The organism is Sulfitobacter sp. SH22 (assembly GCF_965641905.1).
In the GTDB taxonomy this organism is placed as follows: domain Bacteria; phylum Pseudomonadota; class Alphaproteobacteria; order Rhodobacterales; family Rhodobacteraceae; genus Sulfitobacter.
Window position 1 is genome coordinate 859,680 of the sequence record NZ_OZ282573.1, and the last position, 56,275, is coordinate 915,954.

59 protein-coding genes (2 of these 59 only partly in view) are annotated in these 56,275 nt (G+C 58.5%); 32 read left to right on the forward strand and 27 right to left on the reverse strand.

Annotation, left to right across the window (positions count from 1 at the left end; all coding sequences use genetic code 11):
* Together ACSQ13_RS06190 and ACSQ13_RS06195 are read left to right on the forward strand one after the other, a co-directional pair.
* Positions 1-14 carry the 3' portion of a lytic transglycosylase domain-containing protein gene (locus ACSQ13_RS06190; RefSeq protein WP_176250217.1) on the forward strand. It extends 553 nt beyond the left edge of the window, so 14 of the gene's 567 nt are visible here — the last part of the coding sequence; its start codon lies off the left edge, out of view; its stop codon occupies positions 12-14.
* Between the two features lie 158 nt (positions 15-172).
* Entirely contained in the window at positions 173-682 is a 510-nt protein-coding gene (locus ACSQ13_RS06195; RefSeq protein WP_176249924.1) for a hypothetical protein, read from the forward strand.
* 98 nt (positions 683-780) lie between these two features.
* On the opposite strand, the gene ACSQ13_RS06200 is transcribed toward ACSQ13_RS06195, so the two are convergent.
* The 5 genes from ACSQ13_RS06200 to miaA all read right to left on the reverse strand — a co-directional run bounded on the left by ACSQ13_RS06200 (position 781) and on the right by miaA (position 7,593).
* Entirely contained in the window at positions 781-2,871 is a 2,091-nt protein-coding gene (locus ACSQ13_RS06200) for a dipeptide ABC transporter ATP-binding protein (protein ID WP_295508550.1), read from the reverse strand.
* Positions 2,872-2,968: 97 nt separating this feature from the next.
* On the reverse strand, positions 2,969-4,435 hold the full coding sequence (locus tag ACSQ13_RS06205) for an ABC transporter permease (protein WP_295508548.1): 1,467 nt from the start codon (positions 4,433-4,435) through the stop codon (positions 2,969-2,971).
* A 15-nt stretch (positions 4,436-4,450) separates the two neighbouring features.
* Complete coding sequence (locus tag ACSQ13_RS06210) at positions 4,451-5,536, reverse strand: ABC transporter permease (protein WP_176249921.1); 1,086 nt, start codon at positions 5,534-5,536, stop codon at positions 4,451-4,453.
* 282 nt (positions 5,537-5,818) lie between these two features.
* Positions 5,819-6,610: a helix-turn-helix domain-containing protein gene (locus ACSQ13_RS06215; protein WP_176249920.1), complete on the reverse strand. Its 792-nt coding sequence runs from the start codon at positions 6,608-6,610 to the stop codon at positions 5,819-5,821.
* 92 nt (positions 6,611-6,702) lie between these two features.
* Positions 6,703-7,593 (reverse strand): tRNA (adenosine(37)-N6)-dimethylallyltransferase MiaA, encoded by an 891-nt coding sequence (gene miaA / locus ACSQ13_RS06220; protein ID WP_176249919.1) that lies wholly within the window; start codon positions 7,591-7,593, stop codon positions 6,703-6,705.
* 100 nt (positions 7,594-7,693) lie between these two features.
* On the opposite strand from miaA, the gene pyrH reads away from it, so the two are divergent.
* The 13 genes from pyrH to lpxB all read left to right on the forward strand — a co-directional run bounded on the left by pyrH (position 7,694) and on the right by lpxB (position 19,746).
* Entirely contained in the window at positions 7,694-8,422 is a 729-nt protein-coding gene (gene pyrH / locus ACSQ13_RS06225) for a UMP kinase (protein WP_176249918.1), read from the forward strand.
* Positions 8,423-8,521: 99 nt separating this feature from the next.
* Positions 8,522-9,085: a ribosome recycling factor gene (gene frr, locus ACSQ13_RS06230; protein WP_295508543.1), complete on the forward strand. Its 564-nt coding sequence runs from the start codon at positions 8,522-8,524 to the stop codon at positions 9,083-9,085.
* Positions 9,085-9,825, forward strand: coding sequence for a polyprenyl diphosphate synthase (gene uppS, locus ACSQ13_RS06235; protein ID WP_176249916.1), 741 nt, complete (start codon positions 9,085-9,087; stop codon positions 9,823-9,825). The genes frr and uppS overlap by 1 nt, the downstream gene beginning before the upstream one ends.
* Before the next feature lie 22 nt (positions 9,826-9,847).
* On the forward strand, positions 9,848-10,642 hold the full coding sequence (locus ACSQ13_RS06240; protein ID WP_295508538.1) for a phosphatidate cytidylyltransferase: 795 nt from the start codon (positions 9,848-9,850) through the stop codon (positions 10,640-10,642).
* Between the two features lie 6 nt (positions 10,643-10,648).
* The gene (gene dxr / locus ACSQ13_RS06245; RefSeq protein WP_295508535.1) at positions 10,649-11,824 is read left to right on the forward strand and encodes a 1-deoxy-D-xylulose-5-phosphate reductoisomerase; all 1,176 of its coding nucleotides are present in this window, start codon (positions 10,649-10,651) and stop codon (positions 11,822-11,824) included.
* A 4-nt stretch (positions 11,825-11,828) separates the two neighbouring features.
* Positions 11,829-13,181, forward strand: a complete 1,353-nt coding sequence (rseP, locus tag ACSQ13_RS06250; protein ID WP_176249913.1) for an RIP metalloprotease RseP — start codon at positions 11,829-11,831, stop codon at positions 13,179-13,181.
* Positions 13,182-13,280: 99 nt separating this feature from the next.
* Positions 13,281-13,406, forward strand: a complete 126-nt coding sequence (locus ACSQ13_RS06255) for a hypothetical protein (RefSeq protein ID WP_255200168.1) — start codon at positions 13,281-13,283, stop codon at positions 13,404-13,406.
* 250 nt (positions 13,407-13,656) lie between these two features.
* Complete coding sequence (bamA, locus tag ACSQ13_RS06260) at positions 13,657-15,906, forward strand: outer membrane protein assembly factor BamA (protein ID WP_255200167.1); 2,250 nt, start codon at positions 13,657-13,659, stop codon at positions 15,904-15,906.
* Between the two features lie 94 nt (positions 15,907-16,000).
* Positions 16,001-16,477, forward strand: a complete 477-nt coding sequence (locus ACSQ13_RS06265; RefSeq protein ID WP_295508529.1) for an OmpH family outer membrane protein — start codon at positions 16,001-16,003, stop codon at positions 16,475-16,477.
* Positions 16,478-16,545: 68 nt separating this feature from the next.
* A complete protein-coding gene (fabZ, locus tag ACSQ13_RS06270; protein WP_176249910.1) occupies positions 16,546-17,004 on the forward strand; it encodes a 3-hydroxyacyl-ACP dehydratase FabZ in 459 nt (152 codons plus the stop codon).
* Positions 17,004-17,786, forward strand: a complete 783-nt coding sequence (gene lpxA / locus ACSQ13_RS06275; protein ID WP_176249909.1) for an acyl-ACP--UDP-N-acetylglucosamine O-acyltransferase — start codon at positions 17,004-17,006, stop codon at positions 17,784-17,786. The genes fabZ and lpxA overlap by 1 nt, the downstream gene beginning before the upstream one ends.
* Positions 17,786-18,577, forward strand: a complete 792-nt coding sequence (locus ACSQ13_RS06280; RefSeq protein WP_295508525.1) for an LpxI family protein — start codon at positions 17,786-17,788, stop codon at positions 18,575-18,577. The genes lpxA and ACSQ13_RS06280 overlap by 1 nt, the downstream gene beginning before the upstream one ends.
* On the forward strand, positions 18,574-19,746 hold the full coding sequence (gene lpxB / locus ACSQ13_RS06285; RefSeq protein WP_176249907.1) for a lipid-A-disaccharide synthase: 1,173 nt from the start codon (positions 18,574-18,576) through the stop codon (positions 19,744-19,746). The genes ACSQ13_RS06280 and lpxB overlap by 4 nt, the downstream gene beginning before the upstream one ends.
* 61 nt (positions 19,747-19,807) lie before the next feature.
* Here the strand turns inward: lpxB and mnmA are convergent, their stop codons facing one another.
* Positions 19,808-20,950 carry a tRNA 2-thiouridine(34) synthase MnmA gene (gene mnmA, locus ACSQ13_RS06290; protein WP_176249906.1) on the reverse strand — a complete coding sequence of 381 codons (1,143 nt, stop codon included), beginning with the start codon at positions 20,948-20,950 and terminating at the stop codon, positions 19,808-19,810.
* 131 nt (positions 20,951-21,081) lie between these two features.
* Between mnmA and sciP the strand changes: the two genes are divergently transcribed.
* From sciP to ACSQ13_RS06315, 5 genes are all read left to right on the forward strand, one after another.
* The gene (gene sciP, locus ACSQ13_RS06295; RefSeq protein ID WP_176249905.1) at positions 21,082-21,360 is read left to right on the forward strand and encodes a CtrA inhibitor SciP; all 279 of its coding nucleotides are present in this window, start codon (positions 21,082-21,084) and stop codon (positions 21,358-21,360) included.
* 97 nt (positions 21,361-21,457) lie between these two features.
* Complete coding sequence (gene ctrA / locus ACSQ13_RS06300; protein WP_295508519.1) at positions 21,458-22,177, forward strand: response regulator transcription factor CtrA; 720 nt, start codon at positions 21,458-21,460, stop codon at positions 22,175-22,177.
* Between the two features lie 83 nt (positions 22,178-22,260).
* The gene (ligA, locus tag ACSQ13_RS06305; protein WP_295508517.1) at positions 22,261-24,381 is read left to right on the forward strand and encodes an NAD-dependent DNA ligase LigA; all 2,121 of its coding nucleotides are present in this window, start codon (positions 22,261-22,263) and stop codon (positions 24,379-24,381) included.
* A complete protein-coding gene (recG, locus tag ACSQ13_RS06310; RefSeq protein ID WP_295508514.1) occupies positions 24,378-26,468 on the forward strand; it encodes an ATP-dependent DNA helicase RecG in 2,091 nt (696 codons plus the stop codon). Before ligA ends, recG begins: the two co-directional genes overlap by 4 nt.
* Positions 26,469-26,567: 99 nt before the next feature.
* Positions 26,568-26,696, forward strand: coding sequence for a hypothetical protein (locus ACSQ13_RS06315; protein WP_255200166.1), 129 nt, complete (start codon positions 26,568-26,570; stop codon positions 26,694-26,696).
* 209 nt (positions 26,697-26,905) lie between these two features.
* On the opposite strand, the gene ACSQ13_RS06320 is transcribed toward ACSQ13_RS06315, so the two are convergent.
* Entirely contained in the window at positions 26,906-27,367 is a 462-nt protein-coding gene (locus tag ACSQ13_RS06320) for an iron-sulfur cluster assembly scaffold protein (protein WP_176249901.1), read from the reverse strand.
* A gap of 76 nt (positions 27,368-27,443) precedes the next feature.
* Here ACSQ13_RS06320 and hisI point away from each other — a divergent pair, with 76 nt between their 5' ends.
* On the forward strand, positions 27,444-27,803 hold the full coding sequence (hisI, locus tag ACSQ13_RS06325; protein ID WP_176249900.1) for a phosphoribosyl-AMP cyclohydrolase: 360 nt from the start codon (positions 27,444-27,446) through the stop codon (positions 27,801-27,803).
* Positions 27,804-27,812: 9 nt separating this feature from the next.
* Here hisI and gluQRS read toward each other — a convergent pair whose 3' ends face one another.
* The 3 genes from gluQRS to ACSQ13_RS06340 all read right to left on the reverse strand — a co-directional run bounded on the left by gluQRS (position 27,813) and on the right by ACSQ13_RS06340 (position 31,064).
* On the reverse strand, positions 27,813-28,652 hold the full coding sequence (gluQRS, locus tag ACSQ13_RS06330; RefSeq protein WP_176249899.1) for a tRNA glutamyl-Q(34) synthetase GluQRS: 840 nt from the start codon (positions 28,650-28,652) through the stop codon (positions 27,813-27,815).
* The gene (trmFO, locus tag ACSQ13_RS06335) at positions 28,649-30,001 is read right to left on the reverse strand and encodes a methylenetetrahydrofolate--tRNA-(uracil(54)-C(5))-methyltransferase (FADH(2)-oxidizing) TrmFO (protein ID WP_176249898.1); all 1,353 of its coding nucleotides are present in this window, start codon (positions 29,999-30,001) and stop codon (positions 28,649-28,651) included. Before trmFO ends, gluQRS begins: the two co-directional genes overlap by 4 nt.
* Before the next feature lie 277 nt (positions 30,002-30,278).
* On the reverse strand, positions 30,279-31,064 hold the full coding sequence (locus tag ACSQ13_RS06340) for an enoyl-CoA hydratase (RefSeq protein ID WP_176249897.1): 786 nt from the start codon (positions 31,062-31,064) through the stop codon (positions 30,279-30,281).
* 57 nt (positions 31,065-31,121) lie between these two features.
* Between ACSQ13_RS06340 and ACSQ13_RS06345 the strand changes: the two genes are divergently transcribed.
* Positions 31,122-31,541 carry a PaaI family thioesterase gene (locus tag ACSQ13_RS06345; RefSeq protein ID WP_176249896.1) on the forward strand — a complete coding sequence of 140 codons (420 nt, stop codon included), beginning with the start codon at positions 31,122-31,124 and terminating at the stop codon, positions 31,539-31,541.
* A gap of 87 nt (positions 31,542-31,628) precedes the next feature.
* Here ACSQ13_RS06345 and ACSQ13_RS06350 read toward each other — a convergent pair whose 3' ends face one another.
* Positions 31,629-31,859, reverse strand: coding sequence for a DUF1127 domain-containing protein (locus tag ACSQ13_RS06350; protein ID WP_176249895.1), 231 nt, complete (start codon positions 31,857-31,859; stop codon positions 31,629-31,631).
* Positions 31,860-31,958: 99 nt separating this feature from the next.
* Here ACSQ13_RS06350 and ACSQ13_RS06355 point away from each other — a divergent pair, with 99 nt between their 5' ends.
* From ACSQ13_RS06355 to ACSQ13_RS06370, 4 genes are all read left to right on the forward strand, one after another.
* The gene (locus ACSQ13_RS06355; protein WP_176249894.1) at positions 31,959-33,374 is read left to right on the forward strand and encodes a PLP-dependent aminotransferase family protein; all 1,416 of its coding nucleotides are present in this window, start codon (positions 31,959-31,961) and stop codon (positions 33,372-33,374) included.
* A 163-nt stretch (positions 33,375-33,537) separates the two neighbouring features.
* Positions 33,538-33,999, forward strand: a complete 462-nt coding sequence (gene rplM / locus ACSQ13_RS06360) for a 50S ribosomal protein L13 (protein ID WP_176249893.1) — start codon at positions 33,538-33,540, stop codon at positions 33,997-33,999.
* A 2-nt stretch (positions 34,000-34,001) separates the two neighbouring features.
* Complete coding sequence (rpsI, locus tag ACSQ13_RS06365; RefSeq protein WP_176249892.1) at positions 34,002-34,490, forward strand: 30S ribosomal protein S9; 489 nt, start codon at positions 34,002-34,004, stop codon at positions 34,488-34,490.
* Between the two features lie 210 nt (positions 34,491-34,700).
* Positions 34,701-35,702 (forward strand): LLM class flavin-dependent oxidoreductase, encoded by a 1,002-nt coding sequence (locus ACSQ13_RS06370; RefSeq protein ID WP_176249891.1) that lies wholly within the window; start codon positions 34,701-34,703, stop codon positions 35,700-35,702.
* Positions 35,703-35,711: 9 nt separating this feature from the next.
* Here ACSQ13_RS06370 and ACSQ13_RS06375 read toward each other — a convergent pair whose 3' ends face one another.
* From ACSQ13_RS06375 to guaA, 7 genes are all read right to left on the reverse strand, one after another.
* A complete protein-coding gene (locus ACSQ13_RS06375; RefSeq protein ID WP_176249890.1) occupies positions 35,712-36,329 on the reverse strand; it encodes a TetR/AcrR family transcriptional regulator in 618 nt (205 codons plus the stop codon).
* The gene (gene ppk2, locus ACSQ13_RS06380) at positions 36,322-37,191 is read right to left on the reverse strand and encodes a polyphosphate kinase 2 (protein WP_176249889.1); all 870 of its coding nucleotides are present in this window, start codon (positions 37,189-37,191) and stop codon (positions 36,322-36,324) included. Before ppk2 ends, ACSQ13_RS06375 begins: the two co-directional genes overlap by 8 nt.
* Before the next feature lie 51 nt (positions 37,192-37,242).
* Entirely contained in the window at positions 37,243-38,205 is a 963-nt protein-coding gene (locus tag ACSQ13_RS06385; protein WP_295508499.1) for an alpha/beta fold hydrolase, read from the reverse strand.
* 1 nt (position 38,206) lies between these two features.
* Entirely contained in the window at positions 38,207-39,124 is a 918-nt protein-coding gene (gene metA / locus ACSQ13_RS06390; RefSeq protein ID WP_176249887.1) for a homoserine O-acetyltransferase MetA, read from the reverse strand.
* 60 nt (positions 39,125-39,184) lie between these two features.
* Positions 39,185-40,039 carry an ATPase gene (locus ACSQ13_RS06395; protein WP_176249886.1) on the reverse strand — a complete coding sequence of 285 codons (855 nt, stop codon included), beginning with the start codon at positions 40,037-40,039 and terminating at the stop codon, positions 39,185-39,187.
* Positions 40,040-40,205: 166 nt separating this feature from the next.
* A complete protein-coding gene (locus tag ACSQ13_RS06400; RefSeq protein WP_176250216.1) occupies positions 40,206-41,039 on the reverse strand; it encodes a DMT family transporter in 834 nt (277 codons plus the stop codon).
* An 88-nt stretch (positions 41,040-41,127) separates the two neighbouring features.
* Positions 41,128-42,690 (reverse strand): glutamine-hydrolyzing GMP synthase, encoded by a 1,563-nt coding sequence (gene guaA / locus ACSQ13_RS06405; RefSeq protein ID WP_176249885.1) that lies wholly within the window; start codon positions 42,688-42,690, stop codon positions 41,128-41,130.
* A gap of 189 nt (positions 42,691-42,879) precedes the next feature.
* Here guaA and ACSQ13_RS06410 point away from each other — a divergent pair, with 189 nt between their 5' ends.
* On the forward strand, positions 42,880-44,418 hold the full coding sequence (locus ACSQ13_RS06410; protein WP_295508491.1) for a trimethylamine methyltransferase family protein: 1,539 nt from the start codon (positions 42,880-42,882) through the stop codon (positions 44,416-44,418).
* Here ACSQ13_RS06410 and ACSQ13_RS06415 read toward each other — a convergent pair.
* Entirely contained in the window at positions 44,411-44,707 is a 297-nt protein-coding gene (locus tag ACSQ13_RS06415; protein WP_176249883.1) for a DUF6477 family protein, read from the reverse strand. The two genes, ACSQ13_RS06410 and ACSQ13_RS06415, sit on opposite strands and share 8 nt — an antisense overlap.
* Before the next feature lie 247 nt (positions 44,708-44,954).
* On the opposite strand from ACSQ13_RS06415, the gene ACSQ13_RS06420 reads away from it, so the two are divergent.
* Entirely contained in the window at positions 44,955-46,064 is a 1,110-nt protein-coding gene (locus ACSQ13_RS06420) for a DUF6456 domain-containing protein (RefSeq protein ID WP_176249882.1), read from the forward strand.
* Between the two features lie 46 nt (positions 46,065-46,110).
* Here ACSQ13_RS06420 and ACSQ13_RS06425 read toward each other — a convergent pair whose 3' ends face one another.
* Entirely contained in the window at positions 46,111-47,751 is a 1,641-nt protein-coding gene (locus tag ACSQ13_RS06425; RefSeq protein WP_295508488.1) for an NAD(P)-binding domain-containing protein, read from the reverse strand.
* A gap of 233 nt (positions 47,752-47,984) precedes the next feature.
* Here ACSQ13_RS06425 and lipA point away from each other — a divergent pair, with 233 nt between their 5' ends.
* On the forward strand, positions 47,985-48,938 hold the full coding sequence (lipA, locus tag ACSQ13_RS06430; RefSeq protein WP_176249880.1) for a lipoyl synthase: 954 nt from the start codon (positions 47,985-47,987) through the stop codon (positions 48,936-48,938).
* Position 48,939: 1 nt separating this feature from the next.
* Here the strand turns inward: lipA and ACSQ13_RS06435 are convergent, their stop codons facing one another.
* Both ACSQ13_RS06435 and hpt read right to left on the reverse strand, forming a co-directional pair.
* Complete coding sequence (locus tag ACSQ13_RS06435; protein WP_176249879.1) at positions 48,940-49,113, reverse strand: hypothetical protein; 174 nt, start codon at positions 49,111-49,113, stop codon at positions 48,940-48,942.
* A complete protein-coding gene (hpt, locus tag ACSQ13_RS06440) occupies positions 49,110-49,649 on the reverse strand; it encodes a hypoxanthine phosphoribosyltransferase (protein WP_176249878.1) in 540 nt (179 codons plus the stop codon). The genes ACSQ13_RS06435 and hpt overlap by 4 nt, the downstream gene beginning before the upstream one ends.
* 67 nt (positions 49,650-49,716) lie before the next feature.
* On the opposite strand from hpt, the gene ACSQ13_RS06445 reads away from it, so the two are divergent.
* Positions 49,717-50,172: a type II toxin-antitoxin system RatA family toxin gene (locus ACSQ13_RS06445; RefSeq protein WP_176249877.1), complete on the forward strand. Its 456-nt coding sequence runs from the start codon at positions 49,717-49,719 to the stop codon at positions 50,170-50,172.
* A 12-nt stretch (positions 50,173-50,184) separates the two neighbouring features.
* Here the strand turns inward: ACSQ13_RS06445 and ACSQ13_RS06450 are convergent, their stop codons facing one another.
* The 5 genes from ACSQ13_RS06450 to ACSQ13_RS06470 all read right to left on the reverse strand — a co-directional run bounded on the left by ACSQ13_RS06450 (position 50,185) and on the right by ACSQ13_RS06470 (position 54,374).
* Positions 50,185-50,748 (reverse strand): hypothetical protein, encoded by a 564-nt coding sequence (locus ACSQ13_RS06450; RefSeq protein ID WP_295508483.1) that lies wholly within the window; start codon positions 50,746-50,748, stop codon positions 50,185-50,187.
* Positions 50,749-50,943: 195 nt separating this feature from the next.
* Entirely contained in the window at positions 50,944-52,125 is a 1,182-nt protein-coding gene (locus ACSQ13_RS06455; protein ID WP_295508481.1) for an ammonium transporter, read from the reverse strand.
* A gap of 155 nt (positions 52,126-52,280) precedes the next feature.
* Positions 52,281-52,757 carry a CinA family protein gene (locus ACSQ13_RS06460; RefSeq protein ID WP_176249874.1) on the reverse strand — a complete coding sequence of 159 codons (477 nt, stop codon included), beginning with the start codon at positions 52,755-52,757 and terminating at the stop codon, positions 52,281-52,283.
* Positions 52,744-53,235 carry a phosphatidylglycerophosphatase A family protein gene (locus ACSQ13_RS06465; protein ID WP_176249873.1) on the reverse strand — a complete coding sequence of 164 codons (492 nt, stop codon included), beginning with the start codon at positions 53,233-53,235 and terminating at the stop codon, positions 52,744-52,746. Before ACSQ13_RS06465 ends, ACSQ13_RS06460 begins: the two co-directional genes overlap by 14 nt.
* On the reverse strand, positions 53,232-54,374 hold the full coding sequence (locus ACSQ13_RS06470; protein WP_176249872.1) for a bifunctional 2-C-methyl-D-erythritol 4-phosphate cytidylyltransferase/2-C-methyl-D-erythritol 2,4-cyclodiphosphate synthase: 1,143 nt from the start codon (positions 54,372-54,374) through the stop codon (positions 53,232-53,234). The genes ACSQ13_RS06465 and ACSQ13_RS06470 overlap by 4 nt, the downstream gene beginning before the upstream one ends.
* Before the next feature lie 181 nt (positions 54,375-54,555).
* Here ACSQ13_RS06470 and dusB point away from each other — a divergent pair, with 181 nt between their 5' ends.
* Together dusB and ACSQ13_RS06480 are read left to right on the forward strand one after the other, a co-directional pair.
* A complete protein-coding gene (gene dusB, locus ACSQ13_RS06475; RefSeq protein WP_295508941.1) occupies positions 54,556-55,542 on the forward strand; it encodes a tRNA dihydrouridine synthase DusB in 987 nt (328 codons plus the stop codon).
* Positions 55,539-56,275, forward strand: partial view of a two-component system sensor histidine kinase NtrB gene (locus tag ACSQ13_RS06480; RefSeq protein ID WP_176249871.1) — the 5' portion only. The gene runs 358 nt beyond the window's last position; 737 of the gene's 1,095 nt are visible here — the first part of the coding sequence; it begins with the start codon at positions 55,539-55,541; its stop codon lies beyond the right edge, outside the window. The genes dusB and ACSQ13_RS06480 overlap by 4 nt, the downstream gene beginning before the upstream one ends.

Sequence of the window (56,275 nt, forward strand, 5' to 3'; positions counted from 1 at the left end):
TCGCCGGGCTGTAAGGCATTGATTTAAAGACAACTCTTGATGCGCCCCGCGCCCTTCGCAATAATAGGCTGCGCAAGGACGGAACCAAACACCCTTATCCAATGTTGATACTGCAGAACGCAATCCGGGCAGCAACGCCCCTGCGTGCAAGCAAGACGATAAGGACTATGAAATGTTTAACTCAGTAAAAAGTATTGTTCTGGCAACTTCGGTCAGCCTTGCAGCCATGTCGGCAGCCGCCTTCGCCAATGAAGAGATTATTTTCTCCGAAGTCACCGTCGAAGCGGGCCTTGAGGCCGCCGAAGACACAAACGCCCTTGAGGTTTTCCCCGAGATCGCAACCGATCTGCAGCAAGCCATCTCGACCCGTGTGAAATTTGGCTCCGATGCCAGCCTGCCAACGATCAAGGTAGATTTGCGGAGCGTTTCCTTGAACGGTAACCCGATGTTGACCTCAATCGAAGGTTTCAACGAAATCGCCGGCGTTGTGGTGATTTCGGACGATAACAACAGCATCGGTTCGCAAAGCTTTCCGGTGAATGTTGCGGCCTATCCGGCTGAACAGGTCATTCCCGAAGGCTTCATTGGTGTGCAACCTTCCGAGGAAGATTTCTATAACGCGATGATTCTTGGTTTTGCCGACGTGATCGTGCGCCAGCTGGATACAGTTTACAAAAAGTAACCAGCCCTTCAAAGGCAACCACATTAAAACAACAGGGGCGGTCGGTGCAGATGCATCGGCCGCCCCTGGCTTATTCTGCGGCCTTTAGTCTGGGGCCTTCACTCTGCGGCGACGTTAATCTCGATCACCGGCTCCATTTCCGCCAGTTGCGCGTCGGTAAGATGGCATTTCACCTGATGCCCCTCCGCAACGCTGCGCAATGTCGGCACCACCGTTTCACACAGATCGCCCGAAATCTGTGATTTCCACCGGCAGCGCGTCTGGAACGGACAGCCCGGCGGCGGGTTCATGGCAGAGGGCACATCCCCCTCAAGCACGATATGTTTCTTTTTCACCCGCGTGTCGGCAATCGGAACGGCAGACAAAAGCGCCTCCGTATAGGGGTGGTAGGGCGGCGAAAACACCTGATCCGTGGTGCCCAGTTCCACCACATGGCCCAGATACATCACCATCACCCGATCCGACAGATAGCGCACGATGCTCAGATCATGGCTGATGAACAGCAAGGTGGTTTTCTGTTCGCGCTGGATTTCCATCAGCAGATCGGTCACCGCCGCCTGCACCGATACATCAAGCGCCGACACAGGTTCATCGGCCACCACAATCCGCGCATCCCCGGCAAAGGCGCGGGCAATGCCCACACGCTGCTTTTGCCCACCCGACAGCTGGCGCGGCATACGGCCCGCAAACTCGCGCGGCAGTTTCACCAGATCAAGCAGCTCTAACATGCGCTGGCGACGTTCCTTTTCGTTCTTGCCGATCCGGAAAATCTCGAGCGCGCGGATGATCTGGCGCCCGACGGTCATCGACGGGTTCAACGTGTCGAACGGGTTTTGGAACACCATCTGGATGTCTGCCACGTTTTGCGTGGTCCGCTCCTCGATCGGGACGCCGCCAATGTCGATATCATCCAGCAACACCTGACCCGATGTTGCGGTTTCCAAGCCCATCAACACCTTGGCAAAGGTGGATTTGCCACATCCGGATTCACCCACAATCGCCAAAGTCTCGGATTCGCGCGCCTCAAAGCTTAACTCTTCATTGGCTTTCACGACCTTCCTGGCCGATCCGCCAAACATCGAATTTGCCGCCACCTCATAGTATTTCTTCAGCTTGTCCATCTTCAGGACAACCCTGCCAATCTCGCCCTTGGTCTTGACCTCGGCCAGCTCCAGCGGCGCTTTCCAGTCGATTTCCTGATATCTCAAACAGCGCGTGGCATGGCGCTCATTGCCGGGCACGTCCTCCATCAGGATCGGCCCCTGATCACAGCGCCCTGCCTCGAAATAATCGCAACGCGGGCCAAAGTTGCACCCCGTTGGCCGCTCGTGGGGCAGGGGGAAGTTGCCGGGGATGGCGATCAGCGGGCGCGCGTTCTTGTCGGCACCGGGCAGGGGGATCGACCGGAACAAGGCCTGCGTATAGGGGTGCTGCATCTCGTCGAACACATCCTCGATCGACCCGCGTTCAACCGCTTCGCCCGAATACATCACGCAAATCCGGTCACAGGTTTCCAACACCAGCCCAAGGTTATGCGAGATGAACAGCATCGAGGTGCCGTATTTCTTGCCCAGATCCTTGACCAGTTCGACCACCGCCGCCTCGACCGTGACATCCAGCGCCGTGGTGGGTTCATCCAGAATCAACAAGGCCGGCTCCGACATCAAGGCCATGGCGATCACGATGCGCTGCTGCTGCCCGCCGGACAATTGATGCGGATAGGCCTTCAATATCCGCTCGGGGTCGGGCAGCTTCACATCCGTCACCACCTGCAAGGCGCGGGCACGGGCGTCACTTTCGGACATGCCGGAATGGATCATCGGCACTTCCATCAACTGCCGCCCGATCCGCATCGCAGGGTTCAGCGACGCCATCGGCTCTTGATAGATCATCGCGATCTGGCTGCCGCGAATATCGCGCAGCTCCTCATCGCTCATCTCGGCCAGATCGCGCCCCTTGAACTTGATCGACCCGCCGACAACCCGGCCGTTCACGCCCAGATCCTGCATAATCCCAAGCGCCACCGTTGATTTGCCACACCCGGATTCGCCCACCAAACCCACCGCTTCGCCGGGTTTCACCGAGACCGAAAAATCCATCACCGCCGGAATTTCGCGCAGCCGCGTGAAAAACGAAATCGACAGTTTGTCGATCTCCAGAATAGGGCCGTCATACTCAAGCTTCGCCATGGTCCGTCTCCCTTGACCGGCTGGTCGCAAACCCTGCTTCCAAATGGTCCAAAATCCCGGGGGTCTCCGGGGGCTGGCCCCCGGTCCCGTCCTCATATCAATCGCGCAAACTTTCCTCGCGCAAACCATCCGCCAACAGGTTCAACCCCAAAACAAGGCTCAGCAGTGCCACCGCCGGCGCAATCGCGGCATGGGGATAAAGCGCCAGCAAACGCCGGCCCGCGTTGATCGTGGTGCCCCAATCCGGGCTTTCCGATTCCAACCCCAGCCCAAAGAACCCCAAGGTCCCCAAAAGGATCGTGGTATAGCCGATGCGCAAACAGAAATCGACGATCAGCGGCCCGCGTGCATTGGGCAGGATTTCCCAAAGCATGATGTACCACGGGCCTTCGCCACGGGTCTGGGCGGCGGCCACGTAGTCGCGGGTTTTGATGTCCAGCGCGAGGCCGCGCACAATTCTGAAGACTGTGGGCGCGTTCACGAAAACCACCGACACGAACACCACCAGCACACCGGGATCAATGTCGAACAGATCCATAAACGCGGGCAGGCCGGGCAGGCGGTAGGTGGGCGCATCCACAATCGCCCCGTCGGTCGACACCAGCGACAGATACAGCCATCCCGCAATGCCCAGCACCACAATCAGCAAGGGCGTGCGCAAGGACGGTTGCGTGTAAAAGCGCGAATTCAGCAGCACGGCCAGAAACACCAGCGGAAAGATGAACAAAACCAGCGCCATGTAATTCGGGATACCGGTCAGCACGATCTCGGGCGTGACCAGCAGATAGAACAGCAAGATCACCGGAAAGGCGAGGATCAGGTTCGCCAGAAAGCTCAGGAACACATCCAGTTTGCCGCCGTAATACCCCGCAGGCAGGCCCAGCGTGATCCCGACCATAAAGGCAAACAAAGTGGCCATCGGCGCGATCTGCACCACGACCCACGACCCTTTGATCAACCGGCTGAACACGTCACGGGCAAGGTTGTCACCGCCCAGCAGAAACCATTGATAATCCTCCGGTTCTGCCCGCGCCAAAGGCGTGCCGGGCAGTTTGTTCTTCATCCCCGACACCTGGCTCAGGCTGTCATGGGTGATCAGCATGTCAAAGACGCCCCCGAAAACTCCCGCAAATACCCAGAACATCACCAGACCGAAACCGATCATCCCCACGGTGCTGTCGAAAAGCTTGCCGTACAGCCCCAGCTTGCGCTTGAAGGTGATCGACAGGGCAAACAGCACCACAAGCGCGATCCAGACCGGCAATAATTGCTGCGCCAATCCGCCAAATATTCCCGCTGCGGGTCCGATTATGACCCCTGCCAACAGGTAGACCAGTAAAATGCCGATTGCGGCCAGAAACCCGTAGCCGCCAAGACGGCCCAACAGCCCCGATACCCCCTGGCTTGCGGCGGTAACCCCGCCGGACCCGACGGTGCGTATTTGGGCATCGGGAATGAGTGACATCAGGATTTGCAGCGCATAGGCGACCACCATAACCCCGACGGCCAATCCCAGCACCGGGTTCAGCCATCCCATCGAGCCTGTCCATGTCAAAGTTTCCATGTCCTTGCCCTTTCTTTATGTGATGCGAATGCGCGGGTTCAAAAACACATAGCCGATGTCGGAAATCAGCTGTGTGACCAGAACCACGATGACAGAGACGACAGAGACAGCCAGAAGCAGTTCAATATCGTTATTCGATGCGGCCTGAACCAGCAGCCAGCCGAAGCCTTTGTAATTGAACAGGGTTTCCACGATGACGACCCCGTTCAAGAGCCACGGAATTTGCAGCATGATCACCGTGAAGGGCGCGATCAGGGCGTTGCGCAGGGCGTGTTTCAAAACGATATCGCTGAACTTGACCCCCTTGAGCCGCGCTGTGCGGATATATTGTGCGGTCATCACCTCGGTCATCGAGGCCCGCGTCATCCGCGCGATATAGCCCATCCCGTAAAGCGAGATCGTCAGCACAGGCAGAAAGAAATTCCAGAATGTCGCGTCCTCCATCGCGGAGGTGGCAGAGCCCAGAAACAGGGTTTTCCCGTCGATCCAGCCCATGTCGGCCAGCCACGGCGATAGGCCAAACCGCGAGGACGCCAGAACCGCGATAAAGATAACGCCCGACACATATTCAGGGGTGGCGGTTGTGGCGATTGAAAAGGTCGACAGCGACCGGTCCAGCCGCGACCCTTCGCGCATCCCCGCCAGCACGCCCACAATCAACGCCGAAGGCACCATCAGCAGCAAAACGCACAGCATCAGCTTGCCCGTCAGCGCCAGACGGGTCAGCACCGTCGGGCCAACGTCTTCTTTGAAAACAGTCGAAAAACCCCAGTCCCCCTGCAAGATCCCGCAAAATCTGGGGCGGTCGTCGACCGGGGTGTCGCTGGTAAAGCAGCGTCCGGTTACCTTGCCGCTCTCGGCTTCGGTGATCCAGCCGGGCACAACGCCCAGCCATTGCCCGAATTTGGCCGGTGTGGGCTGCAAATAACCGCGGTTTTCAAGATAGCTGGTAACCGCCTCGTCCGACATGCGAAAGTTGCCTTGGGTCTTGGCCAGTTTTTCCAGATTGGGGTAAAGATTGGTTAACCAAAAAACGATGAATGTCAGACAAAGCGCTGTCAAAAGCATCACGCCCAGACGGCGCAGAATGAAAATCCCCATGGAACATCCCTATTGCGCGGCAGACGACCCGCGCCCAACCGAAATTTCGGGCGTGTCAGCCCAATGTGATTTTCTGCGCCGCACGTCGTCGGGCCTTTGGCCACTTAGACGCGCTGCAAGTCTCCCTTGGTGCTCATTATGCGAAGGATCGGGATTTCGCGGCGGCACCTTAATGCCCCCATGAGGCACGAGTTGGCGGGCAAGGTCAATGTCGGCTTTCGGCGTTTCACGATTAGTTTGCGACATCCGGCCATTCTATTTGCGACATGCACCCCGTTCAGGTCACGCCGTTTTGGCCGCCCGCAGCTTGCTGGGGGGCTTGCCCGTGTGGTGTTGAATGAACCGCGTGAAATAGGCAGCGGACCCAAAGCCCAGATGCCGCGCGATGCTTTGCGCCGAATGATCTGTCGTGCCAAGCAAAACCCGCGCTTCATAGACGACGCGTTCTGTCAGGATATCAGCCGCGGTTTTGCCGGTGGCCGCTTTGACAGCGCGGGTCAGATGGGTCGGGGTCACATCCAGCGCTTCGGCATAGGTGGCCATGGGGGCACCGGTTGCATATCTATCGGACACCATTTTGCAAAACCGCGCGCTGAGCCTGACACCTGCGCTGCGGCGGTCCGGAATATGTTCATCCTGCATGATCTGGCGCCGTAACCACACCGACATCAGCGCGGCGTGGCCCTCAAGCGCATCACCGGACAGGGGCCGCGAGGCTTGTTGTTCGCGTTGCGCGGCCTCGACCAATCCGGTCAATTCAGTCTGCGCCTGCACATCCCTGATCCGCAAATGCCGTGGCACCTGCGGCAAACGCAGGGGGGTGCCGTCCGGAATAACGACAGCCTGTCCGATGCCCTGACGGCCCAGTTCCATTGAAAACAACGACTGCGCGGGGATGAAAACCGCGTTATGCGCGCCCAGCCCCCGGCGCTGGCCATCCAGTTGCAACAATCCTTGACCGCGTGTGATCCATATCAGAAGATGCGACGGCATATCATGGCACAGCACCATCCGCCAATCCTGTCCCTGAGACAGTTGGGCAAGCGAGAGTATCCGGACGGAGCTAAGATTCATTATCCAACAAACATCGCATATATTAAAGCTGAGCCCAGCATTATACAGTTAGGCGGCAAATAAAAGTTATATTTGTGAAATCGGTGATATGCCTATGACGGACGGTATGACCGCCAGGCTTGGGTGTTATTGCGCAACCACGTGCGTTGACGTTTGGCATATCGGCGGGTTGCGATGATCGCGCTTTCGCGCGCCGTGTCCAAATCCGTGCGCCCTTCAAGATAGGCCATCAACTCCGGCACGCCAATGGCGCGGTGCGCGGGCAGGGCGGGGTCATAATCGGGGCGCACGGCGGCCACCTCGTCCAGCGCCCCTTGATCCAGCATCTGGTCGAACCGTTGGATGATGCGCTTGTTCAACCAATCCTTATCGGCATCCACGGCAATGGCGGTGCAGGCGCTTAATGGCAGCATCGGCGGCGGGGTGTTGGCCTGCCAGTCGGCCAGACCGCGGCCCGTTGCGCTCAGTACCTCCCAGGCGCGTTGCACCCGCATGGGGTTGTTCAGGTCCAACCGGGCCGCGGTCTGCTGATCAAGCTGGGCAAGCATCGCCTCGCGGGTCATTTGGTTTGCCTCGGCACGCACCGCATCAGGGGTGGCGGGGATATCGGCCAACCCTTGGGTCAAGGCCCCGAAATAGAGCCCCGTGCCCCCCACAATAATCGGCCTGATCCCTTGCTGCAAAATCTCGTTGAGTTCCCGCAACCAATGCCCGACGGAATAGGGTTGGTCCGCCGAAATATGACCGTATAACAGATGCTTGGCGCGCATTTCTTCCTCGATGGAAGGGCGCGCCGAAATCACCCGCCAGCATGAATAGACCTGACTGGCATCGGCATTGACGATCACACCGCCCTGGGTTTCGGCCAGCGCCAAGGCAAGGGCGGATTTGCCCGACGCCGTCGGCCCCGCGATCAACACCGGCAAGGCAGGATCAACGGTTGCAAGCACTGCATCGACAGACGTGAGGGGGCTTAGTTGCATTTCTTTGCACGGACCTTTGACGGAGCATTGAACATTTCTGCTATTTGCGACATTTTACACCGCAAAGAAAACCCTTCTCTCACCCTCGAAAGGTGCCCCCATGACAGATGACCTCCCTAAAGTGACATTCAAACGGGTGATGCTCAAGATTTCGGGGGAGGCTTTGATGGGGGATCAGGGGTTCGGCCTGCATCCGCCAACAGTCCAGCGGATCGCGCGCGAAGTCAAATCGGTGCATGATCTGGGTGTCGAGATTTGTATGGTCATCGGCGGCGGCAACATCTTTCGCGGCCTTCAGGGCAGCGCGCAGGGCATGGAACGCACCACGGCCGACTATATGGGGATGCTTGCCACCGTCATGAACGCGCTGGCCATGCAATCCGCGCTCGAGGAGCTGGACATCCACACCCGTGTGATTTCCGCGATCACCATGAACGAAGTCGCCGAACCCTATATCCGCCGCCGCGCCGTGCGCCACCTTGAGAAGAAACGCGTGTGCATTTTTGCCGCCGGCACCGGCAACCCTTATTTCACCACCGACACCGCCGCGACCCTGCGCGCCAATGAAATGGCCTGCGAGGCGATCTTTAAGGGCACCAAGGTTGACGGGGTATACGACAAAGACCCGGCAAAATTCGCCGATGCCAAACGCTATGACACGGTCAGCTATGACGACGTGCTGCAAAAGCGGCTTGGGGTCATGGATGCGTCGGCCATCGCACTGGCGCGCGACAACAACCTGCCGATCATCGTATTCTCGCTGGATGAACCGGGCGGTTTCCGGGGCATTCTGGCGGGTCAGGGCACCTATACGCGGGTCCAGGGATAACGCAGGATCAAGGGCGCGCGCAGCTCTCTCTATACAATGGGGGACTGTTGCCGCTATATCGATTGAACTTTTAACAGATACCAAACCACCGGGGACATCATGTCAGACGATTTTATGCTGGATACCGACGATCTGCAGCGGCGCATGGATGGCGCAATTGCTTCTTTGCGCACCGAATTCGCGTCATTGCGCACAGGCCGCGCGTCGGCGTCGATGCTGGAGCCGGTGATGGTGGATGCCTATGGCACCAAGACACCGATCAACCAGGTTGGCACCGTCAACGTCCCTGAACCACGGATGGTTACGATCAACGTCTGGGACAAAGGGCTGGTTGGCAAAGTCGAAAAAGCGATCCGCGAATCCGGTCTGGGCATCAACCCGCAGCTGAACGGCACGATCATCATGCTGCCGATCCCGGAATTGAACGAAGAACGCCGCACCCAACTGACCAAGGTTGCCGGCCAGTACAGCGAAAACGCCCGCGTTTCCATTCGCAACATCCGCCGCGACGGTATGGACCAGATCAAAAAGGCCAAAGCTGACGGCATGTCCGAAGATGACCAAAAGGTCTGGGAAGGCGAAGTTCAGGATTTGACGAACAAATACATCGCCATGATCGACGAACAGCTTGAAACGAAACAAGCCGAGATCATGCAAGTTTGATGCCTGCCGCGTCCAACCCAACGTCTGAACTGGTTCCAGGGGCACCGCGTCATGTGGCGATCATTATGGATGGGAACGGCCGTTGGGCAACGCAGCGCGGCAGGCCACGCCTGTTCGGCCATCACGCCGGTGCCAAGCGGGTGCGCGAAATCGTCGAAGCCTGTCCCGATTTCGGGGTGGAATACCTGACGATCTTTGCCTTTTCGACCGAGAACTGGAAACGCACGCAGGTCGAAGTGGCCGGCCTGATGAGCCTGTTCCGGCGCTACATCACCAAAGAAACAAGGGCGCTCAAGGCCGAAGGCGTGCGCGTGCGTTTTATCGGTGACCGGGTCAAGCTGGATGACAAACTGATCAAGCTGATGAACGATCTGGAACAAGAAACCGAGTGCAACACCCGCGTTCATCTGACAATCGCGTTGAATTACGGCGGCCGCGACGAGGTTGCCCGCGCGACCCAACGGCTGGCCCATGATGTGGCCGCCGGGCTATTGGCCCCCGAGGATGTGGACGAGGAAACCCTGCCGCGGTATCTGGACACCCATGTCTTGCCCGACCCCGATCTGGTGATCCGCACCAGCGGCGAGGCGCGGATTTCCAACTTTTTGCTGTGGCAGTCGGCCTATGCGGAATATGAATTTATCGACACGCTCTGGCCCGACTTCTCAAAGGCCGAATTTGGCGAACTCTGCGCTTCTTTCGGAGGCAGGGACCGGCGTTTTGGTGCCGTGAAACCATGACCGGCACAAAAGGATGCAGCTTATGACTGATAAATCGGACAAGTGGTCTGACCTTGCAGCACGTCTGGGGTCAGCGGCCGCAATGGTCGTCATCGGCCTTGCCGGTATTTTTATGGGCGGGCATATTTTTCATGTGCTGGTCGCGATCATCTGCGGTTTGATGGCCTGGGAACTGGTGGGCATGCTAAGCCCCGACCAACCGGGCACCAAGATCCAGATGGGCCTGCTGGTGGGCGGTGCCACCTTGGCGGCGATATATCTGCCAATCGGATTTGCGCTGCCGGTCTTGCTGGCCCCTGCGCTGGTCGGGTTCGGCCAGCTTGCCAAACACCGCACGATCTTTATGTGTTTTACCGTCCTGATCCTGCTTGCGGGCTTTGGTCTGGTGCAACTGCGCGATGGCTATGGCTTTGGCTGGATGATGTGGCTGGTGTTGGTGGTCGTTGTCACGGATGTTGTGGGATATTTCGCCGGTCGTGCGATTGGCGGGCCCAAGTTCTGGCCCCGTGTCAGCCCCAAGAAAACCTGGTCCGGCACCGCTGCCGGTTGGGTCGGTGCGGCAATAGTTGGCTATCTGTTTTCGATCAACACCGGCATCGGGATGCAGCTTGTCGGGGTGTCTATCGCGGTATCCATGGCGTCCCAGATGGGCGATATGGCCGAATCCGGTATGAAACGGCGGGTCGGGGCCAAGGACAGCTCTAACTTGATCCCCGGTCACGGCGGTTTGCTGGACCGGTTTGACGGCATGTTGGGCGCGGCCTTGTTCCTGCTCATCATCGGCCAGTTTCTGACCATCACGCCAACCCTGAACTGATCCGGCATGAAACGTCGGGTAAGTATCTTCGGGGCGACCGGTTCAATCGGGCAAAACACCATTGACCTGATCCGGCGTGCCCCAGACGACTATGATGTGGTGGCCCTGACCGGAGCGGGCAATATTGCGCAGCTTGCGGCGGATGCCATCGATCTGGGTGCCGATATTGCGATCACCGCCCATGACGCACGGTTGGATGATCTGCGCGCGGCCTTGCAGGGCAGCGGGGTGCGCGCCGCCGCCGGGACTAATGCCATCCGCGAAGCCGCGACCCGCCCCGCGGATTGGGTGATGTCGGCAATCGTCGGTGCCGCAGGTCTGGCCCCCGGGCTTGAGGCGTTGAAACAAGGCGCGACACTGGCGCTGGCCAACAAGGAATCGCTGGTCTGTGCCGGTCGGCTGATGCTGGAGACCGCCCAGACTCACGGTGCCGCGATCCTGCCCGTGGACAGCGAACATTCCGCGATCTTTCAGGCCCTGATCGGCGAGGATATGGCCGCCGTCGAGCGCATCATCATCACCGCCAGCGGGGGGGCGTTTCGCGATTGGCCGCTTGAGAAACTGGCCGATGCCACACTGGATCAGGCCTCTAGCCATCCGAATTGGGACATGGGGCAGCGGATCACGATCGACAGTGCCTCGATGTTTAACAAAGCGATGGAAGTTATTGAAACCCATGAGTTTTTCAATATCGACCCTGCGCGTATCGAGGTGTTGGTACATCCGCAATCCATGATCCATGCGCTGGTCGGCTTTAACGACGGGGCGTTGATGGCCCATGTCGGCCCCCCTGACATGCGCCACGCCATCGGCTTTGCGCTGCACCATCCGCACCGCAAGCATTTGCCGGTCGAACGGCTGGATCTGGCCAAGATCGGCAGCTTCGAATTTCGCACCCCGGATGAAATCCGCTGGCCCGCGCTGCGTCTGGCCCGCGAGGTGATGGAACGCGGTGGCATGGCGGGGGCTGTTTTCAACGCCGCCAAAGAAACCGCGCTGGATGGATTTATCGACGGTCGCTTGCGGTTTCCGCAAATGGCCGAGGTCGTCGAGGACGTTTTGACACAGCTAAATTCCGACACAGGTCTTATTGATGCCACCATGACCCTTGATAACGTGGCACAAGTGGACCATCTGGCAAGAGAAGCGGCGCAGGCCGTCATCACAAAAAGGGCAGGGTAACGTTTTGGACATTTTTGCACTGATTCCGCAGTTTGGCGGGCTGATCTGGACGTTGCTGGCCTTTGTCATCGCCTTGTCGGTGATTGTCGCGATCCATGAATACGGCCACTATATCGTTGGGCGGTGGTCTGGCATTCACGCCGATGTTTTCTCGCTCGGGTTCGGGCCGGTGTTGTACAGCCGTGTCGATAAACGCGGCACGGTTTGGCAGATCGCGGCATTGCCCTTTGGCGGCTATGTGAAATTCGCGGGCGATTCCAATGCCGCGTCGGGCAAGGACGAAGCCGCGATGGAGGCTGCTCAGGTTGATCCTGTCCGGTTGCGCAGCACCATGCACGGTGCCCCACTATGGGCGCGTGCGGCGACGGTTGCAGCCGGTCCTGTGTTCAACTTTGCCATGTCGATCCTGATCTTTTTCGTGATTGCCCTGCAGGTCGGTGTGCCAAAGGAGCCGCTGACCGTGGGCGAGATGCGCGCGCTGCCGTTTGAAGGGTCACAGTTGCAACCGGGCGATGAAATCCTGTCGGTTGCCGGAATTCCGATCCCCTCTGCGGATGATGAAACGGCCTATTCCGATGCGTTTGACGCGGTCCCGCTGGGGCAACCGCTGGATTACGACGTGATGCGCGATGGCCAGCAAATGACTGTGCCCGGCCCCTATCTGATGCCCACTTTGGTCAAACAGGTGATGCCGCAATCTGCCGCTTACGAAGCAGGATTGATGGCGGGTGACGTGATTACTGCCATTGATGGCGTGCCGATCTTTGCGTTCAGCCAGCTTAAGAAATTCGTAGAAGCCTCGGAGGGGCGGGCCGTGCTGCTGACCGTCTGGCGCGAGGGAGAGACCCTTGAATTTACCATGCGTCCCAAGGTGATCGACGAACCCCAGCCCGATGGCGGGTTCAAATCGCAGACCCGCATCGGCATTGCCGGCGGCACGGCCTTTGACGCGGCCACCACAACCCCCGGCGTGTTTGAGGCGCTTTGGGGTGGGGTGACCAACACAGGCCGCATCATCCAAGGGTCGATTTCCGGCCTCAAGCACATGATCGTCGGCAATATCAGCACCTGCAACCTGTCCGGTCCGGTGGGGATCGCGCAGACATCCGGTGCAATGGCATCGCAAGGGGCGCAATCGTTCATCTATTTCATCGCGGTGCTGTCCACGGCGGTGGGGCTGCTGAACCTCTTCCCGATTCCGGCGCTGGATGGCGGTCATCTGGTGTTTTATGCCTACGAAGCCGTAACCGGTAAGCCTCCCAGTGATGGGGCCTTGCGGATATTGATGACGATTGGCCTGACGCTGGTGCTGGGTTTGATGGTATTCGCCCTTGGGAACGATATTTTCTGCCCGTAAGATCGGAAAATATCGCTTCGCCTTATTTGCGCCACAATTCGCCAAAAATTTGCCGTATTGCGGATTTAGACCTTTGTGGAACACGCAAAGGAATATTTCATGCAGACGATCAAAACCAGCTGCCGGGGCCTCAGCCTTTTGCTTGATCTCAACTGGGATCGTGCCCTGTATTTTGGCACGCTGGCCTTTGCCTTGGCAGCCGGGGCGTTCCTCGGATCGCTTTAAACCTGCCGCTTTTCTACCTGATGATGAGACCACAAGCCGATAGATGCCTTTATATAGGGGCATCATCGGCTTCTTGGTTTTGACAACACGTGTTAATTTGTCTAGTCAGACTTAAAATAGATTTAAAAAACGGGTGTGAAATATGGGGCGTACCAACAGGCAGGACAATTTCGTCCGAAACTCAGCGACATCGACATTCGCGAAATCGCTACGTGGCGCTTCCTTTTGTGTTATGATGTCAGTGGCTTGGATGGTTCCAGGCTCACCAGCGGACGCGCAGGAATACACATTCAGCACCATCCAGATCGAAGGCAATAACCGGATCGGCGACAGCGCCGTGCTCAGCCGTGCAGGAATCGCACGCGGAAAAGCGGTGTCGGGCGGAGAGTTGAACGACGCATACCAGCGCTTGCAAGCCAGCGGGTTGTTTGAATCTGTGACGATTGAGCCACGCGGCGGCACTTTGGTGATCACCGTGGTGGAATACCCCACAATCAACCGCGTCAGCTTTGAAGGCAACGCCCGGATCAAGGACGAGGTGCTTGCCTCGGTGATCGATTCCGATGCGCGCCGTGTTTTCAACCCGACCCAGGCCGAAAAAGACGCGAATGCGATTGCACAGGCCTATAGCAACGACGGCCGTATCTCTGCACGGGTCCAGCCCAAGATCATCCGCCGCAGCCAGAACCGCGTCGATCTGGTGTTTGAAATCTTTGAAGGCGACAATGTCGAAATCGAACGCCTGAGCTTTGTCGGCAACCGCGTCTATTCCGACCGCCGCTTGCGCCGGGTATTGGGCACCAAACAGGCCGGGCTTTTCCGGATATTGGTAAAGCGTGACACCTTTGTTGCGGATCGCACCGAAGCCGACAAACAGATGCTGCGCGATTTCTATGTCTCTCGTGGCTATGTCGACATGCGCATTTCGGCGGTGAACGCCCAGTTGACCGAAGAACGTGACGGCTATTTCGTCCAGTACAACGTGCAAGAGGGCCAGCAGTTCAAATTCGGTGAAATGACTGTGTCGTCGACCATCGAAGGTGTGGATGCCGCCGCATATCAAAAGATCATCAAATCCAAACAGGGTGGCGTCTATTCCCCGACATTGGTTGAAACCGATATCGCGCGGATGGAACGTCAGGCGATCCGGGACGGCATTGATTTCATGCGCATCGAACCCGTGGTCACCCGCAACGACCGCGAACAGACATTGGATGTGGAATACCGCATTACCCGTGGTCCGCGCGTTTTTGTCGAACGGATCGACATCGAAGGCAACACCACCACGATGGATCGCGTTGTGCGCCGCCAGTTTGACAGCGTCGAAGGCGACCCGTTCAACCCGCGTGAAATTCGCGCCAGTGCCGAACGCATCCGGGCCCTTGGGTATTTCGAAACAGCAGACGTGAACGCGCGTGAGGGGTCCAGCCCCGAACAGGTGGTGATTGATGTAAACGTCGAGGAAAAACCAACCGGCTCGCTGAACTTTGGTGGGTCGTTCTCTTCGGCGGACGGGGTTGGTCTTGCGATCAGCTTTGCCGAGGAAAACTTCATGGGTCGTGGGCAAAAGCTGACGCTGGCGGTCAGTACTGCGACCGATGCCCAACGGTATGGTCTTAGCTTTGTTGAACCCAGCCTGCTGGGGCGTGACGTGGCATTTGGCCTGAACCTTGACTATGCCCAAACCAATTCGTCCTTCTCGAGCTTTGATTCCGAACGGTTCAACTTCAGCCCGAGCCTGTCTTTCCCCGTCAGCGAAAACGGGCGTTTGCAACTGCGTTATGGCTATGAAGATTTCGAGATGATAGCCCGTGACGTGCCTGTGCATGGTCCGGTGATTGGCAACGATATTGCCGTCGGCGCGCAGAGCGCATCGACGATCGGCTATACCTACAGCTATGACACCCGCCGTACCGGCATTGACCCGACATCCGGCGTGTTGCTGCAATTCGGTCAGGATTTCGCCGGCCTGGGTGGTGACTCGAAGTTTGTGAAAACCGCGGCAAAGGTCATCGGCGAAAAGAAGATCTTGAACGAGGAAGTCACCCTGCGTGCGTCTCTTGAGGGCGGCGCATTGGCATGGAGCAGCGGCACCAACCGTGTGGTTGACCGCTTTGTGCTTGGGCCGTCGATCATGCGCGGTTTTGAAGCCGGTGGCATTGGCCCGCGCGATCAAAGCGTAGGTTTCGACGATCCACTTGGCGGTAACCTTTATGTGGTGGCCCGGTTCGAAGCCGAATTCCCTGTTGGTCTGCCCGAGGAATACGGGATTTCCGGCGGTGTGTTCTATGACGTCGGCAACCTTTGGGATCTGTCGGATGTGAACACAACCGGCGGCACAATCGTTGGCGAGGACGGCTCATTCCGTCACGTGGTCGGTCTGTCCCTGTTCTGGGAAACCCCCGTGGGGCCGCTCCAGTTCAACGTGTCAAAGGCCTTGAAAAAGGAAACCTTTGATAAGGAACAAAAGTTCGAGATTACTCTTAGAACTGATTTCTGATCGCCAGATGCGTCTGACCAGATTCGTAATATGCCTGATCCCGGCTCTGTCATTTTTGACGGGGCCGGGATTTTCGCAACAAACGGCTGCGCCTGTGGCCCCGATCGGCGTGATCCAAAGCCCGATCCTGACAATCGATTCCGACCGCGTTTTTAACGAAAGCGCCTTTGGCCTGCGCGTTGCAGCCGAGATCGACGCGAAAAGCGCCGAACTGTCCGCAGAAAACCGCAAGATCGAAAGCGACCTTGAGGCCGAGGAAGAACAACTGACCATCCAACGCAAGGCCATGACCGCCGAAGCCTTTCGGGAACTGGCCGATGCTTTTGATGAAAAAGTACAATTGACCCGCCGGACCCAAGCCACCAAAGGCCGTGCGCTGAACGATCTTGTGGATCAGGAACGCGAGGTTTTCCTGAATGCCGCAGGCCCGGTTCTGGAAGAGCTGATGCGCGATACCGGCGCTGCCGTGATCCTTGAACGCCGGTCGGTTTTTGTCAGTGCAAACGCCATCGACATCACGAACGAAGCCATCGAGCGGCTGAACGCCTCGGTTGGCAGCGGCAAAAACTAGGCCGCCTGCTTGCTCAAGCGCGCCAATATTGCTAGCCAGATATAACAATTCAAAAGACAGGACCCGCAATGACTGACACCCTGCCAAGCGCTGATATCCAGATGATCCAGCGGATCATTCCCCATCGTTACCCTTTCTTGTTGGTCGATAAAGTGGTCGATATCCAAGGCACCGAAAGCGCGGTGGGGATCAAGAACGTCACCATGAACGAACCGCATTTTCAGGGGCATTTCCCCGGCATGCCAATCATGCCCGGCGTCACGATCGTCGAGGCGATGGCCCAGACGGCTGCCGTGATGGTGGGTGTCACCCTCGAGATGGCGGACAAGGAAATGAAGGTCTATTTCATGGCCATCGACAAATGCAAATTCCGCCGCAAGGTCATCCCCGGCGATGTGCTGCGGATGGAGCTGAAGACCCTGCGCGGCAAACCCGGCGGCAAGGTCTGGCGCTTTGGTGGCGTGGCATCGGTCGAAGGCGAGATGGCGGCCGAAGTCGAATTTACGGCAATGATGGACATGTCCTGATGGCAAACATCCACCCCAGTGCCGTGATCGAAGACGGCGCGCAGATTGATCCGTCAGCCGTTATCGGCCCGTTCTGCGTTGTTGGCCCTCAGGTCGTGATCCACGCCGATGTGGTGTTGAAATCCCATGCGATTGTCACGGGCCAGACCGAGGTCGGCGCAGGCACGGTGATCTTCTCATTTGCGGTGATCGGTGAAATCCCGCAGGATTTGAAATTCAAGGGCGAGGCAAGCCGTCTGGTGATTGGCAAGCGCAACCGCATCCGTGAACATGTCACCATGAACTGCGGCACCGAAGGCGGCGGCGGATTGACCAAGGTGGGCGATGACGGCCTGTTCATGGCCGGTTGTCACGTTGCCCATGACGCGATTCTGGGCGACCGCGTGATCATGGCCAACAGCGCCGCTGTCGCGGGCCATTGCATTATCGAAGACGATGTTATCATCGGCGGGCTTTCGGGCATTCATCAATTCGTGCGCATCGGGCATGGGGCCATTATCGGGGCCGTGACCATGGTGACCAATGATGTGATCCCCTATGGCCTGGTTCAGGCACCACGCGGGGCGCTGGATGGGTTGAACCTGGTCGGGCTGAAACGGCGCGGGGTTGCGCGCAGTGACATCACCGCTCTGCGCGCTGCGTTTCAAATGCTGGCACAGGGCGAGGGCACGTTCCACGACCGCGCCCAGCGGTTGGGCGACGAAACCGAAAGCGACTATGTGCGCGAGATTGTCGATTTTGTCATGTCCGACACGGGCCGCCATTTCCTGACGCCGGGCTGATGCTGGCGTTGATCGCAGGGGGCGGTGGATTGCCCCAACGGGTGGCGGGATCGCAGGCGGTTGCACCGTTGATTTGCGCCTATGAAGATGTGCCAGTGCAGGGGCTGACGCCCGCATTGACCTTCCGGCTTGAAACCCTTGGAAGCCTGCTGAAATCCCTGCAAGACCAAGGGGTTACACGCGTCTGTTTTTGCGGCAGTGTCCCGCGTCCGCGCTTTGATCCGTCAAAGCTGGATGCCCAAACGATGCCCTTGGTCCCGTTGTTCCAAAAGGCCTTGGCGGCAGGCGATGACGGCGCGTTGCGGGTCCTGATCGAGATATTCGAACAGGCGGGCATGACTGTCGTTGCGGCCCATGAACTGGCCCCTGACTTGCTGGCGAAACCCGGCGTTCTGGGTGCGCAAACGCCTGACACCGCGATGGAGCAAGACGCCGCGCGGGCAGAACAGGTGGTCAGCACGCTTGCGCCGCTGGATGTCGGGCAATGCTGCGTTGTGGGCGGCGGGCAGGTCTTTGGGATCGAGGCGATTGGCGGCACCGATCATCTGCTGGCGACCTTGCCAGAGCGGGTGAAAACGTCACGCGCCATTCTGTTCAAAGGGCCAAAACCCGGTCAAAGCCGTCTGGTCGACATGCCCACCATCGGCCCTGCAACGCTGGAAGCCGCCCATCGCGCAGGTCTGGCAGGCGTGGTGATTGCAGCCGGCGGGGTGATTGTCCTTGAGCCGGCGCGCTGTGCGACCCTTGCCGATGATCTGGGTCTGGTGCTTTGGGCGCGGGCTGCGGAATGAAGGTGTTTATCGTCGCGGGCGAACCTTCCGGGGATCGCTTGGGCGGTGCCTTGATGGCCGGATTGAAAACCCTGCGTCCCGATGTGCGTTTCGAGGGGATCGGCGGCAGCGACATGGCCGCCGAAGGGCTGCACAGCCGCTTTGACATGTCCGAACTGTCGGTGATGGGCATTGCCGAGATCCTGCCGAAATACCGCGCGCTGATGGCCCGCATCAACGAGACCGCCGAGGCGGTGATCGCGGCCAAACCGGATGTGATGATCACCATCGACAGCCCAGATTTTTCGCTGCGCGTGGCAAAGCGGGTCAAGGCGCGGTCCAATATCCGCACGGTCCATTACGTGGCCCCGACGGTTTGGGCATGGCGCCCCGGTCGGGCGAAAAAGATGGCGCGCTATATTGATCATGTCCTCGCACTTTTCCCCTTTGAGCCGCCGTTGATGCAGGCCGAAGGAATGGACTGCGATTTCGTCGGACACCCGGTGGTGGCCGAGCCGGTTGCGACGGATGCGCAAGCGCTGGCATTCCGGACGGATGCCGGAATTGGCGATGCGCCTTTGCTGATGGTCCTGCCCGGATCGCGGCGGTCCGAGGTGGCCAAGCTGGCGGGGGTGTTCGGCGATGCCGTGGCGCAATTTGCCAAAGGCGTGCCCGATCTGCGCGTGGTCATCCCCGCGGCTGGCCCCGTTGCCGATGCGGTGATCGAGGCCTGCCGGGATTGGGCGGTTGCCCCCGTTATCCTTGATCCGCGCGGGATGAGCCGCGAGGAGGCGCAGGCCCGCAAACTGGCCGCCTTCCGTGCCGCCGACCTTGCGCTGGCGGCATCGGGCACTGTGTCGCTGGAACTGGCGGCTGCGGCGACCCCGATGGTGATTGCCTACCGGATGCATTGGCTGAGCTTCCGCTTGATCAAGGCGATGGCGCTGATTGATACGGTGACACTGGTTAATCTGGTCTCTGACACCCGTGTGGTCCCCGAGTTCTTGGGGCCGGATTGCGAGGCTGACAAGATCGCCGGTGGATTGGACGCCGTGTACAGGGCACCTGATGCCCAGAAAGGCGCTATGGCGCTGACGATGGAACGTTTGGGGCAGGGCGGCGAAGCACCCGGCCTGCGGGCTGCACGGGCTGTTCTGGGGCGTATGGGGATGGTTTCCGAGGACGGATGAGGTGCGCTGCCCCTCAAACTCCCCGGGATTTTAGACCATTTGGAAGCATTCAGGGCTTGGGTTACCCTTTGTGGATCCAGCCCCCACCAAAGATGCGCGAGCTTTCGGGATCGTAGAATACGCACGCCTGCCCCGGGGAAACGCCTTCTTCGGGGACGAGCAATTCGACCTCGGCTGAGGTATCGCTGATCGGGCGCAGGATTGCGTCGATTGGCGGGCGGGTCGAGCGGACTTTGACCGCGATGGGCCATTCGGATTTGGACATCAAAGGCGCGTCGCCAAGCCAGTTGATCTCGCGCAGGGGAACTGTGCGGGTGGCAAGCATGGATTTAGGGCCCACGACGACTTGCGCCTTGTCGGCATCCAGACGGACGACATAAAGCGGGTCGGCGAGGCCCCCAATGCCCAGGCCCCGGCGCTGGCCGATGGTATAGTTGATCACCCCGTCATGGCGCGCCAGAACAGTACCGTCGCTATCGACGATATCACCGGGGTTTGCGGCCTCGGGGCGGAGTTTGCGGATCACTGCCGCGTAATCGCCATTGGGCACAAAGCAGATGTCCTGGCTGTCGGGCTTGTCCGCGACGCTGAGCCCGTATTTTTCGGCCAGGGCGCGGGTGTCGTTTTTGGAGGGCAGATGGCCCAATGGAAAGCGCAGATACTCCAACTGTTCCGGCGTGGTGGAGAACAGGAAATAGCTTTGATCGCGGTTGGCATCGGCGGCGCAATGCAATTCGGCACCGTTTTTGCCCATTTTGCGCTGGATATAATGGCCCGTTGCCATGCAATCGGCATCAAGGTCTTTGGCGGTTTCAAGCAGGTCCTTGAATTTCACCCGTTCGTTGCAGCGGATGCAGGGCACAGGCGTCGCCCCGCCAAGATAGCTGTCGGCGAATTCGTCGATCACCGCGTCTTTGAACACGTTTTCATAATCGAGCACGTAATGCGGAAAGCCCATGTCTTCGGCCACGCGGCGCGCATCATGAATGTCGATCCCCGCGCAGCAGGCACCTTTCTTCGACAAGGCCGCCCCGTGATCGTAAAGTTGCAGCGTCACACCCACCACATCATAGCCTTCCTCGGCCAGCATGGCAGCGACGACTGAACTGTCCACGCCGCCCGACATGGCCACGACAACGCGCGTATCGGCGGGTGCTTTGGCAAAGCCCAATGAGTTCAACGGCAGTGTGCGATCGAGAGGCATGATAATTCTCCGGGAGGTTTAAGGCGATATATAAGAAAATCCGCTGTATTCTCAAGGGGGCACTTCATTTGTCCTTAAGGCTCCCAATTCACAATCCCCATATTGCTGGTGTGGTGAGTAGTGGTGAGTATATGTATTTGAAAAAAGTCGATGGGCCGCGGGCGGTCACTTTGCCGGATGGGACGACGTTCAGTCAGGCCGATCTGCCCGATCGAAAGACACGTCGCTGGGTTGCGTCGCGCAAGGCGGCGGTGGTGCGCGGCGTGGTTTACGGCCTTATCAGCCAGTCTGATGTGTTTGAGCGCTATAATATCAGCGAGGAAGAGTTTCTGGAATGGGTCCGCGCGGTGTCCGAGCATGGGGAGGCCGCTTTGCGGGCGACGGCGCTTCAAAAATACAGACAACTCTAGGTTGTCAATTGTAAAGACATGTGCCATTAACGTGTGGTTAATGATTTTTGTTCACGTTACGGTCGGTGGCCCAATAGATCAAAAATGGAGAAGCTGAATGCGCGTATTGCTGGTAGAAGACGATCCTACGACCTCGAAAAGCATCGAAATGATGCTGACCCATGCGAATTTGAATACCTATGTGACAGACTTGGGGGAGGAAGGGATCGATCTTGCGAAGCTGTATGATTATGACCTTATCCTGCTGGATCTGGATCTTCCCGACATGAACGGTCACGAGGTTTTGCGACAGTTGCGGCTGAGCCGAATTGAAACGCCTATTTTGATCCTTTCGGGGTCGGATGATACCGAAAGCAAGATCAAAGGGTTCGGATTTGGTGCCGATGATTATTTGACCAAACCCTTTCACCGCGAAGAATTGGTGGCCCGCATTCATGCGATCATTCGCCGGTCCAAAGGCCATTCCCAGTCGGTCATCAACACAGGGCAGGTGTCGGTCAATCTGGATGCAAAAACCGTGACCGTAGACAAGAAAACCGTGCATCTGACCGGCAAGGAATACCAGATGTTCGAATTGCTGAGCCTGCGCAAGGGCACGACCCTGACCAAGGAGATGTTCCTTAATCACCTCTATGGCGGCATGGACGAGCCGGAGTTGAAGATTATCGACGTATTCATTTGCAAACTGCGCAAAAAGCTGAGCATCGCGACGGGTGGTGAAAATTATATCGAAACCGTGTGGGGGCGCGGCTATGTTTTGCGCGACCCTGAACCGTCTTCAATGCCTGTACAGGAAAAGATGGCTGTCGGACTTTGATCCTGTCGGGTGATATCTGCTAGACCTGCGAAAAATGCCTGCGTATTCATGCACCAGTAGTGACAGAAAACTGGGGCAGACCGTTGAGTTCAGATATCGCCGTTCAAGACCTGACAGAAGCGCAAGCCAAGGCCGAGCTTGAAAAGCTTGCGGTTGCGCTGAACAGGGCCAATGCGGAGTATTACGGCAAGGACGCACCGCAGATCAGTGACGCGGAATATGACCGGCTGAAACGCCGCAACGCCGAGATCGAGGACAGGTTTCCTACCCTCAAACGGGCCGATAGCCCCAGCGAAAAGGTCGGGGCCGGCCCGTCGGAGGGGTTTTCAAAGGTAACCCATGCCGTGGCGATGCTGTCGCTGGCCAACGCGTTCGAGGAGGAAGACGTTGTCGATTTTGACGCGCGGATCCGGAAATACCTAGGCCTGAGCCAGGACGCTGAACTGGAATATACGGCCGAACCAAAGATCGATGGATTGTCGCTTTCGATTCGCTACGAACAAGGTGTGTTGGTCCAAGCCGCAACGCGGGGTGACGGGGCGGTCGGCGAGAATGTCACGGCAAACGCCAGAACGATCAGCGACCTGCCTCAGCGGCTGAGTGGTGCGCCAGACGTCCTAGAGGTGCGCGGCGAAGTCTATATGAGCCATGCGGATTTTTCGGCATTGAACATCCGCCAGGAGGCAAATGGGGGCAAACCCTTTGCAAATCCGCGCAACGCAGCTGCCGGATCATTGCGCCAACTGGACGCCGAAATCACCCGCGCGCGGCCGCTCAAATTCTTTGCCTATGCCTGGGGCGCGCTATCGGCCCCTTTGTCTGACACGCAATATGGGTCAATCAAACGGCTCGAAACTTTGGGATTTTCGGTAAACCCGCTGACTGAAATCTGCAAAAGACCGCAAGAGCTGATTGATCACTATGCCCAGATCGAAGCGCAGCGCGCGACCTTGGGGTATGATATCGACGGTGTTGTCTACAAAACCAATGATCTGGCCTTGCAAGACCGGCTTGGTTTCCGGTCAACGACCCCGCGTTGGGCCATCGCGCATAAGTTTCCTGCGGAACTGGCCTGGACCACGCTGGAGGATATCACGATTCAGGTTGGCCGGACCGGTGCGCTTTCCCCGGTGGCGCGGCTGAAACCGGTCACAGTTGGCGGCGTGGTTGTATCAAATGCGACACTTCATAACGAGGATTACATCAAAGGGTTTGACAGCAAGGGCAATCAAATCCGCGGTGGCAAGGATATCCGCATCGGCGACTGGGTGCAGGTGTACCGCGCCGGCGACGTGATCCCCAAAATTGCCGACACCGATTTGACGAAACGCCCGGCTGACGCGCAACCCTTTGAATTTCCGACGACATGCCCAGAATGCGGCAGCGATGCGATCCGCGAGGAAGGCGATGCCGTGCGCCGCTGTACCGGAGGTTTGATCTGCCCCGCGCAAGCAGTCGAAAAATTGAAGCATTTTGTGTCCCGCGCGGCCTTTGACATTGACGGGTTGGGGGCCAAACAGGTCGAGCAATTCTATACCGATGGCTGGATCAGTGAACCGGCGGACATTTTCACGCTGCAAGCGCGCTATGGGTCGGGGATGCAGCAGCTTAAAAACCGCGAGGGCTGGGGCGAGAAATCTGCCGAAAAACTGTTTCAAGCGATTGAAGATAAACGTAAAATCCCGCTGTCACGGCTGATATTCGCGCTAGGAATACGCCATGTGGGCGAAGCTGCTTCAAATCTTGTGGCCCAGCATTACACCACTTGGGATGCCTTCGAGGCCGCGATGGCGCAAGCAGCCCCCATGGAAGGCCCCGCATGGGATGATCTGATCGGTGTCGATGGCGTGGGCTGCGTGATGGCAACATCGCTGGTTAGCGCCTTTGCCCAAGAGGCCGAGCGCGCCTCGATCGACCGGCTGGTGGCTGAATTAACCATTCAAGACTCCGCGCGGCCTGATACGGCCGGATCGCCGGTGGCAGGCAAAACCGTCGTGTTTACCGGCACGCTTGAAAAAATGAGCCGCGCCGAGGCCAAGGCGCGCGCCGAACGGTTGGGGGCCAAAGTATCAGGGTCGGTAAGTGCCAAAACCGATCTGTTGATCGCTGGCCCGGGGGCCGGGTCCAAGGCCAAAAAGGCCGCCGAATTGGGGATCGAAACCTTGGACGAAGACGGCTGGCTTGACCTGATTGCGGGCCTATGACGGGGCGGCCCGAAGCGCTGTTTCCGCTGTTTGCCGGGCTTGAAACCCTTGAAGGGGTCGGCCCGAAAACCGCACAGCATTTCGCCCAACTGAACATCACAGCACCGCGTGACCTTTTGTTTACATTGCCTTATTCCGGCATTGACCGCCGGTTGCAGGCCAGCGTCAAGGATGCGGTTTTACCTGCAACGGTCACGGTTGCGGTGACCGTAGGCCAGCACCGCGCGCCTTCGAACAAGACCGGTGCCTATCGGATCCATGTGGAGGATTCACAGACCTCATTCCAGCTGGTGTTTTTTCACGCCCGCGGCGATTACTGGAAGCGCCAATTGCCCGAAGGATCGCGCAGGATTGTGTCGGGCCGTGTCGAATTGTTCGACGGGATGGCGCAGATGGTGCATCCGGATTTCACCGTGGCCGAGGAAGACGCCGGTGAAATCCCGACATTCGAGCCGGTATATCCGTTGACCAGCGGGATTACGCAAAAACTGATGTACAAGGCCACCCGCGCCACGCTGGCCCGCGTGCCCGAGTTTGAGGAATGGATCGACCCGTCGCAGAAAGCCAAGGCCGGTTGGCCCGATTTCAACATTGCCATTCAAGCCGCCCATGACCCCGAGAAAATGGCCGACCTATCCGCCACTGTGCCCGCTCGGGAACGCCTGGCTTATGACGAATTGATGGCGCATCAGTTAACGCTGGCGCTCGCACGGGCCAAGGAGCGGCGCAAAAAGGGCAGGCCCAGTCAGGGCGACGGGCGTTTGCAGGGGCGGGTTCTGGCGGCATTGCCCTATAAACCCACAGGCGCGCAGACCCGTGCGATTGGCGAAATCGCCGCCGATATGGCCAGCCCGCAGCGCATGAACCGCCTGTTGCAGGGCGATGTGGGTGCGGGCAAGACGCTTGTTGCGTTTATGGCGCTGCTGGCGGCGGTTGAATCCGGCGGGCAGGGCGTGTTGATGGCCCCCACGGAAATCCTTGCGCGGCAACATCTTGAGGGGCTGCAACCGCTTGCTGAACGGGCCGGCGTCGTTCTGGAAATCCTAACGGGGCGTGACAAGGGGGCTGAGCGGCGTGCCAAGCTGGCCGCACTTGAGGCGGGTGCCATACAAATACTGGTGGGCACCCATGCCGTGTTTCAGGCCGATGTCAGCTTTGCCGATTTGCGGCTGGCGGTTGTCGATGAACAGCACCGTTTTGGCGTGCGTCAACGGCTTGAGCTGGGGCAAAAAGGGCGGCTGGCAGATGTTTTGGTCATGACGGCCACGCCCATTCCGCGGTCACTGGCGCTGGCGCAATATGGCGATATGGACGTGTCCGTGCTGGATGAAAAACCCGCCGGGCGCAAACCGATCCGCACCGCCTTGATCAGCACCGATCGCACCCCGGAGGTTGTTGAACGCCTGCGCGCTGCAATTCAGGAAGGGCGGCAATGTTATTGGGTCTGTCCGCTGGTCGAAGAAAGCGAAGTCAGTGATCTGATCGCCGCTGAAGAACGGTTCAAACGCTTGCGCGCCACATTGGGCGAAGGTGTCGTCGGGCTGGTGCACGGCCAAATGCCGCCCGCCGACAAAGACGCCGCCATGCGGGCGTTTCAAAACGGCGAAACCAAGGTGCTGGTGGCAACCACCGTGATCGAGGTGGGCGTTGACGTGCCCAATGCCAGTATCATCGTCATCGAGCGGGCGGAAAGTTTCGGGCTGGCGCAATTGCACCAGCTACGCGGCCGTGTGGGCCGCGGGCAGGCGGCATCGACCTGCCTGCTGATGTATCAAGCGCCCCTGAGTGAGACAGGCCAGCAGCGGCTTGAGGTGTTGCGCGAGACCGAGGACGGCTTTGTCATTGCCGAAACCGATCTGAAGATGCGCGGGACCGGCGATTTGATCGGCACCGCGCAATCGGGTGTGCCCCGGTTCAGGGTGGCCGATCTGGAACGCCAAGCCGGTTTGATGCAAATCGCCCAGTCAGACGCGCGCAAATTACTGGCCGAAGATCCGGAACTGGCCAGCCCACGGGGGCAAGCGGCAAGGCTGCTGCTTTGGCTGATGCGGCAGGACGAAGCAATTCGTTTGATTACAGTGGGTTAACACCTTCCGTTCTATTTTGTTCGCAAATGTTCTCATAAAGTTCTTTACAGGGTGCCAATTAAATGAGAACAAAGGAGCAACAGAGAGTGGAGAACGCAAATGACAACTTTTAAAACAGTCAAAGCCATCGCCAAACGGTCGCAAGATACGCTTTTGCAAGATGCCGTGGGTATGGCCGCATTGATTGTGATCCTGGTTGCCGGTTTGCATATCCCTTCTTTTGTTTGACTTCTGCCTGCGCATTTTGTGTCGCTTTAATTTGACTTACGCATCTGTCCCAAACTTTATGCGTTCAACCAAATGTCCTGTCCTTGGTTGGAACTGCCGAATTGTCCCTTCGGCACCGGATTAAGGTGAGCCTGCACAAAGAACGCGTACTTGCGCCGCCATCCTTTTGGATGTGCGGCGTTTTTTTTGGCTTAGGGTTTTTGGGGAAATCAGGTGCTCTGTGCGGTCTCGGCCGTCCGGCTTTGCTGCATCGCTTCTGCCAGCGCCTCGATGCTCAGCAGGATCGACGCGTGCCGGTTTTTGTAGTCCACAGCGGGGGTTAGCACCTCGAACCCGTCAAAAGGCGCTTCTGGTACCGGGCCTTTGCCCTTGAGCATCGCCTTGAGCTGGTCGCGCGCCGTCTCAATCTGCGGCAAGGTCGCGCCAATTGCCGCGCCCCCGGTCACCGCCGCCGCAGCCTGACCCAAGGCGCAGGCTTTGACGTCCTGGCCCAGATCGGCCAGCTTGCCGTCTTTTACCACCACATCCACTGTGACGGTTGACCCGCACAAGGGCGACCGCCGCGTGACCGTCGCATCCGGATGATCCAGCCGCCCCAGATGCGGAATATCGGCCGCCAGCCCCAAAATACGGGCAGAGTAAAGCTTGATCAGGTCGGTTTCGGCAGTCATGGCTGTTCCTTTCGGCGCTTACCCCCTACATAAGCCACCACGCCGATGATGCAAAAATTAAATGAAGGGGCAGCCCATGGATTTCGATCCCAGCACATTAAAGTACAACGACGCCGGGCTGATCCCCGCCATCGCGCAGGATGCCGTTTCAGGCGAGGTGTTGATGATGGCGTGGATGAACGCCCAAGCCGTCAGCCAAACCCTCGAGACAGGGCGCGTCACCTATTGGAGCCGTTCGCGGCAATCGTTCTGGATCAAGGGCGAAACCAGCGGCCATGTGCAGGAACTGGTCGAGCTGCGCATCGACTGTGACCGCGACTGTCTTTTGGTGGTTGTGAACCAGACCGGTGCCGCTTGTCACACCGGACGTCGCAATTGTTTTTACACCCTGGTGGAAGACGGCGTTGAACGCATCACGCTTGAAAAAATGGATTAAGATCGACCTCTAAAGCCCTATTATCTCACGAATATCTTGCGGTGATGCTCCTTCGCTGCGGTACAAGGATATCGCGCGCGCATCATCGCGTTTGGCCAGCCGTTTGCCGGTGTCATCGCGGATCAGCTTGTGGTGATAGTACAGCGGCGGCCGATGGCCCAACAGGGCCAGCAACAACACCTGCACCTGCGTAAATTCAAACAGATCAACACCGCGCACCACATGGGTAATCCCTTGGTTAATGTCATCAAGTGCCGAGGCCAGAAAATAGGCGGCGGTCTGGATGTCTTTGCGGCCGATCACAATATCGCCGACCGTCTGGGTCAGGGTGGTTTTATCCAGCCGGTAGGTACCCTTGTTCAGCGGTCCCAACTCGGTGAATGACAGATCCATGCCCGCAATCGCATCCCATGCGCGGTCCATATGCAGCCGTAGCGCGTCAGTCGGGCCACGTTCGGTCATGCTGCGATGCTTGCAGATTTGCGGATAAACAGGGTGCGGCACACCTTCTTGGGGGGCGGCCAAAGCGGCGGCGATGTCCTTGCGACTGCACCGGCAGGGATAGGTCAAGCCTTGGGCGATCAACTGCTCAACACTTTGATTATACGTCTCAAAATGGTCTGACTGCATCAGCGGCTCTGCATCCCATGTGATGCCAAGCCATGTCAGATCGTCGATCACCTGCGCTGTATATTCGGGCTTTGAACGTTCCAGATCGGTATCTTCGAACCGCAGCAAGAATTGCCCGCCCGCTGCCCGCGCCATGTCATGGGCCAGCAGCGCGGAATAGGCATGCCCCAGATGCAGCGGCCCCGTGGGGGACGGCGCAAATCGGGTGACGAAACTCACGCGGGAACGGGGGTGCCGTTCAGCCAGGCCTGCCAGTCTTCCTTGGCGCGGTCGGTATAGGCTTTGTAGCGGTCTTTGCGGCCACGGCGGCCTGATTTCAGCCCCTCAACCGGGGGGAACAGCCCGAAATTCACATTCATCGGTTGAAAGGTCTTCGCCTCGGCGCCGCCGGTGATGTGGGTGATCAACGCGCCTGTCGCTGTGGTGGGCGGCGGCGGTGTGGCGGCTTCGCCCTTGATCTCGGCCACGGCCAGACGACCGGCGAGCAGACCCATGGCCGCACTTTCAACATAGCCTTCAACGCCGGTGATCTGGCCCGCGAACCGGATGTTGGGCTGGCTGCGCAGGCGCATCTGGTCGTCCAGCAAGGTGGGCGAGTTCAGGAATGTATTGCGGTGAATGCCGCCAAGCCGCGCAAAGGATGCGTTTTCAAGGCCGGGAATCATCCGCAGCACTTCGGTTTGTGCGCCATATTTCATCTTGGTCTGGAAGCCGACGATATTATACAGCGTGCCCAGCTTGTTATCGCGGCGCAATTGCACCACGGCATAGGGCTTGTTTTCGGGGTCATTGGCGTTGGTCAACCCGACAGGTTTCATCGGGCCAAAACGCAAGGTTTCCCGGCCGCGTTCGGCCATCACCTCGATCGGGAGACAACCGTCGAAATATCCGGCGGTTTCGCCTTCTTTGAATTCGGTCTTATCGGCGGCGAGCAAGGCGTCGATAAACGCCTCGTAGGTGGCTTTGTCCATCGGGCAGTTCAGGTAAGCCGTGCGCTCTTCCTCGGTTTCGCCCTTGTCATAGCGTGATTGCATCCACGCTTTGGTCATGTCGATGCTCTCGTGATAGATAATCGGCGCGATGGCATCAAAAAACGCCAGCGCCTCGGCCCCGGTTTCAGCCGCAATCGCATTCGCCAGATTGCCCGAGGTCAGCGGGCCCGTCGCGATGATCCAATGCCCATCGCGCGGCAGTTCTGTGATTTCGCCATATTCAACGGTGATATTGGGATGCGCCATCAAGGCTGCGGTCACGGATTCTGCGAACGGGTCACGGTCTACGGCCAAGGCACCACCGGCAGGCAGGCGGTGTTTTTCCGCCGTTGCCATGATCAGCCCGTTTGCCGCGCGCATTTCCCAATGCAGCAGCCCGACAGCATTTTGTTCGCTATCGTCCGACCGGAAGGAGTTCGAGCAGACCATTTCGCCCAGAAAACCCGTTTGATGTGCAAATGTGCCGACTTGGGGCCGCATCTCGTGCAGAACAACCTGGACGCCCGCGTTTGCGGCCTGCCAGGCGGCCTCTGATCCGGCCATTCCGCCGCCGATGATATGGAGTGTTTGTGTCATATCAGCGATGTAGGGCAGGGGCCGCGCCTATGCAATAGAACAGCGCCAAAACCACAGGATTGCGTGGTGAAACCTGATCTGGGACAGAGGGGGATTTTTGGGGTCGCCGCTGCGGGAACGGTCGGCCAGTGAGAGACTGACCTGGAGGGACCTTCCGCCGGCGGCGACCCAAAATCATTAAGGCATTCACCTTGTCTTATTTATGCCCCAATTATGCCCGAATTGCCAGAAAAATATTTTCAACAATGCATGTCGAATTGGAAACAGTGTGACTGGGCTATTGCGTCCAACCGGGATCACGCTTTTCCAAAAAGGCGCTGATCCCTTCTTCGGTGTCGCGGTGCAGCATATTTTCGACCATGACGTCGCCGGTATAGGCATAGGCCTGATCGGTCGGCATCCCGAGCTGGTTGTAAAACGCCTGCTTGCCGATCTTGACAGCCACCCCCAGTTTGGCGGCGATCTGGCTGGCCAGTTTCTGGGTTTCCATCGCCAGTTCGTGTTCGGGGGCGACGCGGTTGATCAGACCCAGTTCGCGCGCGCGGGCTGCATCAATGAAATCACCCGTGGTCAGCATCTCGAACGCCTGTTTGCGCGGGATGTTACGGCTTAGGGCGACCATCGGCGTTGAACAAAACAGCCCGATATTCACGCCATTCACCCCAAACCGTGTCCCTTCGGCGGCAACGGCCATGTCGCAGGTCGCAACCAACTGACACCCGGCGGCGGTGGCGATGCCGTGCACCTGGGCAATCACCGGCTGGGGCATGGACTGGATTCGCGCCATCACGGCGCTGCACCGCTCGAACAGATCGCGAAACTGCGCGGCACCGCCATCTTCGGCCTGCCGCATCGCCGTCATCTGCTTAAGATCGTGGCCCGCGCAGAAGGCTTTGCCGCGCCCGGCCAGAATCACAACCCGCACCGCCGGGTTTTCAGCCAGGTCATCCAATGTGGTCTGAAGTGCGGCCAGCATCTCGTCCGAGAGGGCATTCAAACGTTCGGGCGCGTTCATGGTGAGCGTTGCGACCGCAGCGTCATATTCTACTTCCAGCATTGTCATCTTGCTCTCTCCTTGAATTTACCAGAGCCTACCCTCGACATATGACGGAGGACAAGTATGCCGATAATGATGGATGCCGGTGCGTTGACGGTTTTTATGAAAGACGTGTTCAAGCAGGTTGCCGATGAATTCGCGATCGACCACGTAAGCGAAACGGATCTGACGACGCGGCTTTTGGTGGAGGACCGGCATTTACGCCCCGGTGGAACTGTATCGGGGCCGTCGATTTTTGCGCTGGCCGATGTCAGCGCCTATCTGATGACGCTGGCACGGATCGGTCCAAAGGCCTTGGCCGTGACCACGAATTGTTCGATTGATTTCATGCGCAAGCCCGAAGCAGGCGTCAATCTTGTCGCCAAGACGCGGCTTCTCAAGCTTGGGAAGCTGCTGTCGGTCTGTGATGTTCTGGTGTTTTCAGAAGGGATGGATCAACCCGTCGCACGGGCGTCGCTGACCTATGCAATTCCACCCAAATAATGTACCATTAACTTTTTGATACAATCGAAAAAAGGGCCGGTAATGTACCGGCCCAAGTGAAGAGGTCTGGTTGGCGCCACAGGGACGTCACGCTTTCCAGAACACCCGAATAAACTCATCATGAGCCTGTTTGGATGTCAGTCCTACATCGTCCAGCTGCCACGGCTCCAGTTGGGAGAGGGCCAGGCGGGTCCGGCGACGTGTCGTCATCTTCGTAACACAAACCGCAAATTTTACCGCAATAACAGCGAGAACAGGCGTGCCGCGCTGGTTCAGGATGGCCACTGATTCAGTGGAAAGGGTAAGGGTCTGTGTCATGAGAATCTCCTTAATATCTGAATTGTATTGACACAATATTGAATGTACCGTAACATTGTGGTACAAAATGCCACACGCGTTGAAAAGGAAAATATTGTAATGGGTACAATTTGGCAGCCATCACTGGATCACGGGCACGGCCCCAAGTACAAAGCTGTCATTGCAACCATTCGCCACGGCATTGAAATCGGCGCATTGAAAGAGGGCGATAAACTGCCCCCCGTGCGCGATCTGGCCTGGATCTTGAAAATCACCCCCGGGACCGTGGCGCGGGCCTATACCATGCTGACCGAAAGCGGCACGTTGCTGGCCGAAGTCGGGCGCGGCACCTTTGTGGCGTCGAAAACACCCGCACCAGAGCCGGAAGGCCCGATCGAAATCGATGTCATCGCCCACAAGGCGCAAAAGCTGGATGACCATTTCAACGTCAATATGTTTTCCCCGCATCTGCCATCTTCGGGGCAGGCGGGGCTGATCCGGAAACTCCTGGCCGAGATCGCAAATGATCCGCCCTCGGGGATCATGCATTATCCCAGCCGTATCGGTGCGCAACCCGCCCGCGAAGCCGTGGTGCGCTGGTTGACCGGCACCCCGCTGGGGGCGTTTGAGCAAAGCGATGTCGTGCTGACCCATGGCGGGCAAAACGCGCTGTCACTGGTGTTTCAGGCGATCTTGCAAGGCCGCCGGCCTGCGATCCTGATCGAGGAACTGGCCTATCCGGGGTTCCGCCGTGCCGCTGAATTGTTGCGCGCCGATGTGATCCCCGTTGCGATGGATGCCGATGGCGTCATCCCCCAAGCGCTGGAAGAAGCCGCACGCAACCATGATGCGCAGATATTTTGCACCTCGCCCGAGGTTCACAATCCGACAGGTACCTTTACCCCCGTCGCCCGCCGCGATGAACTGGTCAAGGTCGCGCGGAAATACGACATCCAGATCGTCGAGGATGATTGTTACCGGATGCTGGTCGAACGGGCCCCGACCTACCGTCTGCTGGCCCCCGAACGGGGCTGGTATATCTCGTCGCTGGCCAAAATCCTGACCCCGGCCTTGCGGATCGGCTTTGCCATTGCCCCCGAAGGGCGCACGCCCGATCTGCGCCGTGTCGCGGAATACAACAGCTTTGGCCTTGCCACGCCCCTGACAGATCTCTGCGCAAAGCTGCTGACCCATCCCGACATCGACACATTGGCCGAAGGGACACGGCAGGGGTTCAACACCTATGTGCAAAGCGCGGTCAATATTCTGGGCGGCTATGATGTGACATGGCGCGCCAATGTGCCCTATCTCTGGCTGCGCTTGCCTGTGGGCTGGCGGACAGGGGCGTTTTGTCAGGCCGCCGAAGCGCAAGGCGTGCAGATCCGGTCGGCCGAAGAATTCGTCAGCCGTGACGCCCGCGCGCCCCATGCCGTGCGCCTTGCCGTGAACGCCGGTGTGTCGCTGGAAAGCTACGAGGCGGCGATTTTACGGCTGCGCCAGCTGCTGGACAGCCCGCCAGAGCAGCTGAGCGTGTGATTTTTGTGGGGTATTATTATACCTAATTTGCAAGTAACTGTTTTTGCACGGTTAATTTGGAAAACTGGCGCTTGACGCGACTTGGCGCGTGTTTATAACCCAGCCATCAGATAGCGGGGTTCGCGTTTCGGACCCCTTCACCAAATTAACGGGAATTCCCTCCATGAAAACCTTTTCTGCAACACCGGCAGATATCGACAAGAAATGGATCATCGTCGACGCTGAAGGCGTTGTCCTTGGCCGTCTTGCGTCGATCATTGCCATGCGTTTGCGCGGCAAACACAAGCCATCCTTCACACCTCACATGGATTGCGGCGACAACGTCATCGTGATCAATGCCGAGAAAATCCAGATGACCGGCAAGAAGCGTGAAGAAAACTTCTACTGGCACACGGGCCACCCCGGCGGGATCAAAGAGCGTACCAAGGCACAGATCCTTGAGGGTGCACACCCAGAGCGCGTTGTGACTATGGCCGTCAAGCGCATGTTGCCTGGCAACCGCCTGAGCCGTCAGATCATGACAAACCTGCGCGTTTATGCCGGTTCCGAACACCCCCACGAGGCGCAAAGCCCAGAGGTTCTGGACGTTAAAGCCATGAACCCCAAAAACACGCGGAGTGAATAAGCATGGCTGATGAAATCAAAACACTCGAAGGCCTCGAAGCGGCCGTATCCGAGAACGCTGTTGCTGCAGTCGAATTGACACCACGCGAGCCCGTCCGTGACGCGCTTGGCCGTGCCTATGCGACCGGCAAGCGTAAAGATGCGGTTGCCCGCGTCTGGATCAAGCCAGGTTCCGGCAAGGTGATCGTAAACGGCAAGCCGCAGAACGAATATTTTGCGCGCCCCGTTTTGCAGATGATCCTTGCACAGCCTTTCACCATCACAGGCACCGACGGTCAGTTCGACGTTGTTGCAACTGTTAAGGGTGGCGGTCTGTCCGGTCAGGCCGGCGCGGTAAAGCACGGTGTGTCCAAAGCTTTGCAGCTTTATGATCCCTCCTTGCGCGGCGCGCTGAAAGCGGCAGGCTTCCTGACCCGTGACAGCCGTGTTGTTGAACGTAAGAAATACGGTAAGGCCAAAGCGCGTAAGAGCTTCCAGTTCTCCAAGCGCTAAGTTTTGCGACAGAATATGTGGAAAGGGCCGCTCCTGCTGGGGGCGGCCCTTTTTCGTGGTGTTTGTTCGGTGTGTTTACATGCATCTGTGGGTGCGCGGGGCGGGCCGGCCCTTCGGGGAGAGTTTATTTGGCAAAATGAAACGGCTGGGGTGGTTTTGTTTTCAGTGTCGCGTGCTTAGGTTGGGGGCAAGTTGATAGGAGACACCGCCATGCGCTATTCCGTTCTGGATCTTTCGCCCGTCCCTGAAGGGTCGGATGCACGTCAGGCCATCGCAAATACCATTGATCTGGCACAGCATGCCGAGGCGGCGGGGTATCACCGCTATTGGTTGGCCGAGCATCACAATATGCCCGGGATTGCGTCGGCGGCGACATCCGTCTTGATCGGCCATGTGGCGGATCACACGACATCCATCCGCGTGGGCGCGGGGGGGATCATGTTGCCCAATCACGCGCCGCTTGCCATTGCAGAGCAGTTTGGCACCCTGGCCACGATCCACGGCGACCGGATTGATCTTGGGTTGGGGCGTGCACCCGGCGGCGATCAGGCCGTCTATCATGCGTTGCGGCGCGGGATGCAGGGCGGTGACCGGTTTCCCGATGATGTGGCGGAATTGATGGGCTATCTGGACGAGGCCCATCCCAACGCACCGGTGAAAGCGCATCCGGGGCAGGGCACCCATGTGCCGGTTTGGATTTTGGGATCGTCGCTTTACGGGGCGCAACTGGCGGCGCATTTCGGGCTGCCATATGCCTTTGCCTCGCATTTCGCGCCTGATGCGCTGGAGGAGGCTGTCGCGATCTATCGCCGTGATTTCAAGCCCTCGGCGCAATGGGCACGGCCGCATTTTATGCTGGCGGCCAATGTATTTGCCGCAGATACGGATGCGCAGGGGGCTTATTTACGCACATCCATGCAGCAGGCTTTTGTGCGGTTGCGCACCGGACGGCCCGGCAAGCTGCCGCGGCCAGTGGATGATATTGACGCCGAAGTCGGCACGCAGATGCGCCAAGCCGTTGATCAGGCCTTGCGGGTCACTGCAGTGGGCAGCCCGGATAGCGTGCGGGCGCAACTGGCCGATATGATCGCGCGCTACCAACCGGACGAGATGATCCTGACGGGGCAGATCCATGACCACGCGGCGCGGGTGAAATCCTTCCAGATTGCGGCGGATGTCTTGTCTGATCTGACCGGGCGCGCCGCCGCCTAAGCCAACCGCCTAGGTGTCGGGGTCCACCAGACCCAGACCGCGCAGGTAGATACCAATGCCGCTTTCCAGCAGTTCATCGGCTGGAAAGGGCGATGCCCTTCCCGGTGAATTGCGCGCGAACAGTTCCACCACACCGTGGCTGAGCGCCCAGATATGCGCCGAGAACATTGACGCAGGCGGGCGTTTTTCGGCCGGGATATGGCGGCTCAGATCGCTGGCTGCCTGTTCCATCACCTGATTGGCCCGATTGGCCGCTGCCGCCAGATCGGGCGTGCGGTTGACCGAAATGCCGCTTTCGAACATCGCGATGTAATGGCCGGGATTGGCGCGCGCAAAAGCCAGGTAGGCGCGGCTTGTCGCCTCAAAGGCCTTGAGCGCGGAAGGTTGGCCCGAATTATAGGCGGCGTCCATCAGATCGGCAAAGATCGCATAGCCCTGCAACGCCCCTTCGGCGATAAGGTCTTCGCGGCCCTCGAAATGGCGATAGACGGCGGCAGGGGTCACCCCCGCTTGCTTGGCCGCTTCGGAGAGGGTGAAACCGGTGGGGCCGCGCAATTCGATCAGTTCAAGTGCTGCATCGATCAGCGCCTGACGCAGATTGCCGTGATGATACCCCTGTTTAGGCATCCCAGATGTCCGGGGTGCCGCAAATCTGGTCGTCAATCGCGCCAATCGCGCGGGCGTCCTTTTGAGCGTAGTCAAAGCTGTGCAACACCGTGCGGATCGCCTGCAATCGCGCGCGGCGTTTATCGTCGGAGCGGATCACCGTCCAGGGCGCGATCGGGGTGTGGGTGCGCGCCAGTGTCTCGGTGATGGCGGCGCTATAGGCGTCCCATTTGGCCAGACCTTTAACGTCGATCATGCTGAGCTTCCATTGCTTGAGCGGATCGCTTTCGCGCGCCAGCATCCGGCGCAACTGTTCGGCGCGCCCGACGTTCAGCCAGAATTTGAACAGGTGGATGCCATCATCGACGATCATCTTCTCGAAGGGGACAACCTGCGTAAAGAAATGGTCGCGCTGCGTATCGGTGCAAAAACCGAAAACCGGCTCAACCACGCCGCGGTTATACCACGAGCGGTCAAAGAACGAAAAATGCCCGGCGGTTGGCAGATGTTTTACGTAACGCTGGAAATACCATTGGCCCGCTTCGGTCTCGGTCGGTTTTGACAGGGCGATGACATGGGCCTCGCGGGGGTTCAGGTTTTCGCGGAACCGCCCGATTGTGCCGCCTTTGCCAGCGGCATCGCGACCTTCGAAGACCATTGCGATGCGGGTGCCCGTATCGCGTGCCCATGCTTGCAATTTGACCAGTTCGATCTGCAAACGCGCCATTTCCTTGTCATAGCGTTTGCCGCCCATGCGTTCGGAATGGGGGTAGCTCTCGGACAGAACATCATCGTTTTCTGCGCGTTTGATCGCTTTGCGGATGGAATCCGGGGCGTCATTTTCGAAATAGGCGCTGATTGCACCGTCAAAGGGCAGGTCCATGGCGGCCTCCTGATACTGTCGTTATTTATATGTTATGAAGCGTTCCGGCAGCTAGCGCAAACCCGCACGCAAGGTCGCGCGGTCAATCGCGTCAAAAACAGCACTGCGTTCAACATGTTGGGGCATATGGCCGGTACCGGGCAGGGTTGTCAGCTTGGCGTTGGGCAGTTGTGTCATCAGTACCTTGGCGTGGATATCCATTGGCACAATCGTATCTCCCGTGCCGTGAATCACCTCCACCGGCATGGTCAGGGTCCCATAGTGCGGCACCATTTGACGGATGTGGGGCAAAAGCGAGTTCACCTGCTGGGCATTGGCCCGCAGGGAGGGACGGCGCAGGGCAAGGTCACTGCCGATATGCGGGCCGTAGCCCTGCGGAATAGGCTGTGGCGCAAAGATCGCCGCGAGGCTGGCCTCGACGAATTTCTTGGGCAGAAAAGCGGTGATGACCGGGATCACCAAACCGCTTCCCAATGTGGAGCCGGTCAGCTGGTATTGCCAGCCCAGACTGCCGGGCCAGACTTCGGACACCGCAGCGACAAGCACCAGCGCACCGGTCTGATCCGGGCGCGCCAACCCCCATGCCAAGGCAACAGCCCCGCCATAGGAATGGCCCAGCACAACCGGATTGCGCACCCCAAGCTGATCGGCGGCCTGCTGAAGCATCGCGGCCTGTTCCGCAGGAGAGGCGGAGCTTTTATTACACGCCCCCGCGTTGCCGGGCAAGACATCGGTCCAGCCCAATCCGGGGCGGTCAAAGCAGATCACCCGGTAGCGGGTTGCCAGTTCATCGACCATATCAAAGGTGAAATCACGCAGATTGCCCGACGCCCCGTGGATCAGCACCAGATCAGGGCCGCTGCCCCGCACCAACGCATGTACCTTGGTGCCGTTCACCTCCAAGAATTCGCCAAGCGGCGGATATTGGTCGTTGGTTATCCGTTCACGCTGATAGGCCCGCCATTGCACAAGGGCCGTCAGCCCCACGACCAGCAGGGCAACAGCGATCAGCATTTCAGGACCCGATACGATCAAGTTCAAACGGGGTGGATTGGTAGATCTCGTTGATCCAGTTGCCATAAAGCAGATGCGCATGACTGCGCCAGCGGTTCAGCGGCACCTTGGTGGGATCATCATCAGGGTAGTAATTGCACGGTATATTGATCGGTGTGCCGGCTTCGACGTCGCGGTCATATTCGTCTTTCAACGTGTCGCGGTCATATTCCAGATGGTTAAAGATATACAACGCACGGTGTGCTGCGTCTTCGACCAGACAGGGGCCGACCTCGGCGCTGCCCAAAAGCGTATGCAGCCCCGGCACGCTGTCGACCTCGGCGGCGCGCATTTCGGTCCAACGGCTGACGGGCACCACCAGATCGTCGGAAAATCCGCGCAGATAGGGCGAGGACGGGGCCAGATTGCTATGCCTGAAACAGCCGAACGCCTTGTGGTCCAGCAGGTGTTTTTTGACACCGTGGAAATAGTTGATCATCGCCATTCCGCCCCAGCACACGCCAAAGGTGGAATGCACGTTGGTCTGGGTCCAATCCATGACGCGGGTCAGCTCATCCCAATAGGTGACGTCTTGGAAATCCATATGCTCGATCGGCGCACCGGTGATGATCAGCCCGTCGAATTTTTCATCCCAGACGTCGGATACAGGGCGGTAAAAGCTCTCCAGATGGTCGGCGGCAGTGTTGCGCGATTGATGGTCCGACATCCGCAACAGGCTGAATTCGATCTGCAAGGGGGTGGCACCGATCAGGCGGGCAAACTGGTTCTCTGTCTGGATCTTTTTCGGCATCAAGTTCAGCAAGGCGATGCGCAGCGGGCGGATATCCTGCGTGGCGGCCAGTTCTTCGTCAACCACCATAACACCTTCGCGCGTCAACACGTCATAGGCGGGCAGGTCCGAGGGAAGCTTGATGGGCATAGGTAAAATCCAACTTGAAACAGACGTCTAGATAGGGCGTGCGGGCAAAACTGCCAAGGGTTAGTCTTCCATCACCCCTGCAATCAGCTCGACGAAATCCTTTTCGCAGGTCAGCGCGGCGACCTGATCGGTCGTGACAGTCACCCCCCAGCGGGCCATCGCCTCATAGCGGGGCTGGCGATGGGCCAGCGCTTGGGCATAGGTCCAGCGGATGAAAGCATCAGGATCAACCTCATCCTCTTTGCAGTTGTTTTCGCTCAGATATTCGGCCCAGACCCGCGCCAGAAACTCGGGCTGATAGGCCATCGGCTTGGGTGCGCGGTCAAAGCGGCGGATCAGTTCCTGGGTGTGGGCTTCGTCGCCCTTAATCCAGATCGGCAGGCATTCCTCCGACAGGGTCTTCATCAGCGGATCGTGATCATCTTCGGGGTCAACCCATTCGCAAATCGACCCGCCGGTGTCACAGATGAAATGCGGATAGTCGTACAAATCCTTCGCCCGCGCTGCGAAATGGGCCGTGTCATACAAGGCCGCCAGTTCGGCCTTTTTGAACGCCTCCTGACGCTTGGCATATTCCGCCATCGGCAATCCGCCTTTGGCCGGATCGCCCGGCTTGCCCAGCCAGGTGGCAACAGGCGACAGGTTATCAAAGGTGATGTTCGACCCGATATAAATGCTGTCGCTCAGCAAAAGATCGCGCAGAAACGGCACTTTCATCGCCTCGGCTTTGGCGTTGTCGGCGATGGTTTCGCCCAAATACCGCGTCCCGATGCGGTAATCGATAGAGTAGTGGAACCAGTTGCCATTGCTGCGTAGCAAATGCGACAGATGGGTCTTGCCCAAGCCAGACATGGCAAACACCAGTACTTTTTTGCGCGGTGCGGCGCGCCATGCATCAGCAGAAGGGTAAAGCATCGGTGTCGTCCTTGGATCTAACGGTTTTGCGTTACCTATCAAATGGCCGGGCGATAGACTAGCCACCCGATCACGCGACAACGCAAAAAGCCCGCCACAGAACTGCGGCGGGCTTTTATTCCCCACAGACCCTCGGTTTCAGGCTCCAAGCGTTATCCCCGAACGGTCAAATCTTTTTATGCGTCTCGACCCACAGGTTGATGTAATTGCCGATAAAAATAATGGCCGCCCCGACAAAGACCCAGATATCCAAGGCCTCGGCATAAACCAGCATCCCGATGATCGCGATGACGGGCAGGCGGATGAAATCAATCGGCACAACCACCGTGGCAGGGGCGATCGACAGGGCGTTGGTCAGGCAATAATGCGCCAGCAACCCCGCGACCCCGATCAACAGTAAAAGCGGGCCGTGGGTCATGTCGGGCAAGACGATGTCGCCGTCATATCCGGCTGTCACAAGGCCAAAGACCAACTGCGTCACGGTCAGGTAAAACAGGATCGTGGTAATGGTCTGACTGCGCGTCAGCCGTTTTGTCAGCATGATCGTAAAGGCAAAGAAGATCGCAGAGGACGCGGCGGTAATCACGCCCGCATTGATCCCCTCGACCGTGGGACGGGCTACAACCAGAATGCCCACAAACCCCATCAACGCCGCCAAAGCGCGAATTTTCGTCAGCTTTTCCCCCAGGATCAGCGGCGACAACACAATCACCCACAAGGGCGAGGTGAATTCCAGCGCGAAAACCTGTGCCAGCGGAATAACAGTGACGGCATAAAACCAAAGGTTCTGGCCGGTGAAATGCGCCAGATTGCGCCCGATCTGCAGACCCAGATTGCGCGTGTTGATCTGCCGCCATGCGCCCGTGGCAAAGGCCAGCGTGACGACCACCAAAACCCCAACCGCCGACCGGTACATCATGATCTCGAACGTGTCATAGACGCCCGACACTTCGCGCCCCGCGACAGCCATCGCGGAAAACGAACTGATCGACCCGATCATCCAAAGTGCTGCCTTCAGCGTCGGGCTCACACCCTGTCTTCCAAATGGAAAAAAATCCCCGCCGGAGGCATCTTTCTTTTGGGGAGCATCATTCCCATTCAATCGTGCCCGGAGGTTTGGATGTGATGTCATAGGTGACGCGGTTGATGCCCGGCACTTCGTTGATGATGCGCGTTGCCGTTTCGCCCAGGAATTCATGGGTGAACGGATAGTAATCCGCCGTCATGCCATCCACGGATGTCACCGCGCGAAGGGCGCAGGCAAAATCATAGGTCCGGCCGTCGCCCATAACGCCAACGGTCCGCACCGGCAGGATCGCCACAAACGCCTGCCAGATTTCATCATAAAGCCCGTGCTTGCGGATCTGGTCGATATAGACCGCATCGGCCTCGCGCAGGATTGCCAGCTTTTCGCGGGTAATCTCGCCGGGGCAGCGAATGGCCAGACCGGGACCCGGAAACGGGTGACGGCCGATAAAGCTGGTGGGCAGACCCAGTTCGCGCCCCAAGGCGCGGACCTCGTCCTTGAACAATTCACGCAGCGGTTCAACCAGTTTCAAGCCCATCTTTTCGGGCAGGCCGCCAACGTTGTGGTGGGATTTGATCGTGACCGACGGGCCACCGGAAAACGACACGGATTCGATCACATCGGGGTAGAGCGTGCCCTGGGCCAGAAACTTGGCATCGCCCACGGCGGTTGCATGTTTCTGGAACACGTCAATGAACAGCTTGCCAATGATCTTGCGCTTGGTTTCAGGGTCGGAAACCCCGTCCAGCTCGCCCAGGAACAGCTCCTGTTCGTCAGCATGGATCAACGGCATGTTGTAATTGTCGCGGAACATCTTCACGACCTCTTCGGCCTCGCCCTTGCGCAGCAAGCCGTGGTCGACAAAAACGCAGGTCAGCTGGTCGCCGATCGCCTCGTGGATCAACACTGCGGCGACCGAGGAATCAACCCCGCCCGACAGGCCGCAGATCACTTTGGCGTCGCCCACCTGCTCGCGGATCGCGGCAATCGCTTCCTCGCGGTAAGCGCGCATGGTCCAGTCGCCTTTGAACCCCGCCAGCTTGATGAAGTTTTCATAAAGCTTGGCCCCGTTGGGGGTGTGGTGCACCTCGGGGTGGAATTGAACCGCATAGAAGTGACGCGACGCATCGGCCGTAATCGCGAACGGCGCATTGGGCGAGGTGCCATAGACCTCAAAGCCCGGTGCGATGGCACTGACGTGGTCGCCATGGCTCATCCAGACCTGTTCGCGGTCGGTTTCAAACCAGCCGTCCAGCAGATCAAGCCGCGCTTGTGAAGGTGTGACAAAGGCCCGACCGAATTCGGCAGTGCCGTGGCCGCGTTCGACCTTGCCGCCCAGGCAATGCATCATCACCTGTTGGCCATAGCAGATCCCCAGGATCGGCACGCCCAGCGTAAACACCGACTGCGGCGGCATGGGCGCACCTTCGGCAAAGACCGAGGACGGTCCGCCGGACAGGATCACCGCTTTGGGATCGAAGTCCTTGAGGAAGGCGTCATCAACCGTATTGAACGGGTGAATTTCGCAAAACACATTGAGTTCACGCAAACGGCGGGCGATCAGCTGGGTGACCTGGCTGCCGAAGTCGATGATGAGAAGGCGGTCATGGGAGATATCTGTCATGCAGACTGATTATGGGCGGATCGCGCGCGTGGCAAGAGTGGACTGGGGGCCAGCCCCCAGACCCCGGGGATATTTTTAAGCCAGAGAAGGGGCCAATGTCGGTTTTTGACGCCTAAAGCCGTTATCCGCGTGAAATCGGCTCGGGGAATGGGGTAGCTAGGCGAAAGATTTGGCGAAAAGGAACATCACATGGCGGAATCAGCAAGACGTGGGCGTGGCGGCGGCGGAGCAGCGCGGCGCGCGGAGCGGTCGGCCGTATCCTTTGAGACTGCAAAGTATATCGAGCGCAATATTCCGAATTTCGAGATATTGAACGACGAATCGTTAGAGATCATCGAGCGCAACGCCGATATCATTCTGGAAGAAATCGGCGTTAACTTCCCTGACAACCCCGAAGCGTTGGAATTGTGGCGTGCGGCGGGGGCAACTGTGACTGGCGACCGTGTGCGTATCCCGCGGGGTCTGGCGCGTGAATTGTGCAAGACGGCACCGTCTGAATATACCCAGCATGCCCGCAACCCTGACCGCAATGTCGTAATCGGCGGCCGCAATCTGGTGTTGGCACCGGTTTATGGACCGCCCTTTGTGCGCGATGCTGCGGGGGGCCGTCGCTATGCCACCATGGATGATTTCAACAAATTCGTGAAGCTGGGCTATATGTCCAAGTGGTTGCACCATTCTGGCGGCACCGTGTGCGAGCCGACCGACGTGCCGGTGAACAAGCGCCATCTGGATATGTTGCACGCCCACATGACCCTGAGCGACAAGCCGTTCATGGGCTCTGTGACCGAGCCGAGCCGCGCGCAGGATTCGGTTGATATGTGCAACATCCTGTTTGGCGCTGATTTCGTGCAGCAAAACACGGTGATGACATCGCTGATCAACATCAACTCTCCCATGACATTCGACGATGTGATGATGGGCGCGTTGAAGGTATTTGCCGAAAACAACCAGGCTGCGATCATTTCGCCCTTTATCGTGGGCGGTGCGATGGCACCTGTGTCAGTGGCCGGTACCTTGACGCAAGTGTTGGCCGAAGTGATGGCGGGCATCGCCTATAGCCAGTTGGTCCGCAAAGGAGCACCGGTGATTTTCGGGGCATTTGTGACGTCGATCGACATGAATTCGGGTGCGCCGACCTTTGGCACGCCGGAAGCGTCGCATATTACCTATGGCGCGGGGCAGTTGGCGCGGCGGATGAAACTGCCGTTCCGGTCTGCGGGATCGTTCTGCGGGTCGAAACTGCCTGATGCGCAGGCCGCCTACGAGACCGCAAACAGCCTGAACATGGGCCTGCTGTCTGGCGTGAACTTTATGTTGCATGCCTGTGGCTGGCTTGAGGGCGGGTTGGTGAGTTCCTTCGAGAAATTCGTGATGGATGCGGACCAGTTGGGTGCGTTGCATCATCTGGCGCAAGGCATCCAGATGGACGAGGACGCCCAAGCGTTGGATGCCATTCGCGAAGTGGGCCCCGGCGGCCACTATCTGGGCTGTGCCCATACGCAGGCGAACTTTAAGTCGGCGTTCTGGAAATCCGATCTGCTGGACTACAAGCCGTTCGAGACCTGGCAGGACGAGGGATCGCGCGACACCCAAGCCCTGGCGTCGGCACGGGTTGAGAAACTGTTGGGAGACTATGTTCAGCCCCCCATGGACCCCGCAATCCGCGAGGCATTGGATGCGTTTGTTGCAGAACGCAAAGCGGCAGAGCCGGACAGCTTTATGTAATCGGATCTTCCGAGGACCGCAGCACGCGGGCTTCGCCGATCATGGCGCTGACCACATCAACATGGCGGACCAGGCAATAGCTTGCGTCCGCCATTTTTCTTTGGGCGTTCAGTTCTGCCTCGATCTCGATCAGGTGCATCAAGGCCGGACCGCTGCGCGGGGGGGTGCTGCACCCCAGAAGACGCCGCAAATGGCTGGCCCTGCGATAGCTTTCTGCGCCAATGCGCGCCGCCCGCATCAGCAGGGACGGGCGGTGCAGGGCGTTCAGTCTTGAGATGATATCTTGCATGTTTTCAGATCCTTGAGGTTTGAAATCGTCCCGTGACGCGGGCCGGAACCCCCGAACCATCACATGAAATTTCGATCTGTTGCGCAGCCGGTGGTCTGGCCGCGCGGGCCGGTTACGACTGTTTACCATTTGGAAACAATCATGGTTTCGACGGCGTGATTTTAACAAACACGTAACTAATGCATCTTTAGGTTGTGTGGATAAGTCTGTGGACAACTTTAGTAACTGACAAAAAGGGACAAGCAATATGACAGGGCTTTCAACCACTCGCCCGGCGGCACATTCCGCCGGATCAGACATACCGGCATGGGTCCCCCGCGACGCACGACATTATCTGTCGCATGTGGAGCAGGGCCGCCCGATCCGCGCCTTGGCACGCTCCGCCGATTGCCATGCATCAACCATCCTGCGCCAGATCCGAAAGCTGGAGACCCGGCGGGACGATCCGTTGATTGATGATGCTTTGGAAACACTGGGCCGCGTGAGCCGCCGCACGTCCCCAAGGAACACAGAAAGGCCAAAGATGACCCAGCCCGAGGACCCTCAAATGCCCGATGATGAAACCCTGATGTCCGAAGCGCGCCGGATCTTGCGCCGGATGTGTGAAACCGGCGCGATGCTGGCGGTGGCAGCCGAGATGGAAAAGGCCGTCGTGGTGCGCGACGGGGCAGGCGGGTCAAGCACCCGCACCGCAGTGGTTGACCGACCGATTGCACAGGCGATGGCGCTTAAAGGGTGGATTGCCACCACCGGCAGCGGGCGGATTACGCGGTATTTCATCACGGCCGCGGGGCGCACCGCGCTGGAACAGATGTTGCAGCAGGAACAGCCGCGCGGACCGCTGGGGTTTGCGGATGCGCAAGCCGATTTTGCCACCCAGGACGACATATGCGCGCGCCCGCAATCATCGCGCCGCGCCCGCTATACCCTTGCCGAAAGCCCTTTGGCGGCTTTGGCGCGCCGCCGTGACAAGGACGGAACGAATTTTCTGTCTGACCGCTTGGTGCAAGCCGGTGAACGCCTGCGCGAGGATTTCGAGCTGGCCCAAATGGGCGAAAAAACCACGCAGAACTGGGACCGGTTTCTAACCCCCGGCGGTGACGCGCCTGCGGGCAGCTTTACCGGCAGCGCGCCCTCTGCGGCGCGGGCACGGGTCGGGTCGGCCCTGGCCGATCTGGGTCCGGGGCTGTCGGATGTGGTGTTGCGCTGCTGCTGTTACCTGGAGGGGTTGGAGACCACCGAAAAGCGGCTTGGCTGGTCGGCGCGGTCGGGCAAGATCGTGCTACGGATCGCGTTGATGCGGCTGCGCAAGCATTACGATGAAACATTGGGGCCCGGAAGCGCGATGATCGGTTGACCGGCGCAAGGGGCTGGGCGCGGCGTTCAACCGCCGCGCCCCTTTTTCATTCAGCCGCTGTCGCGTGTGCGAACTGGCCGATCCCGTCCCGAAGCAAGAACGCATCAAGCTGCTGGCGTGCGACATCGGCGGGATCAACGGTGCCGCCCGCATCGGCAAAGGTCATCTGCAAAACGGTGCCCTGGTCGCCACCGCGCGCATCACGCGGGCGCCAATCGGCATCCAGGTGATCGGCCATATGCATCTGATCCACGACTTTGCCATCCGTCACCAAGCGGACCACCGGATGGATGAACGCATCGGGTTCTTTGCCAAACACGTTGTTCTGACGTTTCACATGCAGGGAATCGCTGCCAAAATCGCCATATTCCAGCGTGACCTGCAAGAACGAACCCGTGGTAAAGGGGGCGTCTTTCGTCCAGGATACGGGGATGTCCTGATAGGTTTTACCAGCCTGTGGTCCGTCCAGCAAAATCACATCGGCCATGAAACCCGGTTGCAGGAAAATACCCGACGCCGTGCTGATCCGGTCGATGATCGCATTGCCCAGTTCGGGTGCTGACAGGGGGGTCGTCACGGTGGGATAGGCGGTGCCGTGGACCCGCACCGTGATCAGTTCCGCAAGGCTTTTGACGTTGTGCCGGAAGCCGTGGATAAAGCCCGACATGGTCTTTTTATAGTCGCAAGACTGCATAATCGTGCCCGCAAAGAACAGGCCTTTGACATTCTCGCTTTCCCATTCGCCGGTCATGACGGGGAATTTATCGAAGTGGCGCAGGGCGGGCTGGATGTCTTCGGCAAAGATCGAATTGTCGAACTGGAACCCTGTGCAGGCGATGACATGGTCATAGGTCAGCACGATTTCGTGCCCTTCGGCTGCCGTCATTTGCGCCCGCACGGTATAGACGCCGTTTTCTTTGGTGATCTCGGTCGCCTTGGCATCAATCACCGCATTTTGGGATTTCAGCTGATATGTATCGAGGAAATTATTGTTCACCGCGCGCAGGTTGCCGACAAAATGCGTCTGCCATGCGAACTTGATCGGGTTGGGGCTCATCACGTGGATGCTGGCCGCATGTTCCAACAGCGAATCGGCGGTCTCGAAGGCAGAGTTGCCTTTGCCCAGAATCAGCACCCGCTTGTTTTCGTAAAGCTCGGGGGTCGGGTCGAATTCGGTATAATTTGCCGCCAGTTCAAACCCTTTGATACCCGGATCCCAGGCCTGGCTGACGCCGGTGGCCACAATCACATTTGCCGCGCGGTGCGTGGACCCGTCGGCACAGCTGATCACAAAGCCGTCAGCGGCTTTTTCGATTTTTTGAACATCGGCGTTGCAAACGATGTGATCTGCCAGCGGTTTGGCAAAGGTTTCGGCATAGCTGGTGAAATCATCGGCACTTGGGAAATACTTGCGGCTCCAGTCCTTGAACAGAAGCCCTTCGTCGTTCAGCAGCGAATTCCAGTCATGGCGCAGACGGGTTTCAGGGTTGCTGAGGCCCGTATGCACCTTGTTGATCGAGATAAACTGACGATGGCGCGGGAAGTTACGCAAAAACGCGCTGATCTTGTCCGACCGCTCAAGGACGGTAAATGACACCCCCTTTTTCGCGAAATAATAGGCAGCCTGAAGACCGGCAGGGCCTGAGCCGATGATACAGACGTCTTGGATTCCGTTGGGTGCGGACATTTAGTTTTCCTCTTGGTATAGCGTTAAAAACGAGTGCAACCTTAGGGTGGATACCCGCAACAGGCGAAGGGAAAATTAACATTTTTTTAAATAGTTGAAAAATGAGAACATCTTTCTGATCCTCGGGCCAAAAATCCCCCCATTTTTCGAAAACCAGCCATGCGCCCGCTGCCTCTTTCCTGTGGCGGGTGAAACGACTACATTGCCCGCGAACCGACATACGGAGCCAGACCATGCGCGACCTTAAAATCCCCGAACAGCGCCACCCTGAAAAAGCCAAACGCCCCGATAATCCGCAGCCGAAAAAACCAAGCTGGATTCGCGTCAAGGCACCAGGGGGCCAAGGTTACGCAGATACGGCAAAAATTATGCGTGAAAACAAGCTGGTCACAGTTTGCGAGGAAGCCGGTTGCCCCAATGTGGGCGAATGTTGGTCGCAGGGCCACGCCACCATGATGATCATGGGCGAAGTCTGTACCCGCGCCTGCACCTTCTGCAACATCGCCACCGGCAAGCCGCCCGAGGATCTGGACGTGTTCGAACCGGGCCGCGTTGCAGATGCGGTGGCCAAACTGGGGCTGAACCACGTTGTGATCACTTCGGTTGACCGCGACGACATTGCGGACGGCGGTGCCGAACATTTCGCGCAGACCATTCGCGCCATTCGCAAGAGGTCGCCCGACACCACGATCGAGATTCTGACGCCGGATTTCATCCGCTGCGATCCGAAGGTGCTGGAAATCGTCGTCGAGGCGCGGCCTGACGTGTTTAACCACAACCTCGAAACCGTGCCGGGCCTGTACCCCGAAGTCCGCCCCGGCGCGCGGTACTTCCACAGCTTGCGTCTGTTGCAGCGGGTCAAGGAACTGGACCCGTCGATGTTCACCAAATCCGGCATCATGGTCGGCTTGGGCGAAGACCGCCAATCGGTCATTCAGGTCATGGAAGACATGCGCGCCGCCGACATCGATTTCCTGACCATCGGGCAATATCTGCAACCCACGCCCAAACATCACCGCGTGGACCGTTTCGTGCATCCTGATGAATTCGCATCCTATGAAAAGGCGGCATTCGGCAAGGGATTCTTGATGGTTTCGGCGACACCGCTCACCCGGTCCAGCTATCACGCGGGGGATGATTTCGCGCGCCTGCGGGCCGCGCGTCAGGCCAAGCTGGCAAAAAGCTAGGTTAGAACCTGCGGCCCATACGTTCGGCTGTTAACCACTCGGGCCAATAGCCGGCGTATTCCAGACCAAAGATGATCGCCGCGACCAGAATGATTGCAAACACAAACTTAACCCGCCGGGGCGACGGCGGGTTTTGCGCCCAGCGTTTCATCCGCATGAGCCAGACAATGTTCATGATGTGAAGCGGACCTTGCCGATAAAGGGCAGGTTGCGGTTGCGCTGTGCGAAATCAATGCCATAGCCCACAACAAATTCATCCGGTATTTCAAAGCCGATCCAATCGGCCTTCATGTCGACCTCGCGGCGGCTGGGTTTGTCCAGCAATGCAATGGTTTTCAGCCGCGCCGGTTCGCGCGACAAAAGCAGGTTGCGCACGTGGTGCAACGTGTGGCCCGTATCGACGATATCTTCGACAACCAGCACGTCACGCGCTTCGATAGCGCCGCGCAAGTCCTTGAGAATACGTACTTCTCTGCTGCTTTCCATGCCGTCGCCATAGCTGGACGCTTCCAGAAAATCCACCTCGATCGGCAGGTCCAGTTCGCGCACCAGATCGGCGATAAACACAAACGATCCGCGCAGCAGCCCGACCACGGTCAGCTTGCTGGTGCCTTCGAATTCGGTCTGGATTTCACGGCACAACGCTTCGATCCGCGCAGCAATCGCCTTGGCCGAGATCATTTCATCGATGACATAAGGACGCGTTGGCATGGGTTTGACCTTGAAAAGGGGGCGTTTAAGATTTCATAAGGGCTAACTACATGACAGATGGAAATCAATGCCTACCCATTCAGAGACCCGCGAACTGCCCTACACCGCCCAACAGATGTATGATCTGGTGGCCGATGTGGCGTCTTACCCCGAATTTCTGCCCTGGACCGCCGCCGCGCGCATCAAAAGCCGCACGGACAAAGGCGATCACGAGGTGATGGATGCCGATCTGGTGATCAGTTTCAAGGTGTTCCGCGAAAGGTTCACCAGCCGTGTGGTGCTGTGGCCTGAACCGAAAAAGATCGACACCGAATATCTGGACGGGCCGTTCAAGTTCATGAAATCCAACTGGCATTTCGAAGACGCGGGGCAAGGTACCTGCAAGGTCCATTTCTTTGTCGATTTCGAGTTCAAGAACATGGTGCTGCAAAAGATCATCGGCGTGGTTTTCAACGAGGCGATGCAACGCGTGGTACGCGCCTTTGAAAAACGCGCGGCGGATTTATACGGGCCGACGGCTTAACCAACACCGACATCAGCCGTTCGAGGTCCGAAAAGCCGTTTCAAGCCGCTGAAACATCTGATCGAATTCGGCCAGCTCAGGGTCGGTTTTATCGATCGGCACCAGCAGCGCGCGATAGTCCTGCAACATTGTTTCGAGCGCTGGAATATACGTATCTGCCCATTGCTCGGCGCGGATGCGATCGGGTTGTTTTTGGGCTTTCTTTCGGGTTGCGCTGATGGATTTCAACGCATTCAAGCGATGCTTGATGGCAGCGCGGTAGATTTTGATCACACGGTCCGGCTCTGACACAAGCAGCAGCCGGTTCAGTATCAACCTTGTGTTTTCAAACAAAGGGCCAAAGAAATCGCGGCTGGTCACAGTGCGGATCATGTCCGCCTCGACCAGATCAAGAAAACCGTTGTCGATATATTGATAGGTGATCCAAAGGGTGCCCGCCCCGCTGAGCGCAATGACCTGATCCGTTCGAATACTGCCGCTTTCGGAACAGGCGACAAGAGCGTCAAAGTACCGGTCGGCATCCTTGGAAATGGATTTAAATTTGGGTTCGAACCCCTCGAGAATCCCGTCGCGCACAGTGATCATCCATTTTGCAAATATGCTTTCGCCCTCATTCGCATGTGTATTTGTCTAAATTAAGAAATCGGGGTGTCGTCATGGAAACCACGGTATGAGACGAAAAATGCTCCCGCATGTGACATGCGAGAGCATCGTTTTTTCAGGGATTGCCAAGGCTCGAAATCAATCGAGCCGCTTCCAATATATCCCGGCCTAGCTGGTCAGATCATAGGCGCGCTCGCCGTGCACAGCCAGATCAAGGCCGGTTGTCTCTTCCTCTTCCGACACGCGCAGCGGTGTGATCGCTTTGCAGATGAACACCAAGGCGACGGTGACCACAGTGGTATAGATGCCAACAATCGCCAGCGACCCCAGTTGCGCCGCCCAGGAGCCCGCGCCAAAGGCCGCGATCATGATCGTGCCAAAGATACCACCCACACCGTGTACGGCAAAGACATCCAGCGTATCGTCGATCTTGGCTTTGTTACGGATCAGCAAAACGGCTTCCTGACACATCACACCGGCCACGGCACCGATGATCAGCGCCTCCCATGGGCCGACAAAACCGGACGCGGGGGTGATGGATGCCAGACCCGCAATTGTACCCGTGACGATACCCACCATCGACGATTTGCCGAATTTGATACGTTCCCACAGCGCCCAGGACAGAGACGCTGTCGCGGCCGAAATATGCGTGACCGTGATCGCCATTGCGGCACCACCATCCGCCGCCAGTTGCGAGCCGCCGTTAAAGCCGAACCAACCGACCCACAGCATCGCCGCACCGATCATCACAAAACCGGGGTTATGCGGCGGTGTGTGGCTGTTCTTGCGGGCCCCCAGAAAGAAGGCGATGATCAGTGCCGCGAGACCCGCGGTTTCATGCACCACAATGCCGCCCGCGAAGTCGCGTACGCCCACATCGCCAAAGATACCGCCGTCGGCCAGAAAACCGCCGCCCCAGACCCAATGCACAACAGGCGCATAGCAGATCAACATCCACAGCCCCGAAAACAGCATGACAAAGCCAAAGCCGACACGCTCAACATAGGCACCGACGATCAGCGCAGGCGTGATGATCGCGAATGTCATCTGGAAAGCAAAGAACAAGATCTCGGGCAGGGTGCCGGACAGGCTGTCGACCGTGACGCCGTTCAGGCCCAGCTTGTCCAAGCCGCCCCAGAAACCCGATGTGCCGGACCCGAAAGCGATGGAATAGCCGACGAAAAACCAAAGCACGCTCATCAGACAGGCGATGGCATAGCAATGCATGAAAACGCTCAGCACGTTGCGGCTGCGCACAAGGCCGCCGTAAAACAGGGCAAGCCCCGGCAAAGTCATAAACAGAACCAAGGCCGTCGCGGTCATGATCCAGGCTGTATCGGCAGCATTCATCGTTAATTTCCCCCATTGCGGTATGTTGAAAGGCTGCAAAGCGGATGGGGTGGCGCAGCGAAAGTCAAAATGCAGGCAGAGCCGCCATTTATTCGTGCATTTATGCAAGCGCCTTAAATTTAGGCTGCATAGAAGGCGTTAAGCCTATTTTTTGATCAGTTTGAAACCGCGCCCAAAAGCAGGGTCAAGGCGTGGTCGCGCGCGGCCAGACGGACCTTATCGCGCCCCAGCGGGCCAAAATCCAGCGTCTCAACCGCGACGTTTTCATCGGTGGCCAGACCAAAGCACACGCGCCCTTCAGGCTTGTGTTCAGACCCGCCAGGCCCTGCGATTCCGGTGATGGATACGGCGATTTGGGCTTTTGAATGGGCCAAGGCACCTAGTGCCATTTCCCGCGCGACCTGTTCGGACACGGCCCCGAACTGGTCAAGGGTTGCCGGTGACACGTCGAGCAAATCTATCTTGGCGTCATTGGTATAGGTGACAAACCCGCGGTCAAACATGGCGGATGATCCGGGCAAATCGGTCAATGCAGCAGCGACCATGCCCCCGGTGCAGCTTTCGGCGCTGGTGATCATGATGCCGCGCGCAAGGGCGCGTTCCAGCAAAATCGCCGCGTCAGAGAAGCCCATGATAAAGCCCCGCCAGCGCAATCACGCAGATCAGTGCAAAGACCCCCGCAATCACATCATCCAGCATCACGCCAAGCGCATCACCGCGCCGGTCAGCCCAGCCCACCAGCAGCGGCTTCCAGATGTCGAACAGGCGAAACAGCGCAAAGGCCGCAATCCAGCCCGGCCACATCACAAGGATATTCAACCCCATCGACCACGCCGCATAACTGAGCGGCAGCAGGGCGATCCACTGGCCTGCGACCTCGTCGATCACGATCTCGGAGGGGTCGTGGTCATCGCTGCCAGCCGTCATCTTTGCCGTCGCCCACCAACCGGCGGCAAAGGCCACGAGGATACCGATCACCAGCAAGGGGAACCCGCCGATCACATGCAACAGCCACGCCCATGGCAGGGCGACCAGCGACCCCCAGGTGCCGGGGGCAGGGCGAATATATCCGACGCCCAGAACGGTGCCGATCAGCTTTGCAAGTTTCATAGTTTCACCAATGTTGCTGTGGCCATGCAGGCGATGCCTTCGCCGCGACCGGTAAAGCCCAGACGCTCGGATGTGGTTGCCTTGACCGATACGCGGTCGGCGTCGATCCCCAGATACAGGGCCATGACATCGCGCATGGCGGCGGCATGGGGGCCGACCTTTGGGTATTCGCAGATCAAGGTGCAATCGACATGGGTCAGGGTGAACCCCTTGGACCGCGCCAGATCGGCGGCATGGGTCAAAAAGATATGGCTCGCGGCACCTTTCCATTGCGGATCAGAGGGCGGGAAATGCTGGCCGATATCGCCCATCGCCAAAGCCCCATAAATCGCGTCAGTCACCGTGTGCATCCCGACATCCGCGTCAGAATGGCCCATAAGCCCTTGGTCATGGTCGATTTTCACGCCGCACAGCATCACGTGATCACCGGGTCCAAAGGCATGTACGTCAAATCCGTTGCCGGTGCGAATGTCCATCTGGCTCTCCAATATGCGGGCGGCGCGGGTCAAATCGCCGGGCAGGGTTATTTTCAGGTTATCGGCGCTGCCGGGGGTGATGGCAACGGAGATTCCGGCCGCACGCGCCACTTCGACATCATCCGCCGCGACCCCGTCAAAGGTGGCATGGGCGGCCTGAATGGCGGCGGTGACAAAACCTTGCGGGGTTTGGGCTGCGTAAAGGGCGGTGCGGTCTTGGGTGCCGGCGACTTCGCCATCCTCTGCACGCCACAGGGCATCGGTCACGGGCAGACCGGGGGCCGCGGCCGGGCAGGTCTTGAGCGCCGTCAGAACACCATCAATCACGGCTTTCGACACACAGGGCCGCGCGGCGTCATGGATCAACACCAGATCACTCTGGCCAATCAGGGCCAGTCCGCTGCGCACAGACCCCGCACGGTCGGCCCCGCCCACAGCGATCAAGCATCCTTCGGCCTTGAACCCCTCGGCCTGATCCATATCGGCTTCGTTCAGAACAATAACTATCGTATCAATCGCGCCGTGACGCTGGAACGCGGCAACGGTGTGGTCGATTACGCGCTTGCCACACAGGCCTTGCCATTGCTTGGGAACAGGGCCGCCCGCGCGGGTACCACGCCCCGCAGCGACGATCAGAGCGGCAATTTTTGGCGGTGATGACATTGGCGGCCTCTTGAAGGGATAGCACGGTTTTAGGCAAAGCCGGCCTGCGGTGCAATCTCTTGGCGTCAATGCCTAATAATTAGGCACATCAAGATATATATGCCCCTTATATGCGGCGGTTTTCTTGAGTTTTGCAACGCCTGCCGATACACCCGAGGCAACTGCACAAGGATTAATCGTTTTGGGTCTTGCCGATCTGCCCTTTTCCCTCAGCCCGCCTGTTTTACTTGCACCCATGGCCGGCATCACGGACCTGCCGTACCGGACGCTGGTTGCCTCGTTCGGGGCAGGTCTGGTCGTGTCTGAAATGGTGGCCTCAGAAGATATGATTAACGCCCGTCCCGGCACCCGCGAAAAGGCCGAACTGGGTCTGGGGATCGAAGGCACCGCCGTGCAACTTGCCGGTCGCGAGGCCGCACCGCTGGCCGAAGCCGCGCGCATGGTAGAAGCCCAAGGCGCGCGGGTGATCGACATCAACATGGGCTGTCCTGCCAAAAAGGTCACCCAAGGCTATTCGGGTTCTGCACTGATGCGCACGCCCGACTATGCGCTGACCCTGATCGAAGCAGTGGTCAATGCGGTATCGGTGCCGGTGACCCTGAAGACCCGGCTGGGATGGGATGACGCCATGCTGAACGCACCGCAAATCGCGGCAGCTGCGGAAAACGCAGGCATCGCGATGATCACCATTCACGGTCGTACCCGCTGCCAGTTCTACAAAGGTGCCGCCGATTGGGCCGCCATTGCAAACGTCAAAAACGCCGTGTCGATCCCGGTGATCGCAAACGGGGATATCGTGGGCAGTGACACCGCGCAGATGGCCTTGGATCAATCGGGCGCGGATGGTGTGATGGTCGGGCGCGGATCGCAGGGGCAACCCTGGATATTGGCGCAAATCGCGCATCAGCTGTATCAGACGCCTGCGCCGGTTGTGCCGCAAGGGGCCGATTTCACCCGCATGGTCGCCGACCACTACGAAGAGATCATCCGCTTTTACGGCACCACCATCGGCCTGCGTGCCGCGCGCAAACATCTGGGTTGGTACATGGATACCTGCGCCACCCCCCGTGACCTGCGCCGCGCCGTTCTGACAGCACCCGACCCGAAAACGGTGCATCTGCTTATCAACGATGCGATGGTCGCGCATCCGGTCATGGAAGCGGCATGATGGACGTTAGTGATGTCTTTAACTCGCTTCCGGTGCCTGCGGTTCTGATCGGGCCGGATGACCGGATCGTCGATCTGAACTCCGAAGCCGAAGGGTTTCTGAACACCTCGGCCAAGACGGCGAAAGATACGCCCGTCTGGGATCTGATCGCCGTGAATGCCCCGCTCGAGGAAGCCTTTGCCCGCGCGCGCAAGAACGACACGCCTTTGTTTGTGAATGACGTCGATGTGGGCAGCGGCCAACGCCCGCCCGCCTTGTCCGATCTGCATCTGGCCCCGTTGAACGGATCGCCCGGCCATATGTTGCTGATGATCACCCCGCGCGAACTGGTGGGCCGGATGAGCCAGAACAATCAGGTCAAATCCGCCGCGAAATCCGCCATCGGCATGGCAGAAATGCTGGCCCACGAGATCAAGAACCCGCTGGCGGGGATCACCGGTGCCGCGCAATTGCTGAGCATGAACCTGAACGCCGAAGACCTTGAACTGACCGATCTGATCGTCGCGGAATCGCGCCGGATCGTGAAACTGCTGGAACAGGTCGAACAGTTCGGCAACCTGATGCCGCCGGAATTGAAGGCCGTGAACCTGCACGATGTGCTGGACCGTGCCCGCCGGTCGGCATTGCTGGGGTTCGGCGCGCGCATGAAAATCATCGAAGATTATGACCCGTCGTTGCCCTTGGCCTTGGGCGACAAGGATCAACTGCTTCAGGTGGTGCTGAACCTTGTCAA

Coding starts and splice junctions, on each gene's coding strand:
- ACSQ13_RS06195 (WP_176249924.1), top strand. CDS start 173: ATGTTTAACTCAGTAAAAAGTATTGTTCTGGCAACTTCGGTCAGCCTT.
- ACSQ13_RS06200 (WP_295508550.1), bottom strand. CDS start 2,871: ATGGCGAAGCTTGAGTATGACGGCCCTATTCTGGAGATCGACAAACTG.
- ACSQ13_RS06205 (WP_295508548.1), bottom strand. CDS start 4,435: ATGGAAACTTTGACATGGACAGGCTCGATGGGATGGCTGAACCCGGTG.
- ACSQ13_RS06210 (WP_176249921.1), bottom strand. CDS start 5,536: ATGGGGATTTTCATTCTGCGCCGTCTGGGCGTGATGCTTTTGACAGCG.
- ACSQ13_RS06215 (WP_176249920.1), bottom strand. CDS start 6,610: ATGAATCTTAGCTCCGTCCGGATACTCTCGCTTGCCCAACTGTCTCAG.
- miaA (WP_176249919.1), bottom strand. CDS start 7,593: ATGCAACTAAGCCCCCTCACGTCTGTCGATGCAGTGCTTGCAACCGTT.
- pyrH (WP_176249918.1), top strand. CDS start 7,694: ATGACAGATGACCTCCCTAAAGTGACATTCAAACGGGTGATGCTCAAG.
- frr (WP_295508543.1), top strand. CDS start 8,522: ATGTCAGACGATTTTATGCTGGATACCGACGATCTGCAGCGGCGCATG.
- uppS (WP_176249916.1), top strand. CDS start 9,085: ATGCCTGCCGCGTCCAACCCAACGTCTGAACTGGTTCCAGGGGCACCG.
- ACSQ13_RS06240 (WP_295508538.1), top strand. CDS start 9,848: ATGACTGATAAATCGGACAAGTGGTCTGACCTTGCAGCACGTCTGGGG.
- dxr (WP_295508535.1), top strand. CDS start 10,649: ATGAAACGTCGGGTAAGTATCTTCGGGGCGACCGGTTCAATCGGGCAA.
- ACSQ13_RS06255 (WP_255200168.1), top strand. CDS start 13,281: ATGCAGACGATCAAAACCAGCTGCCGGGGCCTCAGCCTTTTGCTTGAT.
- bamA (WP_255200167.1), top strand. CDS start 13,657: ATGGTTCCAGGCTCACCAGCGGACGCGCAGGAATACACATTCAGCACC.
- fabZ (WP_176249910.1), top strand. CDS start 16,546: ATGACTGACACCCTGCCAAGCGCTGATATCCAGATGATCCAGCGGATC.
- lpxA (WP_176249909.1), top strand. CDS start 17,004: ATGGCAAACATCCACCCCAGTGCCGTGATCGAAGACGGCGCGCAGATT.
- ACSQ13_RS06280 (WP_295508525.1), top strand. CDS start 17,786: ATGCTGGCGTTGATCGCAGGGGGCGGTGGATTGCCCCAACGGGTGGCG.
- lpxB (WP_176249907.1), top strand. CDS start 18,574: ATGAAGGTGTTTATCGTCGCGGGCGAACCTTCCGGGGATCGCTTGGGC.
- mnmA (WP_176249906.1), bottom strand. CDS start 20,950: ATGCCTCTCGATCGCACACTGCCGTTGAACTCATTGGGCTTTGCCAAA.
- sciP (WP_176249905.1), top strand. CDS start 21,082: ATGTATTTGAAAAAAGTCGATGGGCCGCGGGCGGTCACTTTGCCGGAT.
- ctrA (WP_295508519.1), top strand. CDS start 21,458: ATGCGCGTATTGCTGGTAGAAGACGATCCTACGACCTCGAAAAGCATC.
- recG (WP_295508514.1), top strand. CDS start 24,378: ATGACGGGGCGGCCCGAAGCGCTGTTTCCGCTGTTTGCCGGGCTTGAA.
- ACSQ13_RS06315 (WP_255200166.1), top strand. CDS start 26,568: ATGACAACTTTTAAAACAGTCAAAGCCATCGCCAAACGGTCGCAAGAT.
- ACSQ13_RS06320 (WP_176249901.1), bottom strand. CDS start 27,367: ATGACTGCCGAAACCGACCTGATCAAGCTTTACTCTGCCCGTATTTTG.
- hisI (WP_176249900.1), top strand. CDS start 27,444: ATGGATTTCGATCCCAGCACATTAAAGTACAACGACGCCGGGCTGATC.
- trmFO (WP_176249898.1), bottom strand. CDS start 30,001: ATGACACAAACACTCCATATCATCGGCGGCGGAATGGCCGGATCAGAG.
- ACSQ13_RS06340 (WP_176249897.1), bottom strand. CDS start 31,064: ATGACAATGCTGGAAGTAGAATATGACGCTGCGGTCGCAACGCTCACC.
- ACSQ13_RS06345 (WP_176249896.1), top strand. CDS start 31,122: ATGCCGATAATGATGGATGCCGGTGCGTTGACGGTTTTTATGAAAGAC.
- ACSQ13_RS06350 (WP_176249895.1), bottom strand. CDS start 31,859: ATGACACAGACCCTTACCCTTTCCACTGAATCAGTGGCCATCCTGAAC.
- ACSQ13_RS06355 (WP_176249894.1), top strand. CDS start 31,959: ATGGGTACAATTTGGCAGCCATCACTGGATCACGGGCACGGCCCCAAG.
- rplM (WP_176249893.1), top strand. CDS start 33,538: ATGAAAACCTTTTCTGCAACACCGGCAGATATCGACAAGAAATGGATC.
- rpsI (WP_176249892.1), top strand. CDS start 34,002: ATGGCTGATGAAATCAAAACACTCGAAGGCCTCGAAGCGGCCGTATCC.
- ACSQ13_RS06370 (WP_176249891.1), top strand. CDS start 34,701: ATGCGCTATTCCGTTCTGGATCTTTCGCCCGTCCCTGAAGGGTCGGAT.
- ACSQ13_RS06375 (WP_176249890.1), bottom strand. CDS start 36,329: ATGCCTAAACAGGGGTATCATCACGGCAATCTGCGTCAGGCGCTGATC.
- ppk2 (WP_176249889.1), bottom strand. CDS start 37,191: ATGGACCTGCCCTTTGACGGTGCAATCAGCGCCTATTTCGAAAATGAC.
- ACSQ13_RS06385 (WP_295508499.1), bottom strand. CDS start 38,205: ATGCTGATCGCTGTTGCCCTGCTGGTCGTGGGGCTGACGGCCCTTGTG.
- metA (WP_176249887.1), bottom strand. CDS start 39,124: ATGCCCATCAAGCTTCCCTCGGACCTGCCCGCCTATGACGTGTTGACG.
- ACSQ13_RS06395 (WP_176249886.1), bottom strand. CDS start 40,039: ATGCTTTACCCTTCTGCTGATGCATGGCGCGCCGCACCGCGCAAAAAA.
- ACSQ13_RS06400 (WP_176250216.1), bottom strand. CDS start 41,039: ATGATCGGGTCGATCAGTTCGTTTTCCGCGATGGCTGTCGCGGGGCGC.
- guaA (WP_176249885.1), bottom strand. CDS start 42,690: ATGACAGATATCTCCCATGACCGCCTTCTCATCATCGACTTCGGCAGC.
- ACSQ13_RS06410 (WP_295508491.1), top strand. CDS start 42,880: ATGGCGGAATCAGCAAGACGTGGGCGTGGCGGCGGCGGAGCAGCGCGG.
- ACSQ13_RS06415 (WP_176249883.1), bottom strand. CDS start 44,707: ATGCAAGATATCATCTCAAGACTGAACGCCCTGCACCGCCCGTCCCTG.
- ACSQ13_RS06420 (WP_176249882.1), top strand. CDS start 44,955: ATGACAGGGCTTTCAACCACTCGCCCGGCGGCACATTCCGCCGGATCA.
- ACSQ13_RS06425 (WP_295508488.1), bottom strand. CDS start 47,751: ATGTCCGCACCCAACGGAATCCAAGACGTCTGTATCATCGGCTCAGGC.
- lipA (WP_176249880.1), top strand. CDS start 47,985: ATGCGCGACCTTAAAATCCCCGAACAGCGCCACCCTGAAAAAGCCAAA.
- ACSQ13_RS06435 (WP_176249879.1), bottom strand. CDS start 49,113: ATGAACATTGTCTGGCTCATGCGGATGAAACGCTGGGCGCAAAACCCG.
- hpt (WP_176249878.1), bottom strand. CDS start 49,649: ATGCCAACGCGTCCTTATGTCATCGATGAAATGATCTCGGCCAAGGCG.
- ACSQ13_RS06445 (WP_176249877.1), top strand. CDS start 49,717: ATGCCTACCCATTCAGAGACCCGCGAACTGCCCTACACCGCCCAACAG.
- ACSQ13_RS06455 (WP_295508481.1), bottom strand. CDS start 52,125: ATGAATGCTGCCGATACAGCCTGGATCATGACCGCGACGGCCTTGGTT.
- ACSQ13_RS06460 (WP_176249874.1), bottom strand. CDS start 52,757: ATGGGCTTCTCTGACGCGGCGATTTTGCTGGAACGCGCCCTTGCGCGC.
- ACSQ13_RS06465 (WP_176249873.1), bottom strand. CDS start 53,235: ATGAAACTTGCAAAGCTGATCGGCACCGTTCTGGGCGTCGGATATATT.
- ACSQ13_RS06470 (WP_176249872.1), bottom strand. CDS start 54,374: ATGTCATCACCGCCAAAAATTGCCGCTCTGATCGTCGCTGCGGGGCGT.